Below are 55,887 nucleotides of genomic sequence, written 5' to 3'. Positions count from 1 at the left end.
TCGCGGTTGCACGATCAGCCTTATTCAGGCCCGACAGTTCGCGGGCCTGAAAATGGATTTGATCGATAATGTCAGTCATCGACTGAATAGACATCGCTTGAATCCTTCACACTCTTGGAATTTTTTATCTGGCGTTATCTGCTTGCCAGTTCAATCGCAGCATGATAACCAGGAAAGCCTGGAAAATATAATATGAATAGCTGACAGAAGCTTTCGCTTATTCCTGATTAAGGTGGCGATAAAATTGTACATAATAAGTGGCCTGATTTGGCTATTTGAAATGCTGTAACGGCATGAGTGCTTACCAATGAATTATGCGTTAGTGAGTCATATCACGTTTACATTGTGTCATTATATTTTTTACAGGAAAATGGCATGAATGCCACATCTAGCGGTAATAACAACAAAAATACCATGAGCCTGTTGGCAGCTTTTGATCGGTTTCGTTCAAACCCGAGAATCATTTTTATTATTATTGCTGCCGCGGCGATTTCGATCGTCATTATTGTTTTCTTCTGGGCTAATACGCCGGACTATGGCGTGTTATATAGCAATATCGGCGACCAGGATGGCGGTGCGGTGGTCGAGCAGCTGACCAAAATGAATGTGCCTTACCGTTTTGATCAACGGCGGGGCGCCATTATGGTGCCCGACGATCAGGTTTACGGCGTGCGGTTAAAACTGGCTCAGCAGGGTTTACCGAAAGGCGGATCGGTTGGGTTTGAACTACTGGACCAGGAAAAGTTTGGTATCAGCCAGTTCAGTGAACAGATTAACTACCAACGCGCGCTGGAAGGGGAGCTTTCGCGCACCATTGACACCCTGGGGCCGGTAAAAAGCGCTCGCGTTCATCTGGCGCTGCCGAAAGCGTCGCTGTTTGTGCAGGAGCAGAAACCGGCGTCGGCGTCGGTCACGCTTAACCTGTTGGGCGGACGAACGCTGGATGCGGGCCAGATCAGCGCGATTAGCCATCTGGTCTCCAGTGCGGTTGCCGGAATGTCGGCTGATGATGTCACCATTGTTGATCAAAATGGCCACCTGCTGACGCAAAGTGGCGAACGGGCGACGCAGACTTCCCAGCTTAAGTACATCAACAAAGTAGAAAGCGATTATCAGAGCCGCATTCAGGCGATCCTCGCGCCGATTGTCGGCAGTAGTAACGTGCGCGCGCAGGTGACCGCCAAAATTGATTTCTCTGTCAATGAGCAGACGGCGGAGCAGTATCAGCCCAATAGCTCACCGGATAAAAAGTCGATCCGCAGTCGCCAGAGCAGCGGCAGTGAGCAGGGCGGTAAAGAGGCGGTCGGCGGCGTGCCGGGTGCGCTGAGCAATCAGCCTCCGGTACCCACTTCCGCGCCGATTGATGCGACGGCGCAAAAAGGAAATAGCGCGACCGTCAGACGTCTTCCTTACAACACCCATAACGATGAAACCGTCAACTACGAGCTTGATCGGACTCTGACGCATATCCGGCGTAACTCCGGTGAAATCGAACGGCTCTCCGCTGCGGTGGTGATCAACTATTTGCCCGGTAAAGACGGCAAGCCGGTTGCACTGGCGAAAGAGCAGATCGACCAGATTAATCAGCTGGTGAAGCAGGCGATTGGCTTTTCGGCGCAGCGTGGCGACAGCCTGAGCGTAGTGAACTCGCCGTTTACCCATTCGGACGAAGAGGCGGCGGTGCCGCTCTGGAAACAGCCGGAGGTGATCAGCGTATCCCTGCAGGCCGGGCGCTATCTGTTGCTGCTGCTGGTCGCCTGGCTGCTGTGGCATAAAGCGGTGCAGCCTTTCTGGATCAAACATCAGCAACTGGCGCTGCAGCGGCTCGAAATGGAAAAACAGGCGCGGCAGGCTGAACTGGATGCAGAAACCAGCCGCATAGAGAGCATTGAGAAAAATAAAGCCAAACAGCGCGTCGATACTGAAATTACCACTCAGCATTTGCGACAACTTGCCGAGCAGGAACCGCATGTTCTGGCTGCTGTAATTCGTAAGTGGTTGATGAGAGAGCAAAAGCCGTAATGAACGCAGCCGAAAAATGTGCCATGGTGATGTTAACGCTGGGCGATGAGTGCGCAGCGGAAGTCTTTAAACACCTGAATAGCCATGAAGTGACGCAAATCAGTAGCGCCATGTTCAATCTTGAAGGCGTGACCCACGATAACCTTGCCGGGGTGATGAAAGAGTTTGAACGCGAGGTCTCTGACTTCGCCGCGCTGAACTTCAATACCAACGATTATCTGCGCAACGTGCTGGTGAAAGCACTGGGTGAGGAACGCGCCTCCAGTTTACTGGAAGATCTGCTGGATACGCATTCCCACGTTAATGGCCTTGAAACGCTTAACTTCATGGAACCTCAATCGGTCTTTGACGTGATCCGTGAAGAGCATCCACAGATTATTGCCACCATCCTGGTGCATTTAAAACGCGCCCAGGCGGCAGATGTGCTGGCCAAGTTTGACGATCGCGAACGTAACGACATCATGCTGCGTATCGCCACTTTTGGCGGCGTTCAGCCGGTGGCATTGCAGGAGCTCACCGAGGTGCTGAATAACCTGCTGACCGGCCAGAATATGAAGCGCAGTAAAATGGGTGGGGTACGACCGGCCGCTGAAATCCTTAACCTGATGAAATCGCATCTGGAAGAGGCGGCGATTGAGGCGGTACGTGAGTTTGACCATGAGCTGGCGCAGAAAATTGTTGATGAGATGTTCCTGTTCGAAAATCTGGTCGAACTCGACGATCGCAGCATTCAACGCCTGCTGCAGGATGTGGAAAACGAAACGCTGGTCATTGCACTGAAAGGAGCAGAGCAACCGCTGCGCGATGCGTTCTTCCGCAATATGTCGAAGCGTTTTGCCGCCATCATGATGGAAGATCTCAATTCGCGTGGACCGGTGCGCATGTCGCAGGTTGAAGCTGAGCAGAAAAATATTCTGTTGATTGTCCGTCGCTTAGCGGAAAGCGGAGAGATTGTGCTGGGCGGAGGTGAAGATGTCTACGTCTGATCGCCCGGCAGCGGGCAGCTGGCAACGCTGGCAGCCGGAAAATCTGCTGGAGGGTGTCGCGCCGGTTAGCGCGGAGGCTCAGCCAGCCACACCAGCTGCCGATCCGGCTACCGATCTGCAATTCCAGGCCGAGCTGGCCCGCTTACGGCAGCAGGCTGAGCGGGAAGGCTATGCGGCAGGAGAACAGAAAGGACGGGAACAGGGCCAGGATCTCGGGTATCAGCAGGGATTCAGCGAGGGTCAAAAAGCCGGACGGGCGCAGGGCGCAGCAGACGTCGATCAGCAGCAGCAGTTGCTGGTCAGTCGATTTTCATCGCTAATCAATGAATTTCAGGCCGCACTGGATAGCCTCGACAGCGTGATCCCGGCCCGGCTGGTTCAGCTTTCGCTGAATGCCGTCCGCTCGCTGTTCGGTAAGCAGATTATCTTTGATACCACGCTGTTACTGCAAAAGATTGAGCATCTGCTGCAGGAGAACCTGCAGTTTACCAGCCACATTGTGTTGTCGGTCAGTGAAGAGGATTTCCCGCTGGTACAGCAGCAGCTGGGCGAGATCCTGGCGAGCCAGCACTGGGCATTACGCGCCGATGAAAGCATTGCGCCGGGCGGCTGCCGCGTCACCTCGGACGAGGGCGAGCTGGATGCAACGCTGGCCACCCAGTGGCAGAGGCTGTGCAACCTGAGCAAGGAAGATTACACCTCATGAGCACGCGTCTCAAAAACTGGCTCGACACCCTGGTCCGCTGCGAGCAACAGATCATGACGCTGCCGCCTTATCAGCAGTATGGCAAGCTGGTCCGCGCCACAGGGTTGGTGATGGAGGTGGTCGGGCTGAAACTGCCGATAGGCACGCTCTGCATGATCGAGCGCAAACGTGCCGCTGGCACCGCGTTTGTCGAAGGCGAAGTGGTCGGTTTTAACGACCGGGTACTCTATATCATGCCGCTGGAAAACGTCGAGGGCGTGCTACCGGGTGCGCGGGTGTGCGCCCAGCCAGAGGCCACGGTCAACGGTAAACAGTTACCGCTGGGGCCGGAGCTGCTCGGCCGGGTGCTGGATGCCAGCGCACGACCGCTGGATGGCTTACCCGCGCCGAGCCGCAAAACTGCCGGTTCGCTGTTTACCGCATCGGTTAACCCGCTGCAGCGTGACCCGATCCGCCAGGTACTGGATGTCGGGGTGCGGGCAATCAATGGCTTACTGACGGTCGGACGCGGCCAGCGAATGGGGCTGTTCGCCGGTTCCGGCGTCGGCAAAAGCGTGCTGCTGGGCATGATGGCCCGCTATACCAAAGCGGACGTGATTGTGGTCGGGCTGATTGGCGAGCGCGGCCGCGAAGTAAAAGATTTTATCGAAAATATTCTCGGTGAAGCGGGACGAAGCCGTTCGGTGGTGATTGCTGCGCCGGCCGATGTGTCGCCGATATTAAGAATGCAGGGCGCACTTTACGCCACCCGGATTGCCGAAGATTTTCGCGATCGCGGCAACGACGTGCTGCTGATTATGGATTCACTGACCCGCTACGCGATGGCGCAACGAGAGATCGCGCTGGCGATCGGTGAACCGCCCGCCACCAAAGGTTATCCCCCTTCGGTGTTTGCGAAGCTACCCGCGCTGGTGGAGCGTGCCGGTAACGGCATCAAAAACGGAGGCTCAATTACCGCCTTCTATACCGTGCTGACCGAAGGTGACGATCAGCAGGACCCGGTAGCGGACTCGGCGCGCGCCATTCTTGACGGGCACATTGTATTGTCACGCCAGCTGGCGGAGTCGGGACACTATCCGGCTATCGACATTGAAGCCTCGATCAGTCGCGCCATGACCGAACTGATCGACGACACGCACTATAAGAAAACCCAGCGCTTCAAACAGCTTCTTTCCGCTTATCAGCATAACCGCGACCTGATCAGCGTTGGTGCCTACGCCGCTGGCAGCGATCCGCGGCTGGATGACGCCATCGCCCTCTACCCAAAAATGGAAGGGTATCTGCAGCAGGGCATGTATGACTGCAGCGAATATGAAAATGCCCTTGAACAGCTAAACGCGCTGTTTCCTTCGACCTGACAACCAAGTGAGTGGTGATAATGGCAACCCGATCGCCAATGGAAATGCTGCGCGAAAAAGCCCGCGAGCAGCTGGATGATACCACCCAGCAACTGGGTAAAACCCGGCTGAGCTATGAACAGGCGTGCGCCCAGCTGCGCCAGCTGGAGAGTTACCAACAGGAGTATCAGCAACAGCTGACGGCGCGCACCGCCGACTCAGGATTGCTGATTTCCCATATCCTGAGTTATCAGTCGTTTATCGACTCATTAAACCGGGTGGTAAAGCAATACAGCCACCACGTAACGGCTTGCGAAACCGCCGTCAATCACGCGGTTTCCGCGTGGAAACATGACCATCTGCGGCTTAACGCCTTTACCACGCTGAAAAACCGGGCGGATGCGGCCGCTCAGCTCAAAGAAAACCGGCTGGAACAGAAGTTAATGGATGAGTTCGCCAGCCAGACTTTATTAAGGAAGAAATTCGTATGATGGTTGCCAAAGTCGCCGCTATACAGCCAGTGGCTGGCACGCGGCTCGCGCAGGATGAAACGCCAGCCGATGCGCAGGCGTTTAGCCGGGTACTGGATGAGAAAACCACCGGCTCAACGGCAAAATCGCCGCTGCCGTCTCGCGGCCAGCCAAAGGGCAAGGCCGCCAAACCGGCAGACGACACGCCCACCGGGGTAGCCGATCAGCACGGCACTGGGTCAGCAGAAAATAGTGCGAGTGAGTCACTGATGGTGTGGCTGAATCAGCTTCACGATAGCCTGCCGACTGAAGAGACGGCCGAAAAAGTGACGCTGTCGGCGCAGGATGATGCGCTGCCGGACGGTGGCTTACCTTTTGGCGTGGCTCAGCCGCTGGCACAGATGATCGTGCCGGATGTGACCCCGCAGGGCGTTGAGACGGCGCCACTGGCCGTTGAGCCGGCAGCGCAGACCGTTGCGGCGGGGCCGCTGAGTGCAGAGCGCGCGGCACCCGATCAACCTGGCGTAGCGATGGCGGAAGCGGCAGTGCTGCCGGTCACCGCAGACCCATCGACCGGACTTGCTGAAGAGGGGGGTGCCGCTGATTTTACCCAACCTGCCACGCCGGCTGCGGTGCGACAACCGGCGGCCAATCAGCAGGTGGTGCAGGCTGACGCCACAGCAATCATCCCTTTTAGCGTAATGAGCGCGGCGGCGGAGCAGCCTCCTGCCACGCTGCAACAGGCAATCACCGCGATGCCGCTAAAAGTCGCGGCACCTGCTCATCCTGCAGAGCCGGTCGCTGCTCAGCCTGAACTTGCGCTCTCCTCTGCAGCGCTGCACCCGTCCGACAGCGCTGCGGGAACCGAGCCACCAGCCGCCAGTGGCCAGCTAACCCAGCAGATGGGTACGCCGGCCTGGCAGCAGTCGCTGGGCCAGCAGCTGGCCTGTTTTACCCGTAACGGGATTCAACACGCGGAATTGCGTTTACATCCGGAGGAGCTGGGCTCGATTCAGATCACGCTGCAACTCAAAAATGAACAGGCACAAATGCACTTTGTTTCGGCCAGTCATCAGGTGCGCGCGGCGATTGAAGCGGCGGTACCTCATCTGCGCAGCTCGCTGGCGGAATCAGGCATTGAGCTGGGTCAGAGTAGCGTGGGGGCTGATTCCTCGTCTGGCTGGAATGAATCGGGCCAGCCAGAACAGGCTGACCGGCAGAATTTCGCCCAGGCGCAGCGCAGTGAAATTAATCAAAACAGAGAAGAGCACATTGAAAAAACTGTCAGAACAGTAAGTTATAGCACGGGCGTTAATACCTTCGCCTAAGGATGAATATTAAGTCGGGAATTGTTGACAGTTGTATCATCTTTTAAATCAATTACCCGACGGAATAATAGAATAGAATGCACCGCTCATCCAGCACGTCGCTTAACGTCAGACCTGACAGGATTGTGAACAGGATATTTAAATCTAATGCCAAAAACAAAAAAGAAAGCATCTGGAAACGGAAGTAAACGATCATTAATTATTTTGCTGCTGATGTTAATTATTGTGGCATTGGGCGGCATGGCTGGTTACATGTTTTACCAAATTAATACCATAAAGTCTCAGGGTAAGGCAGAGAAAGAGACCGCGCAAAAAACTGAACCCGCTGAAAAAAATGTCGCCGCAAAGCAGCCAATCTATATCGAACTGGATACCTTTACCGTCAGTCTTAAGCCGGTCGAAAATGATAGCGATCGCGTGTTATATGTTGGTTTAACGCTGCGGTTAAAAGATGAAGATTCGAAGGTGCTGATTGGGCAATTCTTACCTGAAGTTCGCAGCCGTTTATTGCTGCTGTTTTCTCAGCAAAGCGGGGCTGAACTGGCAACCGAGACGGGTAAGCTTGATCTCATCAGGAAAATAAAAGACGTCGTGAGTCTGCCATTAACCGATCAGCACCACGCAACAGTTGATGACGTATTATTTAATGCCTTTATTATACGGTAGAAACTATGTCTGACAGTATATTATCTCAGGCTGAAATTGACCGTCTTTTAAATGGCGGCAACAGCGCAGAAAGTGAAAATGTTAAGGCAACATCAGGGGATGACGAGATCAGACCCTATGACCCTAACACGCAGCGTCGTGTTATTCGCGATCGTATGCAGTCGCTTGAAATCATTAATGAACGGTTCGCGCGCCAGTTTCGGATGGATATGTTTAACCTGCTGCGCCGTAACCCGGACGTCACCGCTGGCGTTATCCGTATTCAGCCTTACCATGAATTTGCGCGTAATTTACCGGTTCCCACTAATCTTAATTTAGTGCATATGAATCCGCTGCGCGGTACCGCGCTCTTCGCTTTCTCACCCCACCTGGTGTCGATGGCGGTGGATAACCTGTTTGGCGGCGATGGGCGCTTTCCGACCAAGGTCGACGGGCGTGAATTTACGCCGACAGAACAGCGTATTATCAGACGTATTATGTCGATGGCGCAGTCCTCGTATGATGAGGCATGGAGTTCAATATTCAAACTTCAGACCCAGTTTGTACGCTCAGAAACACAGATCAAGTTTACTAATATCACCTCATCACCCAATGACATTGTGGTGACCACCTCATTTTCAATTGAGATAGGCTCGCACACCGGGGAGCTGGATATCTGTATTCCGTTCAGCATTATTGAGCCGCTGCGTGAGCTGTTAACCAATCCACCGCGTGAACATTCACGTCATGAAAATGAGCAATGGCACAGTACCTTATCGCATCAGGTACGGGATACTGAACTGGATTTGGTGGCCAGACTGGCGGAAATTCCTACCCATGTTTCCCGAATTATGAATTTAAAGAAAGGGGATGTCATTTCACTGGATAAGCCTGATGTCATTCAGGTCTATTCAGACGGACATCCTGTTTTTAGCGGTAAATATGGTCTGCTTAATAAACAGCTGGCGATTAAAATTGACGACATTTTCGCGCCCTCTTTATTACCTTTCAACAAGGAAAAATAACGAATGAGTGACACCATTCTGCCAACCGGTACTGACGAGCAGGCCGTTGACGATCTCTGGGGTGAAGCCATGAGTGAGCAACTGGCTGTTGAAAGCAGCGCTGCCACCCCGGCGCTGACGAAAGAAGAACCGCTGGTAAGTTTGTCAGAGGATCTGAATCTGGTGCTGGATATCCCGGTAAAAATGACCGTGGAATTAGGCCGCACCAAGATGACAATTAAAGAACTGTTGCGCCTGAGTCAGGGATCAGTGGTTCCGCTTGAGGGACTGGCCGGTGAGCCGCTGGATATTTTGATCAACGGCTATCTGATTGCCCAGGGCGAAGTGGTGGTGGTGTCGGATAAATTTGGCGTTCGCATTACCGATATTATTACGCCTTCAGAAAGAATGCAGCGACTGAGTCGATAATGAATACCGCGATCCCCGCCCACATCCAGGCTATTCCGCTGTTAAATGAAACGGCTTCGACCGGATCAATGTTGCTGAACATCAGTGGTGCATTATCGCTGGTGGTGATAACGATTGTGATTGCCGCCTTGCTGCTGCGCCGCAGTCGGTGGGGAGGCGCGCTGTCCAGCGGCAAAGGTTTACTGGAAATTAAACACAGTTTTGTTTTGGGCCAGCGCGAGCGGGTGGTGATTGTCGAAGTCGCCGATCGCTGGTTACTGCTAGGCGTCACGCCGAGCGGCATTACGCTGCTGACCGAAATGGATAAGTACCACGCGCCTGACGAGGAGGATGACGCGACGACCAGCAATTTCCAGCAGATGCTGTTGCGCAGTCTCACTAAAAAATCGGGGAATCGCGGATGAAACGCGCCACGGGCTGGATCGGCCGTCTGGTGCCGCTACTGCTGCTGATGCTGCTCTGTTCGCGTTCAGCCTGGGCCGCTAACGGCGATATTCTGATTGGACATGGCGCGCACGGCGAAAACTGGTCGCTGCCGGTGCAGACGCTGGTGCTGTTAACCTCGTTGACGCTGCTGCCTGCCGTGCTGTTAATGATGACCGGTTTTACCCGGATCATCATCGTGCTGGGGCTGCTGCGAAACGCTTTAGGCACCGCCTCTTCTCCACCGAATCAGGTGCTGCTTGGACTGGCGCTGTTTCTGACTTTTTTTGTCATGTCGCCGGTGCTCTCCCAGGTTTACGATAATGCCTGGCTGCCGCTTTCTCAGGATAAGATCACCCTGCAGGAAGCGCTGGAAAAAGGGGCGCTGCCGATGCGTAATTTTATGTTTGAGCAGACCCGCCAGACCGATCTGGCCCTGTTTACCCGTATCGCCAGGCTGCCAAATTACGCCAGCCGCGATGCGGTGCCGATGCGTATCCTGCTACCGGCGTTTGTCACCAGTGAGCTGAAAAGCGGTTTCCAGATTGGTTTCACTATTTTCATGCCTTTTCTGATTATCGACCTGGTGGTCGCCAGCGTGCTGATGGCGCTGGGAATGATGATGGTGCCGCCAGCGACCATGTCGTTACCCTTCAAGCTGATGCTGTTTGTGCTGGTCGATGGCTGGCAGTTAATCCTCGGTTCACTGGCACAAAGTTTCTATAGCTAAGCGAGACATAAAATGACGCCAGAAAGTGTAATAGGGCTGGGTTTCCAATCAATCAAGGTGGCCCTGATGGTGGCTGCGCCGTTACTGCTCGGCTCGATGTTTACCGGATTGATCGTCAGCATATTACAGGCCACCACCCAGATTAATGAATCAACGCTGTCGTTTATTCCCAAGATCCTGACGGTGATCGTGGTGATTATTGTGCTCGGGCCGTGGATGCTGGGGACGTTAATGGATTATATGCACAACGTATTCAGTAATATCGCCACGATAATCCGTTAAATTATGCAAAGCCTGCCGCTGCCTGAGATCACCTACCTTATTAATCACTACTTTTGGCCATTAACCCGCACGCTGGCCCTGTTTTCTACCGCGCCGATTTTCAGCGAAAGAGTGGCGGTAAAGAAAGTGAGGATTGGGCTGGCGGTGCTGATCGCATTTCTTATCGGGCAAAACCTGCCGGACAGCCAGATTGCCCTGCTGTCGTTAACCGGCTTATGGATTACCCTGAAAGAGGTGATTATTGGCGCTGCTATCGGGTTGACGGTGCAGTTTATTTTTGCCGCCATGCGCTATAGCGGTGAAGTGATCGGCCTGCAGATGGGGCTTTCATTTGCCGCTTTTTTTGATCCCTCCGGCAATCAGACCATGCCGGTGCTGGCCAGAATTCTGAATGTAATCTTCACCCTGCTGTTCCTGGCGCTGGATGGGCATCTTTACCTGATTAAGGTGCTGGCCGACAGCTATAACCTGCTACCGGTTAGCGCCGCGCCGGTCAGTAACAGCGGCTTTTATCTGTTAACCGAGGCGGCGGCGATTATTTTCAGCTGCGGCTTAAGAATTGGCATGCCGGTGATTACGCTGTTGCTGGCGCTTAATCTGACGCTGGGCTTACTCAACCGGCTGACGCCGCAACTCTCCATTTTCGTCATCGGTTTTCCTATCTCGATCACGCTGGGGATCGGATCGCTGTTGCTGGTGATGTATAACTTCCCGCTGATCTTTCACGATCTGATGAATGATATTTTCACCACGCTAAACAGTATTCTGATCGGTTTTCGCTGACCCCTGCGGCGGCGGATCGGGCGAGACATCTCTGGCATCATCCGATCCGCATTGAGCAGGCTGGCTTAACCGCGGCCGTGCGGCTCATCCCAGTCAAACGCCGGTCCCAGCGAAATCACGCCGTTCGGGTTGATGGTCTTATGGCTGCAATAATAGTGATGGCGGATATGCGGCAGGTTAACCGTCTCTGCGATACCGGGCATCTGGTAAATATCGCGCAGAAAGCCGCTGAGATTAATGAAATCACCGATGCGGTGACGATCGCATTTGAAATGGGTGACGTAGACCGGATCGAAACGCACCAGCGTGGTCCACAGGCGCAGATCCGCTTCGGTCAGCCGATCGCCAGTCAGGTAACGGTGCTGGCCGAGGATCTGCTCCAGCCGTGACAGTGAATGAAACAGCGCGGTGACCGCTTCATCATAGGCCGACTGTGAGGTGGCGAAGCCCGCCTTGTAGACGCCGTTATTCACCGTGTCATAAATCCAGCCGTTCAGCTCATCGATTTTTTCACGCAGGTCAGGGGGGTAATAGTCACCGGCCCGGGCACCAACCGCATCAAACGCGCTGTTGAACATCCGGATGATATCGGCTGATTCATTGCTGACGATGGTGTTCTGCTGCTTGTCCCACAATACCGGCACCGTCACGCGGCCGCTGTAGTGTGGATCGGCGTGCAGATAGAGCTGATAGAGAAACTCATTCTGATAGAGCTTATCGCCGGTTGCCTGCTCAAACTCATCGTCGAAGGTCCAGCCATTTTCCAGCATCAGCGGGTGCACCACTGACACATCAATCATGCTATCCAGCCCTTTAAGCTGACGCATCAGCAGGGTGCGGTGCGCCCACGGGCAGGCCAGCGACACATAGAGATGATAGCGGTCACGCTCGGCGGTGAATCCCGCTTTACCGTCCGGGCCGGCGCTGCCGTCAGCCGTGACCCAGTTGCGAAAGGCAGAGGCTGAACGCTTGAAGCGTCCGCCGGTCGATTTGGTGTCGTACCAGGTGTCATGCCAGACACCGTCAATTAGCTGTCCCATATTGCCTCCAATGCAAACAGGGCGAGGTTATTTCCTCGCCCTGTTAAGTCTGTCTGTGATGATGCTTATCTGAGTTTAGCGTGCAATCGCAGACTGTGGTTTTCTTTTGCTCAGCAGGCGGTCGATGCTGTAAGCGCCCGGCCCCACCAGACCTAACACCAGGAAGCCGCCGGCAATCGACAGGTTCTTCATAAACATCAGCTGGTTTACGCCTTCGGCAAAGTTACTGTGGAACAGGAACGCCGTCAGGATGGTGAAACCGGCAGTAAACAGCGCGGTAAAGCGGGTCAGGAAACCGAACAGAATCGCCAGGCCGCCGCCGAATTCGAGCAGGATAACCAGCGGCAGCATTATGCCAGGCACGCCCATCGCTTCCATATACTGTTGGGTTGCCGCATAACCGGTGATTTTGCCCCAGCCCGCGGTAATAAACAGGATTGGCATCAGGATGCGAGCCAGCAACAAACCAGTATCTTCGAATTTTTTCATCATTTACTCCAGCGCTATAAATATTGCAGGACCGTTGCCCGCAGGGTTTATTCCCGCTGAAAGCTGTGCTGCCATTCATTGGGTTGATAGCTGGAGATAATAGTCGCGGCGCGGAAAGGTTGTAAGCGATATAAACTGTCGATGTTTTTCAGAAATTCTGATGAAGAGAAGCCGGTCTTTTCAGGACCGGCTTTAAGCAGGATTAACGCGGCGGCAGGGCGGATTTAATCATGCGCCAGGTACTCCAGGCGCCAAACCCGCGTTTTGCCCAGCGTAACAGCATGTTGGGACTGCGAATCGAGTAGATCGCCAGCGCGCTGCTGCCGATCGCCAGATAGCGACGTAAACTGAGGAAAGCAAACCAGCCGCGGTCGTAATGGGCGGTCCCTTCCAGCCAGTCACGGCGCGCAGCGCTGAGATCAAGCCGCTGCTGCTGCACATGCTTAAGCAGTTCATGGATGCGTTCTTCACGCTCGCGGCGGCTCATTAACGCTGATCCTCAAGTAAGCTGCGGTCAGTATCCAGCTCTTTGCGCGTGTGGCGCAACAGCGTGGACTGACGTGATTTACGTAGCGTCCAGAGTCCGAGGATAATCGCCAGCAGGAACAGCGTCCCGGTGGTGATCCCGATGGCCATCAGACGATACTGCGCATCCACGGCCCAGATGATCAATACCATCAGACTCATCAGGCCAAAAGCGGTGAACAGCATCGTCAGGCCAACCATCAACAGCAGCTGTATCAGGTTAGCTTTCTCTTCTTCCAGTTCCACCACTGCCAGACGAACGCGCGTCTCAACCATACCAACCAGCGTGGTAACGATACGCTGACCAATGTTAATGACCCCTTTAGCCGGGCCGTGGTTATGCTGTGAATCTGCCATGATTAACGACGCGAAATGAGGATGCCCAGTGCGACGCCAATCGCTGCACCGATACCAACACCCTGCCATGGATTTTCACGCACGTAGCCTTCCGCTTTCTGCGCGGCTTCGCGGGTAGTGGCAGCGATGCGCTCGCTTGATTCGCCTAAGCGCTCACGTGAGCTGTCCAGCGCCACACGCGCTTTGTTACGCAGCTTATCCAGCTCGCCTTTGGATTTCTCAGTGCTGCTGCTCAGCACCTCTTCGAGGGTGTCAGCAAGGTTTTTCAGTTCAGCACGCAAATGTTCCGATGATGTGTCTTTAGACATAAAATACTCCTTTAACATCAGTAGATTAATTCCGATTAATAGGGCTCCGCCTGTAACTTCTTCAGCTCCCGGCGCGCGTCATCCAGTTTTTGTTCTCGCTTAGCAATCTTCTCCTTGTCATGGCCCTCATCACGCTCTTCCCTGAGTTCGTGTTCGCGCTCAGCAACTTTCTGCTTCTGAGCGTTAATTCTTTCCAGATGCGCAGCTTCAAGCTTCTTGTCAGTGCAGTCGGCACGCACCTCGGTCAGTGCGCGCTCCAGACCGTTAACGCGACGCTGATTGTTATGCTTCTGCGCCACCTCAATCTCGCGCTGAATGTCCTGCTCTTTCTGCTGACACAGTGATTCTGCCGCCAGCAACGATCCTGACAGCGAGAACAGCGCGATTCCCAGTAATACTTGATATTTCATCAGGCTTTGTACCTTCCGTTGCTACCTGACCCATCACCACGCCGCGAATCCGCTGGCGCTGCGTGCTGAGAATCAACTCTCGGTTAAGCATAGACATCAGCGGTAAAAAGTTCAAAGAACACCGGGAGATAGAGTTCACTTCAGAGCGTGCCCGCCGGCGACACGCCCTGAAGTGATAACAGCGAGGAAAAGGAGATTACGCCAGCGACAGGCGTTGAGACTGGTCGTGTTGCGCCACAATAAAGCCCTGCGGCAGCAGACGGCGCAGAACCTTCTGCGCGGCCAGGCTCTGTTCTTCACTGTCGAAATGAATGATCAGCGCGTCGCCGGCCGGGGTAATGCTCTTAATGCGAATCCCCTGGGCGCTCAGCTGTTGATAAAGGTAGAAGCCGTCGGGCAGTGTGGCCCCGGCGTGGGAAACGCGAATCTGCACCACCGTTTCATGCCGCATCAGCGTCGGCGCAACGCCGATGGCAATCAACGCAAAAACGCCAGCAATCAACCACGGCATCCACCGTTTAGGAATAGCCTGTAGTAATTTCATTACTCCGCTTTCCCGTTTTGATCCGCCTGTCGTTTACGCCATAACACCACCAGCGATCCCACCAGGCCAAACACCAGCAGCGCCAGCGGCAGCATCATCAGGAAGAACATCAGTTCATCCTCATAACGGCGGAAAATCGGCGTTTTGCCCAGCGCAAAGCCCAGCACGGTTAAAATCACCACCCAGAGGAAAGCGCTGACCCAGTTGAAGAACTGAAAGCGGGCGTTGCTCAGGCCGGATAATCCGGCGATGGTCGGCAGCAGGGTGCGGACAAAGGCGATAAAGCGGCCAATCAGCAGCGCCGATAAACCGTGCCGGTGAAACAGGCTGTGAGCGCGCAGATGATATTGCGCGGGCAGATGGGATAACCATTTTTGCACCGTCGGCGTATTGCCGAGCCAGCGCCCCTGAATATAACTCACCCAGCAGCCGAGGCTGGCGCCGGTCGTCAATACCAGAATGGTTAAGGGAAAACTCATGGTGCCTTTAGCAATCAGCACGCCGACCAGAATCAGCAGACTGTCGCCCGGCAAAAAGGCGGCGGGGAGCAGGCCATTTTCCAGAAACAAAATCATAAACAGCACGCCGTAAATGGCCCATACCAGCGTGGGGTCGGAAAGCGTTTCGTAATCCTGTTGCCACAAGGCATGCAGCAACGCTTGCAAAATATCCATCAATCTTTCCTGAACATCATTGTTAAACATGTCCCACAGGACTTGAGCACAGACTGGCATTTAGTTGTAAATTTTAGGCGCGCAGCCTGGGCAGGATTTTCCGGATCCTTCCAGAATTGATCGTTAAATCAGCGACTTTATAAAACCCTGTCGCAAAGGGTAAGAAAAGGGCGATAACTGTAACAAAAATCACCCACCCGAAACAGGAAAACTGTTCGGTGAACAGGAGTTTTACCTTGTGAAACGGCGTGTAAAAAGGAGCTTTACATGACCTGACACTATTGCAGATTAACTGACCATGTCGGGCGCTTTTCCACCGCCGTTAACGGGCGTTATTTGACCCGTCTGGCAGGATGACCGGATTTTCCCCGAACATGTAACGGTCGACGTTAAATTCGAAATCATCCGCCGTGGCATTGAACAGCATCTGTTTAGTATTTTCCAGATGTTGCCACATCGCCAGTTTACTGGCGGCCGGATCTTTGCGCATCAGGGCTTTAAGGATCTGATCATGGTCGTCGCACCAGCTGAGGATGCTGCGCTGGTCGATATGCTCGTGGAGTTTGAGCCAGTAGGGATTGTGCAGGCGATGCAGCCACATTTTTTCAACGATGGCGGCTAACGCGCTGTTCTGAGTGGATTGGGCAATACGAACGTGGAACTGCATATCCCATTCGGAATCACGAAAATGATCTTCCTGACGGGCTTTTTCCTGAATCGCCATCAGATCGATAATATCCTGACGGGTTACCTGGGTGGCGGCGAACTCGGCCACGTTACTTTCAATCAGCTGGCGTGCCTGCAGTAACTCGAACGGGCCGAAGGTGGCGAACTCCAGCTGGCTGCTGGTCGGTGCAATGCGGTTCTGCTGCTGGCAGGCCATCACGTGGATGCCCGAGCCCTTGCGTACCTCAACATAGCCTTCGACTTCCAGCATGATGATCGCTTCACGGACCACGGTGCGGCTCACTTCCATCTCTTCAGCAATCAGACGCTCGGCCGGCAGTTTCTCGCCGATCGGGTAGATTCCGGCTTCAATGCGGCGTTTCAGCTCGCTGGCCAGCTGTTGATAGAGTCGACGGGATTCAGTGAGGTCCATAGCACAGTCCAGGTAGCAAACAGAGAGTTGTTATACCACTTTGCGACGGGCGAGGAAATGGGCTGGCTTGCGCCAGCCCGGAAGACTAACTGCGGGCCACCGCGGCAGGCGGTGCGGTTACGGTAGGCGTAAGCTCCGAAACCGGTTTGTTTTTCAGCACTGTCCAGATCACCACCGCGCCCAACAGGTCGAATACCGCCAGCGCGGCAAACAGTGGGCTGAAGCCGAGCGTGTCGGCCAGCGCCCCCACCACCAGCGCAAACATGGTGCTGGCTGTCCAGGCGGCCATGCCGGTTAAGCCGTTAGCGGTCGCCACTTCATTGCGGCCGAAAACGTCAGAGGAGAGGGTAATCAGGGCGCCAGAAAGTGCCTGATGAGCAAAACCGCCGACGCACAGCAGGGCGATGGCCACGTACGGACTGGTAAACAGCCCGATAGTACCCGGCGCAATCATCAGCACCGCACCCATGGTGACCACCAGTTTACGTGAGACGATCAGATTGACGCCAAACCAGCGCTGGAACAGCGGCGGCAGATAACCGCCGAGGATGCAGCCAAAATCGGCGAACAGCATCGGCATCCAGGCGAACATCGCGATCTCTTTCAGATTGAAACCGTAAGCCTTGAACATGAACAGCGGGATCCAGGCATTGAAGGTGCCCCAGGCGGGTTCAGCCAGGAAGCGCGGCAGCGCAATCCCCCAGAACTGCCGGTTACGGATAATTTCCAGCGCCGACATTTTGCGGGTGTTGCCGGTCTGATGCTGCGCTTCCTGACCGGAAATGATGTAGTCGCGCTCTTCATCGCTGAGTTTAGTCTGCTGTTTCGGGTGCTTGTAAAACACCAGCCAGCACAGCGCCCACGCCATGCTCAGCACGCCGGTGATGATAAACGCCATCTGCCAGCTGTGGGCCATAATCGCCCACACCACCAGCGGCGGTGCCAGCATCGCCCCGATTGACGAACCGACGTTAAAATAGCCAACCGCCACCGAGCGCTCTTTAGCCGGGAACCATTCGCTGCTGGCTTTCAGACCCGCCGGGATCATCGCCGCTTCTGCCGCACCCACCGCACCGCGAGCCAGCGCAAAGCCGCCCCAGCTACCGGCCATTGCGGTGGCAGCGCAGAAGATGGCCCACAGCACGGCAAACACCGCATAACCGATTTTGGTGCCCAGCAGATCGAGCACGTAGCCCGCCACAGGCTGCATCAGCGTATAACAGGCTGAATAGGCCGCGACGATGTAGGAGTACTGCTGGGTGGTGATATGCAGTTCAGTTTGTAAGGTGGGGGCCGCCACCGCGATGGTGTTGCGGGTCAGATACCCTAACACCGTGCCGAGCGTCACCAGTCCAATCATGTACCAGCGTAACCCTTTGATTTTACGCATCCTCTACCTCTTCCAGTTCTGTATGCGGTCATGCCGCTGTTGTTATCTGGAGCGGGACAGCTCGTGATGCAGCTCTGCTCACGCCCGCAGGTCCTGTCTGAGCGACCGTTAATGACCTTGCCGTTTGTGAGTCAAAACGCCCTCACGATGGAGCGAGAGCCTAACTTGTTATACAACTTTAAAAGTTGAGAGCCATCACAAAAACCCTTTCTGCGCTGTGGGATACTGGAAACCTGCGAAATGACAGCCATTTAGCACGCTACAGGCGACAAAAGTGTCCATAACCGTCGGCAGGCAACGTCGTTTATGTGAGCAGGATCGCAAATAAATCCGCAGCGCGCTGAAATTGGTATGATAACTTTGAGCCATTAGCGGTTCAGTAGATGAGGAAGTGTGTATGTCGCGTTTTATGACCGAGGATTTTTTGCTGGATAACGAGTTCGCCCGTCGCCTTTATCACGACTATGCGAAGGATCAGCCGATTTTCGACTATCACTGCCATCTGCCGCCGCAGCAGATTGCCGAAAATTATCGCTTCGCGAACCTTTACGACATCTGGCTGAAAGGCGATCACTACAAATGGCGGGCAATGCGCGCCAACGGCGTGCCGGAGGCGTTGTGTACCGGCGACGCCAGCGATCGTGAAAAGTTTGACGGCTGGGCGCGTACCGTGCCGCATACCATCGGCAACCCGCTTTATCACTGGACCCATCTGGAATTACGCCGGCCTTTCGGAATTACCGATACGCTGCTGTCGGAAAAGACCGCGGATAACATCTGGCATCGCTGCAACGAACTGCTGGCGCAGGACAGCTTTACCACCCGCGGCATCATGCAGCAGATGAAGGTGAAAATGGTCGGCACCACCGACGATCCGTTGGACGATCTGCGTCATCATCACGCACTGGCGCAGGACAGCAGCTTTGCCGTCAAAGTGCTGCCGAGCTGGCGACCGGACAAAGCATTCAATATTGAAGCGGAAACCTTCCTGCCGTGGATTGAGACGCTGGAGCAGCTGACCGACATCAGCGTGCAGCGTTTTGACGATCTGCGCAGCGCGCTCTATCAGCGGCTGGATCACTTTGCGGCGCACGGCTGTAAAGTTTCCGATCACGCGCTGGACGTGGTCTGTTATGCCGAAGCGGATGACGCCACGCTGGATGGAATTCTGGCGCGCCGCCGCAGCGGCACGGCACCCAATCCGCAGGAGACCGCCCAGTTCAAAACCGCAGTGCTGGTGTGGCTGGGCAGTGAATATGCCCGCCGCGGCTGGGTGCAGCAGTATCACATTGGCGCGTTACGCAACACCAACCCGCGTCAGTATCAGCTGTTAGGGCCGGATGTGGGCTTCGACTCGATTAACGATCAGCCGCTGGCTGAACCGCTTGCCCGGCTGCTGGGGGCGCAGAATCTGAATAATGCGCTGCCAAAAACCATTCTCTACTGCCTTAATCCGCGCGACAACGAAGTGCTGGCGACCATGGCCGGCAACTTCCAGGGTGAAGGCCAGGCGGGCAAGATGCAATTTGGTTCCGCCTGGTGGTTCAACGATCAGCTGGATGGCATGCAGCGCCAGATGACCCAGCTGGCGCAGATTGGTTTGCTGAGTCGCTTTGTCGGGATGCTGACCGACAGCCGCAGCTTCCTCTCTTACACCCGCCACGAATATTTCCGTCGTCTGCTGTGCCAGATGATCGGTCGCTGGGTAGAGCAGGGCGAAGCGCCAGCGGATGAAGCGCTGTTAGGCGAGATGGTGCAAAACATCTGCTTCAACAATGCCCGCGATTACTTCGGCATTGAGCTGGGAGCTTAACGATGAAAAGGCTCAATCGGCACGACTTCCCGGGTGCGGTTTATCGCGATCGGGTGATCCAGTTCGGTGAAGGAAACTTTCTGCGGGCGTTTATCGACTGGCAGATTGACTGGCTTAACCAGCACCAGGGCACCGATGCCGGGATCGTGGTGGTGCGGCCGCGTAACCGTGAGGTCAGCGACAGCCTGAATCAGCAGGGCGGGCTTTACACTACGCTGATTCGCGGCCTGAACGATCGGGGCGAGTCAGTGAGCGAAACCCGGCTGATTCGCAGCCTGAACCGCGAGATTCAGCCTTATCAGCAGTTCGATGATTTTATGGCGCTGGCGCACAACCCCGATTTGCGCATGGTGTTTTCGAATACTACCGAGGCAGGGATCGCTTTTGACGGCCGCGATCGGCTCACCGACCAGCCTGCCAGCAGCTTCCCTGGTAAGCTGACCCAGCTGCTGTGGGCGCGCTTTTGCCACTTTGAGGGCGCCAGCGATAAAGGCTGGCTGGTGGTGCCGTGCGAACTGATTGACCACAACGGCGATACGCTGCGCGATGTGGTGCTGCGCTACGCTGAGCACTGGCAGCTGCCCGCCGAATTTAACCGCTGGATCAACCAGCATTGCGCCTTCTATAACACGCTGGTGGATCGCATCGTCACCGGCTTTCCGGCCGAAAGCGCGCAGATTGAGGCGGAGCTGGGCTATGAAGATCGCTATCTGGTGGCGGGCGAAGTCTACTACCAGTTTGTTATTCAGGGGCCGTCGGCGCTGTTTAGCGAGCTGAAGCTGGATGCGCTGGCACCCCAGGTGCGGCACGTCGATGACATTGCGCCGTACAAAGCGCAGAAGGTGGCGATCCTCAACGGCGCGCACACCGCGATGGTGCCGGTGGCCTTTCTTGCCGGGCTGGAGAGCGTGGGCGAGGCGATGGACGATCCGGCGATTGCCGGCTTCGTGGACGCGCTGCTGCACGACGAGGTCATTCCGACGCTCGACCTGCCCGCGAACGAACTGCACGCCTTTGCCGACGCGGTACAGCGTCGCTTCCGCAATCCGTTTATTCGCCATGCGCTGTTGTCGATTGCGCTGAACGGCATGACCAAATTCCGCACCCGCCTGCTGACGCCGCTGCTGGCTGCGCAGCAGCAGAACGGCGAGTGGCCGACTCGCATCACATTTGCCCTGGCGGCGCTGATCGCTTTTTATCGCGGCGAATCAGCCGGGAAAAGCTGGCCGTTGCAGGATGATGCACACTGGCTGCAGCGCTACGCCGAAGGCTGGACGGCGCTACAGGCCGATCAGATTTCGCCAGAGCAACTGGTGCGCAGCATCCTGAGTGATGCGCAGCACTGGGGCGAAGATTTAACCCAGCGGCCCGGTCTGGTGGCTGTGGTGACCCGACACCTGCAAAACATCATCGCCCACGGCATGCGTGAGGCGCTGAGTCAACTGAGATAACGCTATGCAAGACGCAATTAAAATACATTCCCGCGACAACGTCGCCGTGGCGTTGCGTGACTTAGACGCCGGCGTCACCACAGAACTCCCGGCGCATTCAGTGGCGCTGCAACAGGCTATCGGGCGCGGGCATAAGTTTGCCCTGCAGCCGATCGCCAAAGGCGAACTGGTGATCAAATATGGTCTGCCGATCGCCCACGCCACCCAGCCGATTGCTGCCGGAGAGCTGATCCATTCACAGAACGCCCGCACCAACCTCAGCGATCTGGATCACTATCAGTATCAGCCCGACTTCGTGGCCATTCCGCCACAGCCGGGCGATCGTGAGGTGCAGATCTACCGTCGCCCTAACGGTGATGTCGGTATTCGCAATGAATTGTGGATCCTGCCAACCGTCGGCTGCGTTAACGGCATCGCCCGGCAGATCCTGCAACGTTTCCTGAAAGAGACGCAGCAGGCGGAAGATATTGATGGCGTCTTCCTGTTCAGCCACACCTTTGGCTGCTCTCAGCTCGGTCAGGATCACGAAAACACCCGCACCATGCTGCAAAATATGGTGCGTCATCCGAATGCGGGTGCGGTGCTGGTGATTGGTCTGGGCTGCGAAAATAATCAGGTTGATACCTTCCGTGACACCCTCGGCGCGTTTGAAAGCGACCGGGTGGAGTTTATGGTCTGTCAGCAGCACGACGATGAAGTGGAAGCCGGGGTGGAACGGCTGCATGCGCTGTATGAAAAAATGCGGCATGACCAGCGTCAGCCCGGCAAGCTCAGTGAGCTGAAATTTGGTCTCGAGTGCGGCGGCTCGGATGGCTTTTCCGGTATTACCGCCAACCCGCTGCTGGGTCGCTTCTCTGACCAGATGATCGCCAATGGCGGCACCACCGTGCTGACCGAGGTGCCGGAGATGTTTGGTGCCGAACGCATTCTGATGAGCCGCTGCCGTGATGAAGCGATCTTCGGCAAAACGGTGGCGATGATTAATGACTTCAAGCAGTACTTTATCGATCATCATCAGCCGATCTACGAGAATCCATCGCCAGGCAACAAAGCGGGCGGCATCACCACGCTGGAAGAGAAGTCGCTCGGCTGCACCCAGAAAGCCGGACAAAGCCAGGTGGTGGATGTGCTGAAGTATGGCGAACGGTTAAAAACGCCAGGCCTCAACCTGCTGAGCGCGCCAGGCAACGATGCGGTGGCAACCAGCGCGCTGGCGGGTGCCGGCTGTCACATGGTGCTGTTCAGTACCGGCCGCGGCACGCCGTATGGCGGTTTTGTCCCGACGGTGAAGCTGGCGACCAACACGCCGCTGGCCGGGAAAAAGCCACACTGGATCGATTTTGATGCCGGACGGCTGATTGATGGCATGAGCATGGATCAAATGCTGGAAGATTTCGTGGATACCATTGTGGCGATTGCCAATGGCAAACAGACCAACAACGAAAAGAATGATTTCCGTGAACTGGCGATCTTCAAAAGTGGAGTGACGCTGTAAAAATAAAGTGCGGGTCGTTTAAGATCGTTGAAAAAGTCCGGCTCCGTGGCGCTGAGACTGAGCTTGCGCAGGGAACACGGTCAGATCGCAAAGGCCGTCATCCATGACCCGCCCGGCCCGGGCGATTACGCACCTCATCCCTGAGGTGCGCCCGTAGCCGGGCCAACGCCTGGCGTGGTTCAAAAACGCGCCCGGCGTTTTTATCCGGACGGCGGGACGCTTTGCTTTTCGGACTCTGCCACCCGCTCTTTAAGCTTGTGAGCTATCAGAAAGATTAAGCCCGGCTGGTTTCGCGTTCGGCTTCAGCCTGACAGACCGCGGCGGTAAACAGGATGTCGGTTGAGGAGTTCAGTGCGGTTTCCGCCGAGTCCTGCAATACCCCGATAATGAAGCCGACCGCCACTACCTGCATCGCCAGATCGTTGGGGATGCCAAACATATTACAGGCCACCGGGATCAGCAGCAGCGAACCGCCCGCCACGCCGGACGCGCCACAGGCACATAGCGAGGCGACCAGGCTGAGCAGAATCGCGGACGGGACGTCAATGCTGATACCCAGCGTATGCACCGCCGCCAGCGTCAGGACCGTAATGGTGATTGATGCGCCCGCCATACTGATAGTCGCGCCCAGCGGAATAGAAACTGAGTAGGTGTCCTCATCCAGTCCCAGACGTTTCGCCAGCGCCATATTCACCGGAATATTGGCGGCTGAACTGCGGGTGAAGAAGGCGGTGACGCCGCTTTCGCGCAGGCAGGTAAACACCAGCGGATACGGGTTACGACGAATTTTAGAGAACACCAGCAGCGGATTAACCACCAGCGCCATCAGCAACATGCAGCCGATTAACAGCGTCAGCAGATGGGCGTATTGCCACAGTGCGCCAAAACCGGTAGAGGCGAGAATCGATGCCACCAGACCGAAAATACCGATCGGCGCACAGCGGATAACGCATCGTACCAGCCAGGTCACCGCGTGAGAGGCATCATTCAGTAAGTTGCGGGTGGAGTCACTGCTGTGACGAAACGCCAGCCCGAGGCCAATCGCCCAGACCAGAATGCCGATGTAGTTGGCGTTCATCAGCGCGGTGATCGGGTTCGCCACCATGCTCATCAGCAAACCGCGTAACACTTCGGTGATGCCGGAAGGCGGGGTGATTTCGGTGCTGCCGACCGCCAGCGTCAGCGTCTGTGGCACCAGATGGCTGAACACCACGGCCACCACGGCGGCGAAAAAGGTACTCAGCAGATAGAGCATGATAATCGGCCGGATATTGCTTTTCTGGCCCTGCTGGTGGTTAGCGATCGAGGCGATTACCAGCATCAGTACCAGCAACGGGGCCACCGCTTTCAGCGCACTGACAAACAGTTCGCCCAGCAGTCCAACGGCCAGTGCCGCATCGCGAGAAATCCAGGCAAGCGCCACACCGGCAGCCAGCCCAATCATGATTTGCTTCACCAGGCTGCCTGCGAACAGTGCGCCCAGACGTGAGGAGAGAGTTTTCTGCATAGTGTTTTCTATATTTTGTCGCGGATGTAGTTTTAGCGGCGATGTTTTGCATCGGCTAAAGCGGTTTGCCTGGCGGAGTATAAGGAAAAGATCGGATGAGAAAAGAGATAATTCTGCCAGTGTGGCCGCTGTCGGATTTTTATTATGCTGGATATGGGAAGTGTGACAGAGGTATGAAATGTCGCTGCACGCAGCTGCAAAATAAAACAGGGGCATCCGCTGCCCCTGTAGGTAATTATGGTGTCAGCTTTTTCTGGTCTCTTTTGCGGTTAACCCAGGCATTAATCAGCAGCGTTGACGCCAGGATCAGGCCGACCACGCTGAGGGAGATACCAACCGGAATATGGTAGAGATCGACAATCAGCATCTTAAAGCCGATGAACACCAGCACGATCGCCAGGCCATATTTCAGCATCGAGAAGCGCTCGGCCACGTTCGCCAGCAGGAAGTACATGGCGCGCAAACCGAGAATCGCGAACAGGTTTGATGTCAGCACGATAAACGGATCGGTGGTCACCGCGAAGATGGCAGGAATACTGTCGACGGCGAAGATAACGTCGCTCAGCTCCACCATAATCAGCACCAGCAGCAGCGGTGTCGCAAACAGCACGCCATTTTTACGGGTGAAGAACTTCTCGCCTTCAAGCGCGTCGGTCATGCGCAAATGTTTACGCAGCCAGCGCACCACCGGCTTGTCGCCGACCGCATGATCGTCCTCTTTTGCCAGCGCCATTTTAACGCCGGTAAACAGCAGGAACGCCCCGAAGACATAGAGGATCCAGCTAAACTGCGTTACCAGCCAGCTGCCCGCGAAGATCATGATGGTACGCAGCATGATGGCGCCTAATACCCCGTAGATCAATACGCGACGCTGCAGGTTCGCCGGAATCGAGAAGTAGCTGAACAGCATCAGCCAGACGAAGACGTTGTCCACCGCCAGCGCTTTTTCCAGCACGTAACCGGTCAAAAAGGCGAGGGTCTGGGTGTTGGCGACTTCACGGCCGGCGCTGCCTTCCAGATACCACCAGAACGCGGCGCTGAACAGCAGTGAAACTGACACCCAGATTAACGACCAGACGGCCGCCTGTTTAAACGTCATGGTCTGCGCGCCGCGGCGTCCCTGCAACAGCAGGTCGATGGCCAGCATGATCAGCACCACAACCGCAAAGCTGCCCCAGAGTAATGGCGTACCCACAGTTTGCATATTCGTATCCTGTCTGAAAAATAAAAAAAACGGCTGAAGTCAGAAGACGTCAGCCGCTTATTTTTGCTGTAAGCAAACCTCGCCTTCCGGCAAGGTCTCACTTACAACACAGAATAGATTCCGGGTTGCCTGATGACCGGATGCTTACGCAACGTAGTGACGATCAATCAGCTTACAAGTTACTCCCCTTTGCAGGAGCGTAAGTTACGGCTTAGCCGCTCAGGAATCAATCGTTGTCGTTAATATTTAGAAATATTTACACTGCTGCCCGATCGGCCGGAAAAATTACCCCGGTCTGGCGGCGAATTTCGGTCAGCAGCGCAGCGGTAATACGTGAAACCTCCAGTGCCGGATGGTCCACCTGATGCTGTTCAACCAGCCGGACAAAGGTTTCAGCTTCATACAGCATAGTATTGATATGCTGCGGCTGGCTTAGCGCCTGCTTTTCCGCGCCGCGCGGAATAAAAGTCAGCGTCTGACATTCGGAAAGTTTCTCAATCACCAGCGCGCCTGCTTCGCCCTGAATTTCACTCGGAAGTGAGGAATCACTTACCTTGGAGTGCAGGATGGTTACGTCAAAATCGCCGTAGCTCAGCACCACCACGCCGTGCGCATCCACGCCGCTTTCCAGCAGGGTGGCGCTGGCCTGCACCCGCTGCGGTGCGCCCCACAGCGCCACCGCCGACGCCAGGCAATAATAGCCAATGTCCATAATCGAACCGTTAGACCAGCGCGGATCAAAGGTGTTGGGGTTTTCACCGTTGAGATAGCGCGGATAACGTGAGGAGTACTGGCAGTAGCTCAGCAACGCTTTACGCAGCCTGCCGACCTCAGGCAGCGCCTGTTGCAGCCGCAGGAAGTTAGGCAGGCTGGCAGTCTTAAAGGCTTCAAACAGCACCACCTGATGCTGGCGAGCGCAGGCGATCATCGCCTCCACTTCCTGCAGATTAGAGGCCAGCGGTTTCTCACAAATCACATGCTTGCCGTGCGATAAAAACAGCAGCGCCTGCTGACAATGCAGGGCATTAGGGCTGGCAAGATAGACCGCATCAATCTGCGGGCTGGCGGCCAGCGCCTCCAGCGAGGTAAAGGTCTGCTGGCAGGGATAATCGTGGCTAAACGCCTCGGCCTGCTGCTGACTGCGTGAATAGACCGCACACAGTTTCATCGCCCCGGTTTCATGGGCGGCATCAATAAACTGGCGTGTAATCCAATTTGTTCCCACAATGGCAAAACGAATCACGTCATCTCTCCGGCAGTAGTAAAGCGGCAGAGTAACATCTCTCCGGCCGGGTGCAATGGGGCCAGCCGGGCAGGCATTGATCCTGCGATCCGCATTCCAATAATATGATGGCGCGATGATTTTCAGGGACAAACCAGGGAGCGCAGGTGAAAGCAAGCAAGCACGCATTAAACTGGACCACCGTACTGATTGCCATTCCGGTCGGATGCGCGGCCTCGCTGGTGACGCTGGCGTTTCGTGGCGTTATCGAACTGATTAATCATCTGCTGTTCGCCAGCGGCGGCGAAATCACCGAATCGGTACACCTCTGGCCGTGGATTTTCTGGCCGCTGCTGGTGGGCGGCGGCGGGGTGCTGGCGGGTTATTTTCTGCGCTACGCGGTCGCCATTGAGCAGCAGCAGACGGTTAAAACCGACTATCTTGAGGTGATAAATGCCCGTCTCGATGCGGTTCCGACCAAAACTTCGCTTTTTCGCGCCTTATCTTCGATTGCCAGTATCGGTAGCGGCGCGTCGATAGGGAAAGAGGGGCCGATGGTGCAGCTGTCGGCGCTGTGCGGCAGCGCGATTGGCCGGCTGTTACCGGCGTCGCTTAACCTGAAAAACAGTGACGTGGTGGCGATGGCAGCGGCGGCGGGTCTGTCGTCGGTCTATCACGCGCCGCTGGCGTCAGCGATTTTTGTGGCGGAGATTGCCTTTGGCATTTCAGCGTTGCAGCGGCTGATACCGCTGATCATCGCCTCGGCCGTGGCGGTGATGACCATATGGTCGCTGGGTTTTCGCAGTGCGCTTTATCCGCTGGCAGAAGCCAGTTTCCAGATGGATCTCAGCAGCCTGCTGATGACGGTGGTGATTGGCCTGGTTGCTGGCCTGGCCGGCTGGCTGCTGATTAAGCTGATTGCCCGCAGCAAGCGGCTATTCAGCCGGGTGGCGTCGCTGCCGCTGCGGCTCGGCGCGGGTGGCGTCGCGGTCGGTTTACTGGCGCTGATTTCCACCGATATTCTCGGTAACGGCTACGAAGTGATCGTTAAGGTGATGGCGGGCCACTATCTGCTGCCAGGCCTGCTGCTGTTGCTGTTGCTGAAAACGCTCGCCACCAGCCTGTCGGTGGGATCGAATGCGGTCGGTGGCCTGTTTACCCCGTCGTTGCTGATTGGTGCGCTGCTGGGGGTAATTATCGCCAGCGGCGGCGCAGCACTGCATTTGCCGCTCGGCAACGTGCTGCTCTATGCCGCGATTGGCATGGCGGCGGTGCTGGCCGCCGTCAGTCAGGCTCCGTTAATGGCGATGCTGATGGTGCTGGAGATGACGCTCAATAGCAGCCTGCTGTTCCCGCTGATGATCGCCTCGGTGCTGGCGTCGATGGTGGTCTACCGGCTGCAATCGACCAGCACCTACCCGGTAGTGAGTCACCACTTCAACCGGTCGGAAGCCAAATATGATTTCGATAATATGCGCATCGCTGAGCTGATCATTGCCGGTGCGGCGTTGCAGCCCCATGAGTCGGTCGGCCAGGCGCTGGCGGTCAGTTCGCTGAAGCGGGAACGCTACGTCTATGTGATCAATGAAAACGGGGCGTTTCTGGGCGTGGTGTCGATCCATGAGATTTCACGGCGGGTGCTGGCGCAGGAGATCACGCTCGACTCACCGGTGCAGTGCGTGATGGATGACGAGTTTCCGGTGGTTTATCAGAATCAGAGTATGCGTGAGGGCTGGGAAGCGTTTGCGGCGGTGACGCTGGAGCGGTTGCCGGTGCTGAACAATCCGCAGGAACGGCGCTTTCTTGGGGCGCTGACTAAAACCAGCCTGATCCAGAAAGCGCAGGAGTTTCTTTAAGCCGCGTTGCCGCGCATCGCCTGATCGGTCATCCACAGGCGGGCATCAAATTCGAGCTGGTGGTAATCCGGCTCCATATGGCAGCAGAGCTGGTAGAACGCTTTGTCGTGATCCTTTTCTTTCAGGTGCGCCAGCTCATGCACCACGATCATCCGCAGAAAGGGTTCCGGCGCGAGGCGGAAAAAGGTCGAAATACGGATTTCGGCCTTGGCCTTCAGGTTGCCGCCCTGCACCCGCGAAATGGCGGTATGCAAACCCAGCGCATGTTTCATTACCTTAATCTTGTTATCCCAGATCACTTTACTGATCGGTGGCGCGTTGCGCATGTAGCGGTTTTTTAGCGCCAGCGTGTAGTCATACAGCGCTTTATCACTCATCACGTCGTGCGTGTCGGGATAACGTTGCTGCAGAAACGCGCCTAAACGCTGATGAGTGATCAACGTCTGCACCTGCTCAAGAATGGGGGCAGGATAACCCTGCAGGTAGATCAGTGAGGACATTAGGGATTCCCGACGAAAGACAGTATACTGCGCCCCCGTTTTTGGGGCGAAAATCAATCAAAGTGTACCACGCCGGAGAATTCATGAGCCAACTTGAACTGAACGATCGCACACTGATCCTGCATCGTTTCCCGCAGATGCGTGACGAAAGTCCATTACAAGCCTGGGATGCGGCTGATGAATATCTGTTGCAGCAGACGCTGCCCGATGGCCCGGTGCTGGTGGTTAACGACAGCTTTGGTGCGTTAACCTGCGCGCTCAATCCGCGTACCGTCTGGCACGTCAGCGACTCCTGGCTGAGCCAGCAGGCGACACGTCAGAACCTGGCGTTAAACGCGCTGGATGACGGCGAGGTCCATTTTCTCGATAGCCTGGCTGCGCTGCCAGCCGCTCCGGCCGCGGTGCTGATCAAGGTGCCGAAAACGCTGGCGCTGCTGGAACATCAATTGCGCGCGATCCGTCAGGTGGCGACGCCAGAGACGGTAATCATGGCCGCGGCGCGTGCCAAAGAGATCCATAATTCGACGCTGCAGCTGTTTGAACAGATTATCGGTGAAACCCGCACTTCGCTGGCGTGGAAAAAAGCGCGGCTGATTTACAGCCAGTTCACCCAGCCCGCGCTGCGTGACGCTGAGCCAACGCTGGTCTGGCCGCTGGATGGCACTCCTTATCAGATTCACAACTACGCCAACGTGTTCTCACGTGCGTCGCTGGATATCGGGGCGCGACTGTTTGTGCAGCATCTGCCGGAAAATATTGAGGGCGAGATTGTCGATCTTGGCTGTGGCAACGGCGTGGTAGGGCTGGTGGCGCTGGAGCAGAACCCGCTGGCCGAGGTGCATTTCCTTGATGAGTCCTACATGGCGGTCGCCTCCAGCCAGCGTAACGTGGAAGTTAACCGGCCTGAGGATTTAACCCGCTGCCAGTTCCGCGTCAATAACGTGCTGAGTGGCTATCCTTCCGATCGTCTGCACGCGGTGCTGTGCAACCCGCCATTCCATCAGCAGCATGCGGTTACCGATCATCTGGCGTGGCAGATGTTCCGCGATGCAAAACGCTGCCTGCAATATGGCGGCGAGTTGCGCATTGTCGGCAACCGCCACCTCGATTATCACCACAAACTGAAAAAGCTGTTTGGCAACTGCACGCTGGTCGCTTCGAACCAGAAGTTCGTGGTGCTGCGTGCGGTGAAAATGCGCTAATCAGATGCTGAGCGCCAGCTGCGTCGCCTGCGCGATGGCGCGGCGCGCATCCAGTTCCTGCGCCACATCCGCCCCGCCAATCAGCGTGACCGTTTGACCTCTTGCCCGCAGCGCAGCTTCCAGTTCGCGCTGCGGTTCCTGCCCGGCGCAGATAATCACGTTATCGACCGCTAACAGCAGCGTTTCGCCGTCGCGTTTCAGATGCAGTCCGGCATCATCAATCGCCAGATACTCTACGCCGCCCCACATCTGCACGCCGCGCGCCTGCAGGCTGGTGCGATGGATCCAGCCGGTGGTTTTAGCCAGCGATGCGCCCGGTTTACCGGCCCGGCGCTGCAACAGCCAGATCTGTCGGGCAGCGGCAGGCGGCTGCGGCGTTATCAGGCCGCCACGCTGGCTCAGGCTGCGATCGATGCCCCATTCGCTGTAGAACGCGGCCAGCTCATCCTGATGCGGCGGCTGGGACAGATATTCCGCAGTATCAAAACCAATTCCACCCGCGCCAATAATCGCGACGCGCGCGCCAACCGGGCGTTTGTCGCGTAATACCTCAAGGTAGCTCAGCACGCAGGGATGGTCGATGCCGGGAATTGCCGGGGTGCGCGGCTGAATGCCGGTCGCCAGGATCACTTCATCGGCGGCGCTGAGCTGGTCAGCCTCGACCCGGCAACCGGTGATGACCTTTACGCCCGCCGCCGCCAGCTGATGGCGGAAATAGCGCAGCGTTTCGCTGAACTCTGCTTTACCGGGGATCTGCCGGGCAATATTGAACTGGCCGCCAATGTCGGGCGCGGCATCGTAAAGCGTCACCTGATGGCCACGCTGCGCCGCCTGCAGCGCAAACGCCATCCCGGCGGGACCGGCTCCGACCACCGCCAGACGGCGTGACGCGGTGGTGGCGACCACCGGCATCAGTGACTCATGGCAGGCGCGAGGATTGACCAGGCATGAGGTGATCTTGCCGGCAAAAACCTGGTCGAGGCAGGCCTGATTACAGGCAATACAGGTATTGATGCTGTTATCGTCGCCGCGCTGCGCTTTACTGACAAAGGCGGCATCGGCCAGAAAAGGGCGCGCCATCGACACCATATCGGCGCAGCCTGACTGCAACAGCTGCTCGGCGACGGCGGGATGATTTATACGGTTGGTGGCGATCACCGGCACCTTTACCTGCTCACGCAGGCGCTGCGTCACCCAGGCAAACGCCGCACGCGGCACGCAGGTGGCGATGGTCGGAATGCGCGCCTCATGCCAGCCAATGCCGGTGTTGAACAGCGTCACGCCACACTGCTCCAGCTCGGCCGCCAGCTGCAACGTCTCTTCCAGCGTGCTGCCGTCCTTGATCAGATCCAGCATCGACAGGCGGAAAATAATGATAAAGGCCTCACCCGTGGCGGCACGGACCGCGCGGGTGATCGCCAGGGCGAACTGCATACGCTGGCTGAAGTCACCGCCCCAGCGATCGGTGCGCTGATTGGTATGCTTAACCAGAAACTGGTTAATCAGATAGCCTTCCGATCCCATGATCTCCACGCCATCGTAACCTGCCTGCTGCGCCAGTCGGGCGCAGCGGGCAAAATCCGCAATGGTCTGTTCGATGTCGGCATCGCTCATCGCCTGAGGCGTAAAAGGATTAATCGGCGCCTGGCAAGCTGAGGGTGCGACCAGATCCGGTTGGTAGCTGTAACGACCGGTGTGCAGGATCTGCAGCGCGATTTTACTCTGATGCTGGTGCACGGCGGCGGTAATCGGCCGGTGCCAGTCACACTGTGACGCATCGGTGAGCATTGCGCCGTGTGCGGTTGTCACCCCTTGTGAGTTCGGAGCGATGCCGCCGGTGACGATCAGCGCCACCCCTTCACGCGCCCGTTCGCCATAGAACGCGGCCAGCCGCGCCGCACCCTGCGGATGTTCCTCCAGTCCGGTGTGCATCGACCCCATCAGAAAACGGTTTTTAAGTTGGGTAAAGCCAAGGTCCAGCGGCGTAAACAGCGCGGGATAGTGTGGATTGAGCTGGGTCATAATCATTCACTGCGAAGTGGTCGGATGAGTCAACTCTAGCGGCTTCCCGGTTAAAAAAAAGTGAAACAGTGTCAGGGTGTGAGTGAAATCAAAAACATCTGACCCGGCGACGGGCCGGGCAGGGCAGGGCAGCCTTGCCGGTGCCAGCCGGGCGATTAACGACGTCGGATCCATGAGTAGCGGGAATGATAGCCGCTGCCGAAGTGGGTATTGTGTCGATAGCTCGATCCGCTCTCCGCCATACAGTAGGTACAGACGTTGACGTTTTCGATCTGCTGCGGCGGCACGCCAGTCTGTATCAGCATCTGCGTCGCCAGCGCCGGCAGATCAAACCAGACACCCTGCTGCCGGGCGATCGCCTGCGGACGCTGTGCCCGCGGATTGATCGGCTGATGGCGCTGCCAGCGAAGCCAGCCAGCAAGGGACGGGCGCTGCTGCATCTCAGCCAGCTGCGGTTCACCCAGCTCGTAACAGCAGGGACCCATTGCCGGACCGATCGCCACCGTCAGGTTTCGTGGATCGCTGCCCTGTTGCTGCAGCTTTTCGACCGCGCGGGTCAGCACGCCCGCCAGCGTGCCCTTCAGGCCGGCATGCACCGCCGCCACGGTTTTACGCTCAGAATCAGCGAACAGCACCGGTAAGCAATCGGCGGTGTAGACCGCCACCGGGCGGCGGCCGGTGCTGATGATGCCATCTGACTCGCAGCTTTTTGGTGGCGTATTTTCAACATCGGTCACCACGGTGGCGCTATGACGCTGATGACCATAAGCCGCATCGGCAGGCGGAGGGTCGCCAGCGGCCTGAAAGGCGTAATCCAGCCAGTCGAGCGAGTCGAGTAAGGTTGAGCGCGGGGTCACGGCCATAAGAATCTCCTGTCATAACGGCGTGCGTTGAGCTCCCCACAGCTTACGTTAACTGCTACATTTTTGAAGCTTTCCCACCCCGACCTTTCTCACCTTAAGGATGACATGATGAAAACCTCAGCAAAACTCGCCGCGTCCGGACTGGTCGCGCTGCTGCTAACCGGCTGCGCAACCTCGTCGCACCAGACGGCGCAGCAGCAACTCGGTCAGCAATCGGTACTGGCGGTGAACTGGTTCCAGCAGTCAGGCGAATATCAGGCCCTGACCTGGCAGGCCTTTAACAGCGCGCGCCTTGCGTTTGACCAGGCGCCATCACTGACCGGCAAACCCAAAGCGGTGATTGTTGATCTGGATGAAACCATGCTGGATAACAGCGCATACAGCGCCTGGCAGGCGAAGAACGGCCAGCCGTTCAGCAGTAAAAGCTGGTCGGCCTGGACTCAGGCACGACAGGCTAAAGCGGTGCCGGGCGCGCTGGAGTTTGCGCGTTATGTCACTCAGCACGGTGGCACGCTGTTCTATGTGTCGAATCGCGATCGGCAGGACTACGCCGCAACGGTTGCCAATATGCAGCAGCTGGGCTTTCCCAACGTCAGCGACAAAACGGTCCGCCTGAACACCGACAGCTCGAACAAACAGGCGCGTTTCGATGCCATCAAAAATGAAGGCTACAACGTGGTGCTGTACGTCGGCGATAACCTTAACGACTTTGGCGGTGCGACCTGGCATCAGGGCAATCAGCAGCGTCGTGATTTTGTGAACCTGAACCATCAGCAGTTCGGCACGCAGTTTATCGTGCTGCCTAATCCGCTGTACGGCGACTGGGAGAGCGGAATGGCGGAAAATTACAATAAACTGACGCCGGAACAGCAACTGTCGGTGCGGGAATCACGGCTGCAAAGCTGGAACGGTAAATAATTCGTCAAGAAAAAGAGCCTGACCGGTTCAGGCTCTGCTAACAAACGGTCCTGATTTACTTTCATCTGTCACTATTTTGCTGCAAATTAAATAAATCATCTCTTGCTCCATTCTTATATTAAACCCGGCACGTTTCACTGCCTGTCAGGCTTAAAGGCGGTGAATTATGCTAATGGTTAATATTTATAATTAAGAGTATTCCTGGTAAATAACGGTCCGCCTGGTATGGCAGCGTTTATCCCTGCTGAAAGTAATTGTATTTATTTGTCATGGGTAACTTTAGTTACTTAATAATTTTATTTTAATTAACTGATTTTATGCAATTAAATATTGGTTTAACGCTTTCATCCGATCCCGCCGCGCTTAATTAAATTTACTTATCACTGACCATAATTGACCTGGTGTTGACAAAAAGTCACGCCTGAGGGCGCGCCAGAATATTGGTCGTGCATTGACATTGATTAGCGTCTATAACGTTTTTCTGTGACTGGCTTCTTATTTCCCTGACGGCTCCGGCTTTATTTATGAGCCGATACACTTCGTGGTTGGCCGGGATGCGACCTCCCGGTAGTAGAGAGAAGATGATTGTGACGACACTTAAACCCTTATTAGCGAAAAATCGCAGTTGGGCATTACAGCGCCGCCAGCGTAATCCGAATTATTTTGAAAAATTCCTGCATCAACAAAAGCCTCACTCATTATGGATTGGCTGCTCGGACAGTCGCGTACCGGCAGAGGTGTTAACCGGCTCCCATCCTGGCGAACTTTTTGTGCATCGCAATATCGCCAATATGGTGGTTGAGGATGACGACAATTTGCTGAGCGTATTGCAATACGCACTGTTTTTTCTCGGTGTGAAACGGATCGTATTAAGCGGTCACTACGGCTGCGGCGGCGTAGAAGCCGCCCTGAATCTGCCCGGCAGCGTGCTGGAACATCAGGACTCGGCGCTGGCGCGCCGCATCACCGCGCTGCGTCAGGCGATTGAAACCGGCCTGGCGGAAACGCCCGCAGCAGCAGAGAGCCAGAGCGAGCTGCTCGACCGCCTGGTTGAGGCCAACGTGAAGGCACAATTCGCCCGACTGGTGAAAACCGCACCGGTCCGGCAAATCTGGCAATCGGGCCAGCCACTGGAGGTGTTTGGTTGTGTTTATGACCTGCGCACCGGCCATCTCAAAGAGTTGATTCAGCAATCTGCAGAGGAACCTTCACCATGAATCTCGATACCCTTCGCCGCGACATTCCTGCGGGTCTGGTGGTTTTCCTGGTCGCATTGCCGCTCTGTCTTGGCATTGCGCAAGCCAGCGGATTACCGCCGTTTGCCGGTCTGCTGACCGGTGTGATTGGCGGCCTGGTCGTCACCTCGCTGAGTCCGTCACGGTTTGCTGTCAGCGGCCCGGCGGCCGGACTGGTCACGATTGTGGTGGCTTCCATGGCGTCGCTCGGCAGCTTCTCTGCTTTTCTCACCGCGCTGATTATCGCCGGTGCCTTGCAGTGCCTGTTTGGCCTGCTGCGCGCCGGGCGATTTATCTCGCTGGTGCCGGGCAGCGTGATTAAGGGCATGCTGGCAGCGATTGGCCTGTTACTGATCATGCAGCAGATTCCGGTGGCGCTGGGGGCAGCAGGGGATGCCGAACTGGTGTCGCTGGTCACCGGCGAGATGACCTTCTCACTGCCGGCGATGCTGGTAGCGGGCATCGGCTTAGCTATCCTGTGTCTGTGGACCACCGCACCGGTGAAACGCATCAAGGCACTGGCGTGGATCCCGGGACCGCTGATTGCGGTACTGATTGGCTGTCTGGCCACGGTAGTGGGTGGACGGCTCTATCCTGAGATGGCGGGCGGCCTGGCGCGCATCTCACTGCCGGCGTTTGATAGCGTCTCTGCGCTGGTGGCGGAACTGGAGACGCCAGACTGGATGGCGTGGCAGAACCCGCAGGTGTGGGTGGTGGCGCTGACCTTAGCGCTGGTGGCCAGCCTGGAGACTTTGCTGAGCCAGGAGGCGCTGAAAAAGCTTCGTCCACAGACGCCAGCGCCTTCGCCGAATAAAGAGATGTTTGCCCAGGGGATCGGTAACCTGACCGCTGGCTTTCTTGGCGCAATGCCGATTACCGCGGTGATCGTCCGCAGTTCGGTGAACGTCAGTGCAGGCGCACAAACCAAACTGTCAATTTTCATTCACGGTGTACTGCTGCTGATTTGCGGGATGTGGTTTAGCGAGATGCTGAACGCCATTCCACTGGCCAGCCTGGCGGCAGTGCTGCTCTATACCGGCTACAAGCTGGCAACGCCGCGGCTGTTTGTCGAACAGTTCCGCATGGGCGCTCAGCAATACGTGCCGTTCCTCGCCACCATCGTCGGTATTATTACCCTGGGGATGCTGGTCGGTATTGGTATCGGTATTGCGACGCAGATCCTCTACAGCATCTACAAAAGTCATCGCAACGCGCTGCAGCTTACCCGTTACGACGACCACTATGTGCTGCGCTTTCAGCAGAACCTGACCTTTATGCATAACCCGAAGCTGCAGGGACTGCTGGACGAGATCCCGGAAAACAGCGTGGTGATTGTTGATAACGATAACGCCGAATATATCGATCCGGACGTCAAAGCGGTGCTGAAGGATTTTGGCGATAATGCAGATAAACGCGGAATTCGTCTCAGTCAGTGGCCGGTTGCGGTAAAATAGCGTTAAGCGCAACGGTAAAATCGTCAGAGCAGCAAAAATCGGATATCTCGGATATCCGATTTTTTTGTTTACCGGGCATAATTGGCCCCATTCCCGCTGCCGCCTGACGTGTTTTACCTGTGAGGGGGTAAATTTGCCCGCTGATTTCAAAGTTAGCCCATGAATAGTGGTTTTATCGCAGGATGACTTTGGTGGCGCCCAGGATTAAATCATTCTGACGCCACGCCCCGTTCAGGTTGGCGTGGACAGCCCGTCTCTCTGCGACAAGGTCCGGATGTATGCACGTTAAGCTGTTTGAAGAGCACAACGTTATAAAAAATGCACTCTCGCTGTTTTTGATTACCTTGCTGTTCTGCTTTATCGGTGGGCATCTGCGCATTCCACAGGAGCTGTCGCTGTTCTGGCCGGTCAATGCGATTGTCGCCGGAGTGATTGTCCGCAACCCTTTCCTGCATCAGGCTCGCTATTATTTCGCCTGCTTCACCGCCATGGTGTTTAACGACGCGGTTTTTTCCGGCTGGACGCTGGCGGCCCTGACGCTCAACATTGCTAATCTGCTGTTTATTCTGGTCGCCGTATCGTTGCTGATAAAACATCTTCAGCATGACTCCGGCAGCGAACGCATCACCAGCGTGTTACGCATCTTCCCGGCCTGCCTGCTGGCGGCGCTGGTCTGTGCGTCGTGGGGCGCACTGGCGCAGCAGGCCAATTTTGATGCGGCGCTGGCGACGGCCTGGGGCGACTGGTTCAGTGAACAGTTCTCAACCGGGCTGATGCTGTTGCCGTTTTTACTGACGCGCGACTGGCGAACCCTGTCGCCGCGTCAGCTGTTGCAGCTCCGCAAGCTTTCGCCGGTGATCGCGGTGGTCTTTTCGCTGGTGATCGGTGCGATGATGGGCGGCGCGGGCAGCCTGACGTTCCCGGTGCCAGCGCTGGTCTGGTGCGCTATCGTATTGCCGATGACCCTCACCAGCCTGGTGATTTTGCTGACCGGCATTACGGAAATTATTCTGGTTTCTCATGGCGTGATGAACATTCAGGGCAATGATAATCTGCTGCCGATCAGCCATCTGACCTCGGCGCGGCTGGGCGTAGCGACAATTGCCATCAGCCCGCTGATTGTGGCCGCGAGCATGGATGCGATCCGTCAGCTCAATCAGCGACTTGCGCTGCGGGCCAATTACGATTTCCTGACCCAGCTGCTGTCGCGCTCCGGTCTGTATGAGAGTCTTCGAACTGAACCGTTCAGCCCGTCGCGTAAAACCGGTGTGATCCTGCTGGATGTCGACTATTTCAAAACCATTAATGATAATTTTGGTCATGATGCCGGCGACAGCGTGCTGGAAGAGATCGCCCGTCGCATGCAGCGGGTGGTGGGCAAAAAAGGGCGCATCTGCCGGTTTGGCGGGGAAGAGTTTGTGGTGGTGCTGTTCGATCAGGATCCGCAAGCGCTCTATTTTCTCGCCGAATCGATTCGTCAGACGATGGCGAAAGAGAAATTCTGGCTGCAGGGCAGTACGGTCACGGTGACGGTCAGTTTAGGGCTGGCGCACGGCATCGCGGGTGACGCCGGCGAGTGGCCGCGGGTGATTAACCGGTTGATTTCAGCAGCCGATAAAAACCTCTATTTGTCGAAACGCAATGGCCGTAATCAGACCTCGCCGGTTAATCATCGCGCCATTACCAGCGACGTGGCCTGAAACCACGTCGCTGAGAGCGATTAGCTGACGCTGCTTTTCAGGCTGCTGGCCTGCTGGTGACGTTCCATTGCCAGCTCGATCAGGCGGGTGATCAGATCCTGATAGCTGAGCCCGGCAGCCTGCCACAGTTTGGGATACATGCTGATATTGGTGAAGCCGGGCAGAGTATTGACTTCATTGACGATAATCTCGCCCTCATCGGTCAGGAAGACATCGACCCGCGCCATACCGAAACACTCCAGCGCACTGAACGCCCTGATGGCAACCTCACGAATCGCCTCGCTGACCGCCGCAGGAATCGCCGCAGGCACCACCGTCTGCGCGCCGCTTTCAGAGATATATTTGGTGTCATAAGAGTAGAACGCATCGTGCACCACGATCTCGCCGCACGGGCTGGCCTGCGGGGCATCATTTCCCAGCACCGCACACTCGATCTCGCGGCCTTTTATCCCGGTTTCAATCAGCACTTTACGGTCAAAGGTAAAGGCCAGTTCCAGCGCCGCCTCAAAGGCGTCCGCGCTGTCGACTTTGCTGACGCCAACGGAAGAGCCCTGATTGGCCGGTTTGATAAACAGCGGCAGGCCAAGGCGGGCAATTACCGCTTCAGCGTCCAGCGTGGCGCGCTGAGCCTGGGTGACGCTCAGCCACGGCGCGACCTTAAGGCCGGCATCGCGTAACAGGCGCTTGGTAAAGTCTTTATCCATGCTGACCGCAGAACCCAGCACGTCAGAACCGACAAACGGCAGCGAGGCGATGCGCAGTAAACCCTGCAGAGAACCATCCTCGCCCAGCGTGCCGTGTACTATCGGGAAAATCACATCGATCTGCGACAACGGATGCGCATCACGACGGGTTATCAGCGGCTGCTGCTGGTTGCCGGGCACCAGCGCCACATCTTCAGCCGCGCGATTCAGGGCAATCAGGGCCGGATTTTCAGCATTCAGTAAGAAGTCAGAAGCATCATTAAGACGCCAGTGCCCCTGCTTATCAATGCCCAGCAACACCACCTCAAACCTGGTTTTGTCGATCGCATCAAGAATATTTTTGGCCGACTGCAACGACACTTCATGCTCAGCCGATTTGCCGCCAAACACGATCCCTACCCGCAACTTTGTCATCAATTTCTGCCTGCTGAAAAATCAAAACCACAAGATAGCACGCAGCTCTCCGATCAAAACAGGGTGGGGCAGCAGATTGTGGGGCGGTGTTATTCTGCGCTTTCGACCAGGAAGCTGCCGTTTAGCTGCCAGCTCTGGCGGTCCTTCACCCGCGTCGCCTCATTTGGCAACCAGGCTGAAAGGGTGACTTTACCGCGCAAGGTGGTGCCGCTGGCCGGCTGTCCCTGCTGCCAGAAGTGCAACACCTCACCGGCGGTGAAAGGCTGGCTGGCCGCAGGGCTGGCGGAGCTTGCAATTAGTGCCGGGCGATCGTCAATCCTGACATCATGCAGCACCAGGCTTACCCGACCACGTTCACCAAACAGATACTGACGCCCTGTGGTTACCGGGCCAGCAAAGCGCAGGGCGATTGCAGTCTGGCTGGCGCAGTTGACCGTGATATTCAGCTCGCGATCGGCACCGATCTGCAACTCATTGGCGGCAAGAGAATTTCCGGGGCGTGATAGCAGTTCGCCGCGGGTGGTTTCGGCATAATTAATCTGAGGGTCGCTTAGCATAATCTGACATTCGGCACGGGAAGTGAAAGCGACAATGGTGCAGCCAAGACCGAGCAACAATGAGGATAAAAAATGACGTTTCACGTGAGGCATCTCGCTGACAGGGAAGCATAAAGAGAGCCGGGTTGTTCAGACCAGGGCGTAATGATATCTAACGCGCAACGGCTGCCGTCCTGTCGCTGACCAAACAGCGGCTCGCTGGGCAGATCGTCAAAAAATAGCGTCCCATCGTCATTTACAAAGGCGAGCAGCACGTCTTTATCGTTTTTGATGGCGCTGCCGGGCAGCGGGCCCTGATTCGGCGGGAAGGTTACCAGCGCCCGGCGGACCGTGAAGGCGGGCAGCATCACCGGCACCACCGCACCCCGGAACGGGGAAACATCCGCAATGCCGCTGACGACCTGGACATTTTTCGGCAGGCTTTGGTTATCTATCTGTACCGTATTTTTTTGCCACGCGGTCCAGGAGGTGATGGCATGGCCGCTGCGATCGCTCCAGACCACGCCGCCTGGGGTACGAATCGCCACGTCAGGCTGAGGGCTGTTCAATGAAATAATGCCAAAGGTATCACCGACTTTACGCGGGGTGAAGGTCACTCCTTCACTGTGTAATACCGCGCCGCCACGCGCTCCGAGGTTATAGCTGGCATTGTTATCGCTGTGCGAAGCACCGCCACTGATCTGGCTGTATTTGCTGGTCCAGGTCGCAGAACCTGACATCGAAGGATCCTGCCGCTCACTTTTTTCGCCCGAGACACTCCAGGCAAATTTATCGTTCACCGTACTGTCGTAGCCAACTCCGGCACGGCTGTTCTTGCCGGTGCGGTTAACCCAGCTACGCACGCTGCGGTTACGGTCCAGAGGGAGGGAGAAAGTCAGATAAACATAGCGATTATCATAGTGACGTTGATCGTCGGTGAGGCGGTTGTTTTGTATGCCCAGATTAACGTTCACCGGGCCAAACGATCGGCCCCAGCCCAACATATAGCCCAGGCTATCGGAACCTTGCCAGCTTTTCGACTGGCTGCCGGCAAAGGAAAAGACGCCAAGCCACGGCTGGTTAAAACTCAATCCCGCTGCATATTGCGATTTGATCTGCCCGCTTTGAATATGGGGTTGCGCTGCGGACCCGGCACTGCCTGGAGGGATATAATCACGACTGCGGAAATTAGCCGAGGCGTTCAGCGACAGGGATGAGGTCATGGCGCTGCTGACACTGATTTGATGACTCAGCCCCGGTTTTTTCGTTTCACCGTCAGCCTGGTGGGTTACTGAGCCGGTCTGAGACAGCGTCGCCATCAGCCGTTGAGTGAGTCGCAGCGTGGTAAGCCACGAGGCTGCCTGATAGTTTTGGCTGACAAACCCACCCGCCACAAGGGCAACCCGATCGCTGCTGTACAGGCCGGTTGAGCCCATTAACAGAGATGATTTTTGCGGGCTCAGGCGTTGCTGTCCGATAGCCAGTGAGGTCGCGGTTTTCACTAAAGCTCTATTCGGTTGGGCCTGAAGATAAGGAATGATGCGTTGTTGTTGATTGCCGGAGGCATCGTGGCTGATCACCACGAAATCATCCTGCTGACTGAGTGCCGTAATGCCTGTCAGCCGGTTCATTCCCTCCGAGACCGGGAAATTTTTTAATAATACTCCAGCCTGCCAGATTTCAACCGTACCGCCCTGCGGCATCAATATATCGAGTGAAACCTGATTGCCGCCACCCTGCTGCAAACCTTGTTCGGGTGTTATTTGCGCCCCGACCAGATTAATGCCGGCAAATAGCGGATCGCTGGAGCTAATCTCTCCAAGCTGTATGACGGAATTCCAGCCGGGAACGGAGCGCTGACCATAGCTGTACAGGCGCGTAAGCTGACTGTTGCTGCCAGAACGGGCGTAGCTCTGGCCGCTACGTATTATCCAGTGGTTGAAATTAGCCCCGAGCTCTGAGGTTAACGTCTGCGAACGGCTGTGCCCGCCGGAGTGGGTCTGATACTGATAGCTTCTGCCATCATAGTTAACCATCAGTGCCTTGCCACCGCCTGCATATTGCGGGTCGCTCAAACGCTCATCGAGCGGAACGGTTAGCACCAGGCTGCTGCGGTCAACCTGTTGCTCAATGATGATGTCGCTGTCTGTGCCGGGAACCATGCAGGCCGCAATCGAAGCCGGGATAAAATGCTGTGCGTCGATCCCAAGCGTTTGCAGCAAACTTTTCGACCAGCAGGGAATACCGGCCTGATCGAACGTCACGATATGAACCCCTTTACCCTGGCCGTTGAGCACGATGTTGACCGGGTGTTGACCGGGCAGAAAATGCGCGCCGGCCTCAAGTAACTCCGCTACGCCAGCATCGTAGCCCAGCGAACGCAGCATCTCCTGATCGTATTTGCTTTCTGCCAGCGCCGTGGCAGATAAGGTAAACAGGATCGGCAACAGAATATTTTTCATTGATAACGGCAAACTGAATTACAGCTGAGCGTCGAACGGCGTGGTTAAAATGCCGAATCGGGTGACCGGATGCAGGCGTACCGCCTTTACCTGATCACTGCCCGACTGCGGCAACAGCAAAGTAAATTTTTCGCCGGGTAATATGTAGGTTTTTGGCAGTTCAATACGCTGTTTCCCCGGCATTAAATCCACCTCTTTGGTCAGCCTGACGATATAAGGCGTCGGGTTTTCTACCCTAAGCGACGCACCTGAGCGGCGGAAGGTCAGACCGGTCCATGGCGTGGTATTTAACGGCAGATTAGCAGGGGAAATAATGACAGGGATATTTTGCCCGACCAGCAGGCGTGCGCGATTTTTCTGACCATCATCCTGCGGGATTGAGACAAAATTAATACGCTGCATTCTCTGTGTATCCAGTTTAATGCCATCTTTCAGAACCACCCGGATCTGCTGTTTTTTGCCTGCATCCACACGGGACAGTTGCGGAGTAATAATCAGCTGGTTTTCGTTGTCCTCCGGCAGTGTCTGCAGGCTACTGTGCAGCAGCGCTGTGCCGGTATCGGTATTCAGTACGTTGATAGTCGCTTCGCGAGTTTGGTCATCAATAAATAAAACCGGCGTTTCTGGCTTCATTCCGGCGGCAAAAACGGTGGAAGTGGCACACCAAAACAGCAGGGTTACAGGTAAAAATTTACGCAAGGCATTTATTCCAGCAGTGCTGTGCAGCGTAGAATCAAATATCTTCGCTGCACCTGTTAACAATTAAAGATAAACCACAGAGAACGTGACGTTACCATCCAGTTCTACCGCTTCACCTGACGGATATTTATCCGACTTTTTCAGCATAATTCCCGAATAGATATTGTAAGTTTCCTTTGTCGCGGCAACCGGAATAGTGCTGCTGGAGTCTGCAGCCAGCGCGAAATAACCATTTTTAGCCAGGCTCACAATAGAAGAAGGTGAAGCGCTTTTTGCGGTCCAGCTGGATTTATCGGTACTGCTAAGCAGATTAGAATTGGCTACGCCGTCTTTGGTCGCGGCGGTAATTCCCAGCAACAGCACGCCAATTTTGTTATTAGCCGTATCTGCGCCCAGACCAAAGATATTAGCGTCTGTCATTTCGGGCAGGCTGGTCTGCAATTCATCGCTTATCTCTGCGACCGTCATCGCAGTGGAGGCTCGGTTATCTGTCGTCTGTATAGCGATTGCCGCGGCTGCGTCACAGTCAACGTTGAGAGTGATATCATTGCCTGTTTTTGTATTCATGGCCTGCTTCAGCGACGACGCCGTAATAAAACCCAGCGCGATTGAGGATGAGCTTAACGACACATCACACGCAGCCGGATTGATGGTGCCGGTGACAGACAAAGTGGCTGATTCTGCCGCCAGTCCAGAGAAACTGGCGGTAGTGACGGCCATTAATAGAGCTGAGTTGATCAGTAATTTACGCATAATATTATCTCGAGTCATTTATGGTTACAAACAGGTGTTAAATATCACCCTGTTTAAATTGCTGTAATTATTAATGAAAGGTGCAGGTTCTGATTAATTACTCTGAGATATAGCATAAGGTGATATTTGCTAAATAAAAGTTTAAATCAGAGGGAGGATATTATCATGAGGAATTGTCTGAGCGGTGCCGCGACAAATAATAAAACTATTATCAAAAGGCAGTCGTTGTTTCTATAGTAGCGTTGTTGACTGAAAAATATAACACTATTTTTCCATTTCTATTACATGGGTTGTATTTTTACAATTTAGTATTGACGGTAAACAGGCTGGTGTAAAAAAAAGTAAAGAATCAATGCGCGTGGCTAATTTAGTGCTGCGGACATGGAACACGTCATTACCGGGGGAAGCGTCGATACCATGCGGCATACCCTGATGGAAACAGGCGGTAGCTCGGGCAGCAGGTGGCTGATACCCGTCAAGAATTATCGCCCTTAAGAGTAAAGCAAAACCTGCCGCGCATGATTCAATGCAGCCAGGCGGAGGTTGTTGAGCTGAAAATGAAAGCTGCTTTGGCATATCCAGGTTGAGATTTTATATCAATTATTGGATACGACATGTAAAGTCTTATTATTATAAACAGTGACATTACAGGGAATGTCCTTATTCACAAAAGACATCGCACCAATCACAACATTATTACCAATTTGAATCTGATCTGCAATTATACAGCAACCTGCGCCGATGCTAACATTATCGCCAATTAAGATCGCTATCGGCTGTTTTTTCACGTTGGTGCCGGTAATGCCGATGGTGGTATTCTGCCTTATCCGCAAAGAGTGACCGATGACAACGGAACCATTCACCACAATTCCATGATGATGTGAAATCACCATGCCCGGTCCAATGCGTGCCCCCAGTTGTATATCCGTTCCATATTTGAAAATAAGATTTCTGTTGATATTTTTTGCCCGCTTTCGCAGGAACTTACTGCCTGAATGATGCCAGTAACAGGCGATACGCCACCAGAAGTAGTAACGTCGGTCGGGACATTTTATTGCTTTATGCAGCACGCTGAACCACGAAAAACGCTTATCACTCATCATCACTTCGCGCTGTAAACATTCGCGTAAATGTTTTGATCCTGATTGTTTATCCATAACCTATATCCCTGGGTATTTGCGCGGCAATGTAAATGAAAAAAGTGCCTGAGGCAACGTCGAACCAGCCTGAAGCGGGTATGTTTTTCCCGTGCAGAGTTGGCGATTGATACTGGATAATTGCTGAAAAGGGAAAAATGAGGGGGCAATAAATAAAGGGGCGGCGATCTCAGAAAACAAAAAAGTCACCCAAAAAGGTGGCTTTAATCTTCTGATTTAACAGCTTAATTTGGTGGCCCCTGCTGGGGTTGAACCAGCGACCAGGTTCTGATGTTGGTGACAGCATTGTTCAGTTAATGAGCCACGTTCCGTTCTCGCCCTTTACTGTCGCCGGGTAAATCACTGCCGTTATCCGCATTCTTACCGGGTAAAGCGCAGTTGCCGCAATCACCTCTGCCGGCATTGTCGCGCCGATGATTGGCGCCTTCGATCTCAATCCCGCCTTAATGGTGCTTGCTGTCGCCTGTGGCAGTAACACGATTACCTTGATGTATGACGGCGGCTTTTTGCTGTTTCAGGAATCGTTTGGCATCTCTATGAAGGACACGTTTAAAACCGGGAGATTACTGGAATTAATTAACCCGGTCGTCGGGTTGGGGATGGTGATGCTGATTAGTCAGTTTATCGGATGTTGGGTTGCAAAACTCAGCCGGATTGTTCGTGAGTTAATATTCATTCCCCGGCCAGCAGGTGAGTTCTCCACCCGCCGGCCGGGAAGGATGTCGGCGGCCGCTGTGACGCCTGTTATGCATGGCAAGAACAGTACGGAAAAACTCATAACATCGAGCATATTGAACGTCGACACGAAAACTCATCTGGAAATAGTTTGCTGGAAGCAGCCGATTTAAACAGGCTGGAAAGCCAGATCTGGCGGCATAAAACAAAAGACCTTTTTGTTTAAGTCGTTGAAAGAACGGATGATTTATGCTGAATTTTAACCTGCACTGAAGAGATTGTTGCGTGCTATGCAATTCTTTTAGCCGATGTTAAAAGGTTAGCGTCAAATTTAATTATGATTTTATTCTGGTAATTGCGAAATGTAATGTGAGGTTATGTCGCTTTAGGAAATCACTGATGTCATGGTATTTTCTGTTTTTTATATAATGACAAATTCGCTATGCAAATTCATAAAATCATCATACCCGCTTTCTTCAACAGGTTTCAGTGTGTAGGGCCAGAGTGCTTAATATTGTGCTGTAGGGGTTGGGCCGTAATCATTGATGAAAAAACCCATAAAAAATATATCTCATCTGCTCATTCCGGGATTTCAAAGATAGCTAAGGATAACCTTATTCTTAGAAATAAAGGGGAAGATGATTATTCAATTATTAAGATGAATGAAAAGGGGGAGTGTCCGTTCCTCAATGAAAATAAGCTTTGTATGGTACACCAGGATTTAGGCGAGAGTGCGCTATCGTATACCTGCAGTTCCTACCCACGGCTTAGAAACTGTTTTGATGACCAGACTCGCCATATTATGTCGCTCTCATGCCCGGAGGTCGTTCGGCTTGTGCTTTTTGATCCGGATGCGATGGTGTTACAGCAGCAGGAACGACAACTGACAAAGTATGAAACTCACCTTGTTGAACAACGCCCATCGGTCACGCAGGCCGAAAAGGTGGTTCATCTTTTTGCCTGGAATTTAATAAAGTCGCCTGCTGTTAAAATTGAAGAGAATTTAATGGCGCTGACACAATTTATTTTATATCTGCAAAGCATCAACTTTGATTTGCAGAGTCATTTAACCGATGTTGAAAACGTCTATGAAGCATTGCTGGCTGAGTTACAAGGCGGTATATCCTTGCTGGGGCCAGGCAATCCGACCCGTACAAACGCAATACGCTATCTGGCGCTATCCGCAATGGGCAATTTCTTCGCTAAAAAAACCGTACGAGACAGTTTCATTATTAATGAACATCAAACCGTTATAGAATACCTGGGGTATACAAACCAGACTGACCCCACTGAACTTGATGCTAAATTCGATAGGATCAATCAACAGTGGCAAATGTTATGCAGGGAATCATGTCTGTCAGAGCCCTGGGTATTACGAAACTACCTGCTGTATAAACTCTATAGCACTTATTTTCCCGCCAACAATATGGCAACCATCATGCACCAGTTGTATCGTATTGTTCTGGATTTTTTCTATATGAAAACCGCACTTAGCGTAAAATCGATGCAGGATGATATCGACCAGAAGGCTGTGATGAAAACCCTCGCGAGCTTTTCAGCCTATATGATGCACGATAAAAAGATAAATGATCGCATGGATACTGCGATTGATATAATCAACAGCGATGACAAATTCTCTTGTCTGCTTTTGATTGGATAAACCCTTCTGCAGAAGGGCAGTCATCGTTTGTTATTGCCGGCTAAGCATACCCCAGGGGTGATTTTCCATCAGCAAGCTTTTTCCTGCGGTCATTTCCCCGCCTGAAACGGTCAATGTCATTGACCGTATTGACACCACCTGACGGTTGAAATCAACACACTCAAGTTGGTTCATTTGATATTGCCAGCGCTATTTTGAGATGTGCAGCGGAAAGCTGGTATCTTGATTGCAGGAGCAGAAAGCCTGCCCCTTGAGGCTGAAGCTGCGTTTACGATCAGGCGCAATTCCACACCCGCAATCTGCTAAAGCTGGTGCCTGAAAAACCACAAGTTCAACGTCTGAAGGGGTCATCACAATGTTTGCTATCGGTCGTGAAGACATTCACTTCATCCGTTATTGCAACCTATCCTGGTAGAATTCTTACTTAGCGAATTATTTCAGCAGTAAAATAAATAGCTGGGTGACATTCAGGATTTATTTTGCAAACCCAAATCTGACCTCAGACTGGCGCTTTGCTTTATGCCAGCTTAAACAGTGCCGCCACTTTACCGCCACTCGGAAATCCAGAAACAAAAAAACCGCTTCAATGAGCGGCTTAAGTATATGATTTTTAGTGCTTAATTTGGTGGCCCCTGCTGGGTTTGAACCAGCGACCAAGCGATTATGAGTCCGAAAATGATCGCAGATTAATCAGTAACTTAATGATTTTTATATCTTTTTGTGTGGCATATAGTGACATATAGTGTCACATAGTGTCATCCTCTGCTGCCATTTTGCTGCCAATTTTTGCGGCTTAAAGTCTTTCCAGTGGATTGAGATTAATGGCCTCAAAAAGATGATCAGGTGCAAAGTGAGCGTAGCGCATCGTAACCTTTATGTCAGTGTGACCTAATATGCGCTGAAGCACCAAAATATTGCCACCATTCATCATAAAGTGCGATGCGAAAGTGTGGCGCAACACATGTGTTAATTGCCCGGCTGGAGTCTCAATTTCTGCTCTTTTTAGGGCTGATCTAAATGCTGCATAGCATGAAGTAAAAAGCGGTTTTGCTTTCCTGCTTGATGGAAGTTCTGCAACAAGCGAGTCACTAATAGGGATTGCTCGATTTTTCTTCCCCTTTGTTTTGGTGAAGATAACTTTACCTGCTCTAATTTGATTTCCCTTTAAAGATTCAGCTTCTCCCCAGCGCGCACCAGTAGCCAAACATATTTTAACAACTGATAATAAGTCTTTAGAGCTGCTTGCTTCGCATTCTTTTAATAATGCTCTGATTTCTTCATTCGTTAGATAAGCCATTTCAGATTCGGCTATTTTATATTCTCTGACATTATCTAACGGGTTCGGGGCTTGCCATTCATCTAAACGGCGAAGTTCATTAAATACTGCACGAAAGTAAGCTAGTTCAAGATTGACAGTTCGCGGCGTTACAGTTTTCACGCGGGACGACCGAGTGATTTTGCCCGACAAACGCTGCTCGCGGTATGCGGAAAAAATGCGAGCATTGAATTCGGAAGCAAGTGGATTGCCCATAGCCTTACATGCAAACTCCATCGCATCCTTACGCTTCTGCCCATCAGTTAAAGTTATGCCGTGTGCGTTGTACCACGTTTCAACCAAATCAAAGACGGTGCGTTTGTCAGTCTTTTCTCCCAGCCAGGGCTTATCTTGCGCTTGATCCTTAATATGCTTTTCAAAAGACAGCGCCTCGCCTTTTGTAGCGAATTGACGACGGATCCGCTTGCCATCCCGCCCGTTAGGAAACACCTGAGCTTGCCACTTACCATTAGGCAGTTTGTTAACAGCCATTCGCTTTAAACGCTCTCCGTTTTAGATACGATCCTACCCAGCACATTAATGTCATCTGGTGCGCAGTCAAAAGAGGCAGGTCCGTTTTCAACGCGAAGTTTCTTTCCTGGCAGGCGATAGACTTCTTTTATGCTGATCAGCCCGTCAATGTCGATTAACCAAAGGCCATCTGTAACTTCAGCTTTAGCCCCTTCGATTAAATAAACTGCGTTATCAATCTCAACAAAAAACGGATCTGAGACATTAGCGGGTAGCAGCCGAGCGTCATAGCTGACTAGCTCGCTTGATTGTTCAACCCCATTCGAGATTTTTTTGTATCTCAATCGGGTTGAGGCTTCTTCCTTGTCTTCCTTCCTAGATTCACCTTGCCCTGTGGCAAGCCATAGTAGCGGTGTTCCGGTATCTAAATGACAGGCTATGAGCCAGTCGTGAGGGAATGTATCGCGCATCCACCTGTTAGCCATGGTGCTCTGTGAAATGCCTAAGTGATTGCACAAAGCTTGCCGGGTGTTGAATTGATAGGCGCTCATGATGCGGTTAATAGCTTCTTTACCGCCACCTTGTGATGGGTAAAGGTGCTCCGTGATACCTTTTGGAGACTCAATTGTGTTTGACATGTTTGTTATGAGATCCTATCATCGCATTTGTGATGTATGACATATAGTGACATTTACTGACATCTACTAACTCAAAAGGAATCTTGCATCATGAAAAGTGATTTTTCAATGCGACCTAATCTCAACTTTGTGATTTCAGAGCCTTACATCTCTCTGGATGAGTATTGCCGCCGTACAGGCATTTGTAAGAGAACTGCCCGCAAAATGTACCAAGAAAACCGCTTGCCAATCAGGAAGAAAGAAGGAGCTAACGGCCTGGTAGAGGTAAACATGCTGGCTCTCATTATCGAGGCTGCGTCTGATTACCACATCACAATGCAAGCTTGTTAAATCCATATTGGGATAACGAAAGGGAATAATCATGTTTGATTTTCGTGTTTCCACACATACCGATTACGACGATGCCTGCCGCAAGTTTGCGCTTACGCACAACATGACGGAGCTGGCGCAGCGGGCAGGTATGAAAGTGCAGACCCTGCGCAACAAGCTGAACCCGGATCAGGTTCATCAGCTGACCGTTCCTGAAGTGCTGTTGCTCACCGATCTGACCGAAGACGCCACGCTGATGGACGGCATGCTGGCGCAGCTGCAATGTCTGCCGTGCGTGCCGGTTAACGAGCTGGCAAAAGAGAAGTTTCCGACGTACGTGCTGAAGGCGACCGCCGAAGTCGGGCATATGGCCGCTAACGCCGCGAACCCGGAGCGTATTACGGCAACCTGCCGCCGCGGCATTCTGGAAGCTGCCAATACCGGGATCCGCTGCATGATGCTGGCCGCGCTGGCCGTGCAGAACCGCGTTCACTCCAACCCGACTTTAGCCTCAACCGTTGACGCTATCAGCGGGCTGGGTGCTTCGATTGGCATCAGCTGAGGGCGCACGATGATTTCATTTGCGGCACACCTCAAGCGTCAGAGCCCCTCGATGTCATACGGGCATGGCTGGATTATGGGCGAGAACGGCAAGCGCTGGCATCCGGTACTGAGCCAGCAGGTAAAGGTAAAAGAGCAAAGAGGTAAAACATGGCTATCGAAGGCGATTCAATGCTGGTCGAGCTTACTGCCGGCCAACGGGTTTCGGCGCTGAATCACGTTGCCTTAATCCGCGCGCAGCTGATGGGCGGCAACTGTGAAAAAGATATGGCTCGTTTTTTCTCTGAAATGCGCGATGTGACAGACAGTAATTACCAGGACAACAAACGCGCGCTGAGCGCGATTTTCTTCCTGGCTGGCATCGGTAAGGACAGGCACGCCGCTGAATTTAGTGAACTGACTACTGATGAAAGAGCGGCGCTTATTCGTGCAATGAATCATCTAAAAGCAGTCGTGAGTTTATTTCCGAAGCGAATGGCTCTGCCTAATTAAATAACCCCAAGCAAATAAATGGCGTACACCCGCCGGGCATTCTTTTGCCCAAATTCTGGAGAAAGTGAAATGCGAAATATCGAGAAATTTAATTTTGACGCTGACACCGAGGCGCTGGCCGCAGTCATCACCAAGGCGCGCATTGAAGAGCGCAAAGACCGCGCGCTGGCCGTGTCTGAGCGCCTTGTTGAGCTGGCCGTGCACGTACATCAGCGAGGGCTTTCCGGCATCGAAGCTGCTGACCTGATCCGCCGCGAGGCAGAGCGTTATCAGAACGAATCGCAGGAGCTGCATTAATGGCCGACTCAATGGACATGGCGCAAGCGCGCGCCGAAGAGCTGCTGGCGCGCAATATTGCCAGTGTGGTTAATCGCCCGGTCAGCGTTGCGGCTTCATTCTGTGAAGACTGCGACGCCCCGATCCCTGAACAGCGCCGCCGCGCCGTGCGTGGCGTGACTCGCTGTGTCAGCTGTCAGGACATGGCGGAACGGTACGCGAAAGTTTCAAAAGGCGGTGCGGCATGAGCACCATTCTGAAATGGGCGGGCAGCAAGTCCCGCGTAATGCCTGAGCTGCTGGCGCACCTGCCAGCAGGTAATCGACTGGTCGAACCCTTCGCCGGTTCCTGCGCGGTGATGATGAGCACCGATTACCCTTCCTATCTGGTAGCGGATATTAACCCCGACCTGATCAACATGTACCGCCAGATAAAGGAGCACACCCGCCCCTTTATCGTTGTGGCGGCCAGCCTGTTCAATCAGAACACCACAGGCGAAAGTTATTATTCTGTCCGTGAGGCATTCAACCATAACCCGGCGTTACCCCTGCTGGAGCGCGCCGCGCACTTCCTGTACCTGAACCGCAACGGCTATCGCGGCCTTTGTCGCTATAACCGTCGCGGCGAGTTCAATATCCCTTTTGGTAATTACTCAAAACCCTATTTCCCGCTGGAAGAAATTGAGGCATTCGCGGAAAAGGCGCAGCGCGCGAAGTTTATCTGCGCCGACTTTCGCGAAACGCTGCGCCTGACTAAAGTTGGCGACGTGGTGTACTGCGATCCGCCGTATGACGAGACGTTTTCGGACTATCACTCGGCGGGCTTTGACAAGGATGAGCATCACGATCTGGTCAGCATGTTGCTCGGCGTCTCGGAGCGCTGTCCGGTTGTCGTTTCAAACAGCGATACCTTCTACACCCGCAGCATCCTGCGCGATTTCAACATTACAAAAATCAGCGTAGCCCGCTCTGTCGGCGTTGCCGCCGGTGAGGGCAAGCGAGCCTCGGAAATCATCGCCGTGCGCCGTCCACAGGAGGGCGCAGTATTTGTCGGCCTCGATATGGCCCATGGTCCTAATAAATCTGCTGTGGTTGAGGTGCATGGATGATCCACTTCCATGGCGGGCCTATTACTCCAGAGACGTGCGCATTGAAGGCATGGAAAGGCAGGCACGCATTTATCAGTTTCGCAAATCCAGGCCAGCTCATGCTGGCTTCGGAAGTCTGCCAGAGTTTTGCGCTTGATAATGGCGCGTTTAGTTTCTGGACGAAAAAGCGAGTTGTGAGCTGGGATTGCTATTACGAGTTTGTAGCGCGCTGGAAGAACCATCCCCGCTTTGCGTTTGCCATTATTCCCGACGTAATCGGCGGAAGCGGTGAAGAAAATGATGCGCTGTTAGCGGAATGGCCTCACGGAAAGGTTGTCGGCGTTCCGGTGTGGCACATGAATGAATCTGACGACCGCTTTATTCGCCTGTGCCATGAGTACCCGCGCGTCGCGCTGGGTTCGATGGGCGAATACGACGCGAGCAGACCAAAAGAATGTGCTGCGCGTCTCCGTGATTTGATCCGGCATGTTGTAGACGGTAACGGCTATCCGATTACTAAGCTTCACGGCCTGCGAATGCTCAACAAAGACCTGTTCAAGCGGGTGCCCCTTTCTTCTGCAGACAGCACGAACGTTGCGCGCAATATCGGTATTGATAAAGCCTGGAACAAAAGCGCCTATGCCCCGGCCAGTAAAGAAACCAGAGCGGCAGTGCTTGTTGAGCGTATAGAGTCCATGAACAGCGCCAGCTCGCTAAATTACGATGCGGAGCGGGATTTGTTCACGCCTCAACTGGCTTTTGAAATATGAGTGAGTCAGTTATCACAGATGCGTGGGCTTATGAATGGAATAAGCCGAAGCAGGCGCTGTCTAGTCCGTATCCTACCTATGAGGAAATGCACAGCCGCAGTCAGATGATTGCGGCTTTGGCGCGTGCGCAGGAATTACTGGAAAAGCAGCCGACGCTGATCCAGCTCGACGTTAAGCGCCGCGTCAGCGAGCTTGAAAAGACCCAGGGCATTGCCCGTGCCAATGCGTACTTAGCAAAAACTTTTGTTGAGCGCACATTGCCACGCGTTGAATGCGTCAATGAGCAGTACCGCCTAGGCGAAATGAGCAGCGGCACGTTTAACCTGCTGGCAGGTAACGCCGTTCAACAGACTGGCGCGGCCAGTGCGGCCGGCACGCTGTGGGAGCTGATGCGGCGCTTTAACCGCCTGCCCGATATGGCGCGCGCCGACGTCGATCTGCTGGCCGGGGATGTGGCTAATTTCATCCTCGCCGAGCTGGTACAGGCACACGCGCAGGCCAGCGACGAGTCGGATTACAAATACACGCACCGCGTTTACATGACCGCCGCCACTATCACCCGCGAGCTGAGCCAGACGCCGCCGCTGTGGGAAAAGGTAACATCCCGCCTGTTCGACCCGGAGGAAGTAACCCCGGCGATCATGCGCATGCAGACCGAAAAGTGGTGGAAGGGCCGCCTGCGCCGCGTCGCCGCGTCATGGCGTGAACACCTGCAGATTGCCCTGGCTAACGTCAGCAAAAAACACACCCCCTACGCCAGCAGCATGACCGTCTCAGAGTGGCGCGAGCAGAAGCGCCGCACCCGTGAGTTTCTGAAAGGCATGGAGCTGGAAGACGAGGAAGGCAACCGCATCAGCCTGATCGAGAAGTATGACGGCAGCGTAGCTAACCCGGCGATCCGCCGCTGCGAGCTGATGACCCGCATTCGCGGCTTCGAAAACATCTGCAACGAAATGGGCTTTATCGGCGAGTTTTACACGCTGACCGCCCCGGCGCGCTATCACGCCACAATCAAAACCGGTCATCGCAACCGCAAATGGAACGGTGCCAGCCCTGCCGACACTCAGCGCTATCTCTGCAGCGTCTGGCAAAAAATTCGCGCCAAGCTGCACCGCGAGGAAATCCGCATCTTCGGGATCCGCGTTGCCGAGCCTCATCACGACGCGACCCCGCACTGGCACATGCTGATGTTTATGCGTCCCGAACAGGTTGAGCGCGTGCGCGAGATTATGCGCGACTACGCCTGGCAGGAAGACAGCAGCGAGCTGACGACCGACAAGGCCCGCAAGGCCCGCTTTCACGCGGAGGCTATCGACCCGGAGAAGGGCAGCGCGACGGGCTACATCGCTAAGTACATTTCCAAAAATATTGACGGCTACGCGCTGGACGGCGAGACGGACGACGAAAGCGGCAAAGACCTGAAGGAAACCGCCTCGGCCGTTTCCGCCTGGGCGGCTCGCTGGCACATCCGACAGTTCCAGTTTGTGGGCGGCGCGCCGGTGACGGTTTACCGCGAGCTGCGCCGCATGGCAGACAGCGAAACAGCCCACGGCCTCAGCGTTGAGTTTGCGGCCGCGCATGACGCCGCCGACGCGGGAGACTGGGCAGGATACGTTAATGCACAGGGCGGGCCGTTTGTGCGCCGCGACGAGCTGGCCGTGCGCACCTGGTATCAGGCCAGCGAAGACGTGAACGAGTACGGCGAGGAAACCGTGCGCATCAAGGGCGTTTACGCAACGGAAGTTGGTGAAGATACTCCGATCCTCACTCGTCTGGCGCAGTGGAGGATTGTGCCGAAACGTGCCGTTGATTTGGGTTTTGAATTTAAGGGCGCGTCCGCGTCCTCTCGGAGTTCTGTCAATAACTGTACGGGGGGTTTGAGATCTGAGGATTCGAACCCGCCGGAAAGTTTCGACAATATCGACCTGAACGGCATGAGCAGACGAGAAAAACGGCAGCTGCTGAGCCGGATCAGGGCGCAAGAGCCAGAAAAAAGACATCGGCAGCTGAGGCGGTCGGACAAAATCGAGGCCGCGTGCGATAACGTGATAGGCCAGGTGAAGGATTTATGCGGTGAAACCATTAGTCGCGGGCTGGCCGTGCGCCTGATTGGCGGCACGCAGACGAAAATTGCTGGCCGACTGTTTCGCAGCTCTGCATATGGTGAGTTAGTGAGGCCTCATTCTGGACCTAAAAATTATGAAATTCTAGAGCGAATAGGGCGCTTAGCTCGTGCCTCTAAGGATGCGAAAGAAGCCAATTAACGTCCTAAATTCAATAGCCTGCTTTCAGATAAAGTCTTATTGACCATAAAAAATCATTTCACATTTGGAAATTCGTAATATACTGTATGCATAACCAGTTGTTCATTGTGCGGAGGGATTATGCGAGACTATTTTTTGGAGTCAATGAAGCTCCAGCGTATTGATTTATTTATGAAACTTGTTGCGGCAAGTGATTGCAGTGAAGATGAGAAACAGCTCGC

59 protein-coding genes and 1 pseudogene (2 of these 60 only partly in view) are annotated in these 55,887 nt (G+C 54.6%); 34 read left to right on the top strand and 26 right to left on the bottom strand.

All coding sequences use genetic code 11. The features are described from left to right. A protein-coding gene (gene fliE, locus AC6I8I_RS17100) for a flagellar hook-basal body complex protein FliE (protein WP_312053210.1) crosses the window boundary here: on the bottom strand, positions 1-94 show its start. The gene continues 239 nt to the left of window position 1, outside the view; 94 of the gene's 333 nt are visible here — the first part of the coding sequence; the start codon lies at positions 92-94; its stop codon lies beyond the left edge, outside the window. Positions 95-375: 281 nt separating this feature from the next. Here fliE and fliF point away from each other — a divergent pair, with 281 nt between their 5' ends. The 13 genes from fliF to fliR all read left to right on the top strand — a co-directional run bounded on the left by fliF (position 376) and on the right by fliR (position 11,145). Continuing rightward, complete coding sequence (gene fliF / locus AC6I8I_RS17095; protein WP_312053208.1) at positions 376-2,022, top strand: flagellar basal-body MS-ring/collar protein FliF; 1,647 nt, start codon at positions 376-378, stop codon at positions 2,020-2,022. Then, complete coding sequence (fliG, locus tag AC6I8I_RS17090) at positions 2,022-3,008, top strand: flagellar motor switch protein FliG (RefSeq protein ID WP_312053206.1); 987 nt, start codon at positions 2,022-2,024, stop codon at positions 3,006-3,008. The genes fliF and fliG overlap by 1 nt, the downstream gene beginning before the upstream one ends. Further along, on the top strand, positions 2,995-3,714 hold the full coding sequence (locus tag AC6I8I_RS17085) for a flagellar assembly protein FliH (RefSeq protein ID WP_312758637.1): 720 nt from the start codon (positions 2,995-2,997) through the stop codon (positions 3,712-3,714). Before fliG ends, AC6I8I_RS17085 begins: the two co-directional genes overlap by 14 nt. Then, positions 3,711-5,072: a flagellar protein export ATPase FliI gene (gene fliI, locus AC6I8I_RS17080; protein WP_497828133.1), complete on the top strand. Its 1,362-nt coding sequence runs from the start codon at positions 3,711-3,713 to the stop codon at positions 5,070-5,072. The genes AC6I8I_RS17085 and fliI overlap by 4 nt, the downstream gene beginning before the upstream one ends. Before the next feature lie 20 nt (positions 5,073-5,092). Next, positions 5,093-5,542 (top strand): flagellar export protein FliJ, encoded by a 450-nt coding sequence (gene fliJ, locus AC6I8I_RS17075; RefSeq protein WP_312053201.1) that lies wholly within the window; start codon positions 5,093-5,095, stop codon positions 5,540-5,542. Continuing rightward, positions 5,539-6,849, top strand: a complete 1,311-nt coding sequence (locus AC6I8I_RS17070) for a flagellar hook-length control protein FliK (RefSeq protein ID WP_497828132.1) — start codon at positions 5,539-5,541, stop codon at positions 6,847-6,849. The genes fliJ and AC6I8I_RS17070 overlap by 4 nt, the downstream gene beginning before the upstream one ends. A gap of 147 nt (positions 6,850-6,996) precedes the next feature. Beyond that, a complete protein-coding gene (gene fliL, locus AC6I8I_RS17065) occupies positions 6,997-7,515 on the top strand; it encodes a flagellar basal body-associated protein FliL (RefSeq protein WP_312053198.1) in 519 nt (172 codons plus the stop codon). Positions 7,516-7,520: 5 nt separating this feature from the next. Continuing rightward, positions 7,521-8,519, top strand: coding sequence for a flagellar motor switch protein FliM (gene fliM / locus AC6I8I_RS17060; protein WP_312053196.1), 999 nt, complete (start codon positions 7,521-7,523; stop codon positions 8,517-8,519). 3 nt (positions 8,520-8,522) lie between these two features. Next, positions 8,523-8,927, top strand: coding sequence for a flagellar motor switch protein FliN (gene fliN, locus AC6I8I_RS17055; protein WP_312053194.1), 405 nt, complete (start codon positions 8,523-8,525; stop codon positions 8,925-8,927). Continuing rightward, positions 8,927-9,331 carry a flagellar biosynthetic protein FliO gene (gene fliO, locus AC6I8I_RS17050; RefSeq protein WP_312053192.1) on the top strand — a complete coding sequence of 135 codons (405 nt, stop codon included), beginning with the start codon at positions 8,927-8,929 and terminating at the stop codon, positions 9,329-9,331. Before fliN ends, fliO begins: the two co-directional genes overlap by 1 nt. Further along, positions 9,328-10,080 carry a flagellar type III secretion system pore protein FliP gene (fliP, locus tag AC6I8I_RS17045; RefSeq protein WP_312053191.1) on the top strand — a complete coding sequence of 251 codons (753 nt, stop codon included), beginning with the start codon at positions 9,328-9,330 and terminating at the stop codon, positions 10,078-10,080. The genes fliO and fliP overlap by 4 nt, the downstream gene beginning before the upstream one ends. Before the next feature lie 12 nt (positions 10,081-10,092). Further along, on the top strand, positions 10,093-10,362 hold the full coding sequence (gene fliQ / locus AC6I8I_RS17040) for a flagellar biosynthesis protein FliQ (protein WP_312053190.1): 270 nt from the start codon (positions 10,093-10,095) through the stop codon (positions 10,360-10,362). Positions 10,363-10,365: 3 nt separating this feature from the next. After that, positions 10,366-11,145 (top strand): flagellar biosynthetic protein FliR, encoded by a 780-nt coding sequence (gene fliR / locus AC6I8I_RS17035; protein WP_497828131.1) that lies wholly within the window; start codon positions 10,366-10,368, stop codon positions 11,143-11,145. Between the two features lie 65 nt (positions 11,146-11,210). On the opposite strand, the gene AC6I8I_RS17030 is transcribed toward fliR, so the two are convergent. The 10 genes from AC6I8I_RS17030 to AC6I8I_RS16985 form a co-directional block, all read right to left on the bottom strand. Beyond that, positions 11,211-12,185: a glutathione S-transferase family protein gene (locus AC6I8I_RS17030; protein WP_312053187.1), complete on the bottom strand. Its 975-nt coding sequence runs from the start codon at positions 12,183-12,185 to the stop codon at positions 11,211-11,213. A gap of 75 nt (positions 12,186-12,260) precedes the next feature. Then, on the bottom strand, positions 12,261-12,674 hold the full coding sequence (locus tag AC6I8I_RS17025; protein WP_312053370.1) for a DoxX family protein: 414 nt from the start codon (positions 12,672-12,674) through the stop codon (positions 12,261-12,263). A gap of 202 nt (positions 12,675-12,876) precedes the next feature. Next, positions 12,877-13,161 carry a YqjK-like family protein gene (locus tag AC6I8I_RS17020; protein ID WP_312053186.1) on the bottom strand — a complete coding sequence of 95 codons (285 nt, stop codon included), beginning with the start codon at positions 13,159-13,161 and terminating at the stop codon, positions 12,877-12,879. After that, a complete protein-coding gene (locus tag AC6I8I_RS17015; RefSeq protein ID WP_312053184.1) occupies positions 13,161-13,556 on the bottom strand; it encodes a phage holin family protein in 396 nt (131 codons plus the stop codon). Before AC6I8I_RS17015 ends, AC6I8I_RS17020 begins: the two co-directional genes overlap by 1 nt. Positions 13,557-13,558: 2 nt before the next feature. Next, complete coding sequence (locus AC6I8I_RS17010) at positions 13,559-13,864, bottom strand: ElaB/YgaM/YqjD family protein (protein WP_312053183.1); 306 nt, start codon at positions 13,862-13,864, stop codon at positions 13,559-13,561. Positions 13,865-13,899: 35 nt separating this feature from the next. Further along, positions 13,900-14,274, bottom strand: coding sequence for a DUF1090 domain-containing protein (locus AC6I8I_RS17005; protein WP_312053181.1), 375 nt, complete (start codon positions 14,272-14,274; stop codon positions 13,900-13,902). Positions 14,275-14,470: 196 nt separating this feature from the next. Then, positions 14,471-14,818, bottom strand: a complete 348-nt coding sequence (gene mzrA / locus AC6I8I_RS17000) for an EnvZ/OmpR regulon moderator MzrA (protein WP_312053179.1) — start codon at positions 14,816-14,818, stop codon at positions 14,471-14,473. Then, complete coding sequence (locus tag AC6I8I_RS16995) at positions 14,818-15,492, bottom strand: DedA family protein (RefSeq protein WP_031377213.1); 675 nt, start codon at positions 15,490-15,492, stop codon at positions 14,818-14,820. Before AC6I8I_RS16995 ends, mzrA begins: the two co-directional genes overlap by 1 nt. A gap of 322 nt (positions 15,493-15,814) precedes the next feature. After that, the gene (gene exuR, locus AC6I8I_RS16990) at positions 15,815-16,591 is read right to left on the bottom strand and encodes a transcriptional regulator ExuR (RefSeq protein WP_312053177.1); all 777 of its coding nucleotides are present in this window, start codon (positions 16,589-16,591) and stop codon (positions 15,815-15,817) included. A gap of 85 nt (positions 16,592-16,676) precedes the next feature. Beyond that, entirely contained in the window at positions 16,677-17,981 is a 1,305-nt protein-coding gene (locus AC6I8I_RS16985; protein ID WP_312053175.1) for an MFS transporter, read from the bottom strand. Positions 17,982-18,378: 397 nt separating this feature from the next. Here AC6I8I_RS16985 and uxaC point away from each other — a divergent pair, with 397 nt between their 5' ends. From uxaC to AC6I8I_RS16970, 3 genes are read left to right on the top strand one after another with little or no spacing between them, the layout of a single operon-like run. Beyond that, a complete protein-coding gene (gene uxaC, locus AC6I8I_RS16980; protein WP_497828130.1) occupies positions 18,379-19,794 on the top strand; it encodes a glucuronate isomerase in 1,416 nt (471 codons plus the stop codon). 2 nt (positions 19,795-19,796) lie between these two features. Then, positions 19,797-21,245, top strand: coding sequence for a tagaturonate reductase (locus tag AC6I8I_RS16975; protein ID WP_497828129.1), 1,449 nt, complete (start codon positions 19,797-19,799; stop codon positions 21,243-21,245). 4 nt (positions 21,246-21,249) lie between these two features. Continuing rightward, positions 21,250-22,740 (top strand): UxaA family hydrolase, encoded by a 1,491-nt coding sequence (locus tag AC6I8I_RS16970; protein ID WP_497828128.1) that lies wholly within the window; start codon positions 21,250-21,252, stop codon positions 22,738-22,740. A gap of 274 nt (positions 22,741-23,014) precedes the next feature. Here the strand turns inward: AC6I8I_RS16970 and sstT are convergent, their stop codons facing one another. From sstT to AC6I8I_RS16955, 3 genes are all read right to left on the bottom strand, one after another. After that, positions 23,015-24,247, bottom strand: a complete 1,233-nt coding sequence (gene sstT, locus AC6I8I_RS16965) for a serine/threonine transporter SstT (RefSeq protein WP_312053167.1) — start codon at positions 24,245-24,247, stop codon at positions 23,015-23,017. Between the two features lie 235 nt (positions 24,248-24,482). Continuing rightward, positions 24,483-25,451, bottom strand: a complete 969-nt coding sequence (locus AC6I8I_RS16960; protein WP_497828127.1) for a TerC family protein — start codon at positions 25,449-25,451, stop codon at positions 24,483-24,485. Between the two features lie 256 nt (positions 25,452-25,707). After that, entirely contained in the window at positions 25,708-26,694 is a 987-nt protein-coding gene (locus AC6I8I_RS16955) for a Gfo/Idh/MocA family protein (RefSeq protein WP_497828126.1), read from the bottom strand. Positions 26,695-26,840: 146 nt separating this feature from the next. Between AC6I8I_RS16955 and AC6I8I_RS16950 the strand changes: the two genes are divergently transcribed. Continuing rightward, positions 26,841-28,529 carry a chloride channel protein gene (locus AC6I8I_RS16950; RefSeq protein ID WP_497828125.1) on the top strand — a complete coding sequence of 563 codons (1,689 nt, stop codon included), beginning with the start codon at positions 26,841-26,843 and terminating at the stop codon, positions 28,527-28,529. Here the strand turns inward: AC6I8I_RS16950 and AC6I8I_RS16945 are convergent. Beyond that, positions 28,526-29,029, bottom strand: coding sequence for a M48 metallopeptidase family protein (locus AC6I8I_RS16945; RefSeq protein WP_046289263.1), 504 nt, complete (start codon positions 29,027-29,029; stop codon positions 28,526-28,528). The two genes, AC6I8I_RS16950 and AC6I8I_RS16945, sit on opposite strands and share 4 nt — an antisense overlap. Before the next feature lie 83 nt (positions 29,030-29,112). On the opposite strand from AC6I8I_RS16945, the gene rlmG reads away from it, so the two are divergent. Beyond that, positions 29,113-30,231 carry a 23S rRNA (guanine(1835)-N(2))-methyltransferase RlmG gene (gene rlmG / locus AC6I8I_RS16940; RefSeq protein WP_497828124.1) on the top strand — a complete coding sequence of 373 codons (1,119 nt, stop codon included), beginning with the start codon at positions 29,113-29,115 and terminating at the stop codon, positions 30,229-30,231. Here the strand turns inward: rlmG and AC6I8I_RS16935 are convergent, their stop codons facing one another. Both AC6I8I_RS16935 and AC6I8I_RS16930 read right to left on the bottom strand, forming a co-directional pair. Next, the gene (locus AC6I8I_RS16935) at positions 30,232-32,259 is read right to left on the bottom strand and encodes an oxidoreductase (protein ID WP_497828123.1); all 2,028 of its coding nucleotides are present in this window, start codon (positions 32,257-32,259) and stop codon (positions 30,232-30,234) included. A gap of 149 nt (positions 32,260-32,408) precedes the next feature. Continuing rightward, positions 32,409-33,116, bottom strand: coding sequence for a purine nucleoside phosphorylase YfiH/LACC1 family protein (locus AC6I8I_RS16930; protein ID WP_312053158.1), 708 nt, complete (start codon positions 33,114-33,116; stop codon positions 32,409-32,411). Positions 33,117-33,224: 108 nt separating this feature from the next. Between AC6I8I_RS16930 and AC6I8I_RS16925 the strand changes: the two genes are divergently transcribed. The 4 genes from AC6I8I_RS16925 (at position 33,225) to AC6I8I_RS16910 (ending at position 38,423) form a co-directional block, all read left to right on the top strand. Then, positions 33,225-34,034 carry a 5'-nucleotidase, lipoprotein e(P4) family gene (locus tag AC6I8I_RS16925; RefSeq protein WP_497828673.1) on the top strand — a complete coding sequence of 270 codons (810 nt, stop codon included), beginning with the start codon at positions 33,225-33,227 and terminating at the stop codon, positions 34,032-34,034. Between the two features lie 581 nt (positions 34,035-34,615). Continuing rightward, positions 34,616-35,251 (top strand): carbonic anhydrase, encoded by a 636-nt coding sequence (locus tag AC6I8I_RS16920; RefSeq protein ID WP_312053157.1) that lies wholly within the window; start codon positions 34,616-34,618, stop codon positions 35,249-35,251. After that, on the top strand, positions 35,248-36,723 hold the full coding sequence (locus AC6I8I_RS16915) for a SulP family inorganic anion transporter (protein WP_312053156.1): 1,476 nt from the start codon (positions 35,248-35,250) through the stop codon (positions 36,721-36,723). The genes AC6I8I_RS16920 and AC6I8I_RS16915 overlap by 4 nt, the downstream gene beginning before the upstream one ends. 278 nt (positions 36,724-37,001) lie before the next feature. Then, complete coding sequence (locus tag AC6I8I_RS16910) at positions 37,002-38,423, top strand: GGDEF domain-containing protein (RefSeq protein WP_312053155.1); 1,422 nt, start codon at positions 37,002-37,004, stop codon at positions 38,421-38,423. Positions 38,424-38,443: 20 nt separating this feature from the next. Here the strand turns inward: AC6I8I_RS16910 and ddlA are convergent, their stop codons facing one another. The 6 genes from ddlA to AC6I8I_RS16880 form a co-directional block, all read right to left on the bottom strand. Beyond that, a complete protein-coding gene (gene ddlA, locus AC6I8I_RS16905) occupies positions 38,444-39,541 on the bottom strand; it encodes a D-alanine--D-alanine ligase (protein WP_312053154.1) in 1,098 nt (365 codons plus the stop codon). Positions 39,542-39,630: 89 nt separating this feature from the next. Beyond that, positions 39,631-40,098, bottom strand: coding sequence for a DUF1120 domain-containing protein (locus tag AC6I8I_RS16900; protein WP_312053152.1), 468 nt, complete (start codon positions 40,096-40,098; stop codon positions 39,631-39,633). Between the two features lie 80 nt (positions 40,099-40,178). Continuing rightward, on the bottom strand, positions 40,179-42,539 hold the full coding sequence (locus AC6I8I_RS16895; protein ID WP_497828122.1) for a fimbria/pilus outer membrane usher protein: 2,361 nt from the start codon (positions 42,537-42,539) through the stop codon (positions 40,179-40,181). Positions 42,540-42,557: 18 nt separating this feature from the next. Beyond that, positions 42,558-43,238, bottom strand: a complete 681-nt coding sequence (locus tag AC6I8I_RS16890; RefSeq protein WP_312053148.1) for a fimbria/pilus chaperone family protein — start codon at positions 43,236-43,238, stop codon at positions 42,558-42,560. Positions 43,239-43,301: 63 nt separating this feature from the next. After that, entirely contained in the window at positions 43,302-43,991 is a 690-nt protein-coding gene (locus AC6I8I_RS16885) for a DUF1120 domain-containing protein (protein ID WP_497828121.1), read from the bottom strand. A gap of 596 nt (positions 43,992-44,587) precedes the next feature. Continuing rightward, entirely contained in the window at positions 44,588-45,148 is a 561-nt protein-coding gene (locus AC6I8I_RS16880; protein WP_312758607.1) for a serine acetyltransferase, read from the bottom strand. Between the two features lie 266 nt (positions 45,149-45,414). Between AC6I8I_RS16880 and AC6I8I_RS16875 the strand changes: the two are divergent. Both AC6I8I_RS16875 and fliB read left to right on the top strand, forming a co-directional pair. Beyond that, a pseudogene (locus AC6I8I_RS16875) lies at positions 45,415-45,774 on the top strand (GntT/GntP/DsdX family permease); the annotation flags it as partial. Between the two features lie 491 nt (positions 45,775-46,265). Continuing rightward, positions 46,266-47,483, top strand: a complete 1,218-nt coding sequence (fliB, locus tag AC6I8I_RS16870; RefSeq protein WP_497828120.1) for a flagellin lysine-N-methylase — start codon at positions 46,266-46,268, stop codon at positions 47,481-47,483. Between the two features lie 30 nt (positions 47,484-47,513). On the opposite strand, the gene AC6I8I_RS16865 is transcribed toward fliB, so the two are convergent. The 3 genes from AC6I8I_RS16865 to AC6I8I_RS16855 form a co-directional block, all read right to left on the bottom strand. Further along, a complete protein-coding gene (locus tag AC6I8I_RS16865; RefSeq protein WP_497828119.1) occupies positions 47,514-47,657 on the bottom strand; it encodes a hypothetical protein in 144 nt (47 codons plus the stop codon). Between the two features lie 619 nt (positions 47,658-48,276). Further along, positions 48,277-49,290: a phage integrase gene (locus AC6I8I_RS16860; protein WP_376747538.1), complete on the bottom strand. Its 1,014-nt coding sequence runs from the start codon at positions 49,288-49,290 to the stop codon at positions 48,277-48,279. Between the two features lie 5 nt (positions 49,291-49,295). Beyond that, positions 49,296-49,907 carry a phage repressor protein CI gene (locus tag AC6I8I_RS16855; RefSeq protein WP_103794590.1) on the bottom strand — a complete coding sequence of 204 codons (612 nt, stop codon included), beginning with the start codon at positions 49,905-49,907 and terminating at the stop codon, positions 49,296-49,298. A gap of 90 nt (positions 49,908-49,997) precedes the next feature. On the opposite strand from AC6I8I_RS16855, the gene AC6I8I_RS16850 reads away from it, so the two are divergent. The 10 genes from AC6I8I_RS16850 to AC6I8I_RS16805 form a co-directional block, all read left to right on the top strand. After that, the gene (locus AC6I8I_RS16850) at positions 49,998-50,237 is read left to right on the top strand and encodes a regulator (RefSeq protein WP_103794591.1); all 240 of its coding nucleotides are present in this window, start codon (positions 49,998-50,000) and stop codon (positions 50,235-50,237) included. 31 nt (positions 50,238-50,268) lie between these two features. After that, the gene (locus tag AC6I8I_RS16845; RefSeq protein WP_312111104.1) at positions 50,269-50,778 is read left to right on the top strand and encodes a phage regulatory CII family protein; all 510 of its coding nucleotides are present in this window, start codon (positions 50,269-50,271) and stop codon (positions 50,776-50,778) included. A 9-nt stretch (positions 50,779-50,787) separates the two neighbouring features. Further along, complete coding sequence (locus tag AC6I8I_RS16840; RefSeq protein WP_497828118.1) at positions 50,788-50,991, top strand: phage filamentation protein Fil family protein; 204 nt, start codon at positions 50,788-50,790, stop codon at positions 50,989-50,991. Further along, positions 50,928-51,269, top strand: a complete 342-nt coding sequence (locus AC6I8I_RS16835) for a DUF5347 family protein (protein WP_312140481.1) — start codon at positions 50,928-50,930, stop codon at positions 51,267-51,269. The genes AC6I8I_RS16840 and AC6I8I_RS16835 overlap by 64 nt, the downstream gene beginning before the upstream one ends. Positions 51,270-51,338: 69 nt before the next feature. Beyond that, a complete protein-coding gene (locus tag AC6I8I_RS16830; RefSeq protein WP_033755118.1) occupies positions 51,339-51,566 on the top strand; it encodes a DUF2732 domain-containing protein in 228 nt (75 codons plus the stop codon). After that, positions 51,566-51,793, top strand: coding sequence for a TraR/DksA family transcriptional regulator (locus tag AC6I8I_RS16825; protein ID WP_286870324.1), 228 nt, complete (start codon positions 51,566-51,568; stop codon positions 51,791-51,793). The genes AC6I8I_RS16830 and AC6I8I_RS16825 overlap by 1 nt, the downstream gene beginning before the upstream one ends. Next, positions 51,790-52,653: a DNA adenine methylase gene (locus AC6I8I_RS16820; RefSeq protein WP_497828117.1), complete on the top strand. Its 864-nt coding sequence runs from the start codon at positions 51,790-51,792 to the stop codon at positions 52,651-52,653. The genes AC6I8I_RS16825 and AC6I8I_RS16820 overlap by 4 nt, the downstream gene beginning before the upstream one ends. Then, entirely contained in the window at positions 52,650-53,402 is a 753-nt protein-coding gene (locus AC6I8I_RS16815) for a hypothetical protein (RefSeq protein ID WP_497828116.1), read from the top strand. Before AC6I8I_RS16820 ends, AC6I8I_RS16815 begins: the two co-directional genes overlap by 4 nt. After that, positions 53,399-55,666, top strand: coding sequence for a replication endonuclease (locus AC6I8I_RS16810; RefSeq protein ID WP_497828115.1), 2,268 nt, complete (start codon positions 53,399-53,401; stop codon positions 55,664-55,666). Before AC6I8I_RS16815 ends, AC6I8I_RS16810 begins: the two co-directional genes overlap by 4 nt. Positions 55,667-55,786: 120 nt before the next feature. Further along, a protein-coding gene (locus AC6I8I_RS16805; RefSeq protein ID WP_033755241.1) for a hypothetical protein crosses the window boundary here: on the top strand, positions 55,787-55,887 show its 5' portion. The gene runs 88 nt beyond the window's last position; the window shows 101 of its 189 coding nt (coding positions 1-101); it begins with the start codon at positions 55,787-55,789; its stop codon lies beyond the right edge, outside the window.

This window comes from Pantoea sp. X-Soil-YNGN-775, assembly GCF_059730575.1.
This window is presented reverse-complemented; position numbering and strand designations above follow the sequence as displayed.

Excerpts from the sequence above, each read along its gene's own strand:
- fliF (WP_312053208.1), top strand. The coding sequence starts at position 376 with ATGAATGCCACATCTAGCGGTAATAACAACAAAAATACCATGAGCCTG.
- fliG (WP_312053206.1), top strand. The coding sequence starts at position 2,022 with ATGAACGCAGCCGAAAAATGTGCCATGGTGATGTTAACGCTGGGCGAT.
- AC6I8I_RS17085 (WP_312758637.1), top strand. The coding sequence starts at position 2,995 with ATGTCTACGTCTGATCGCCCGGCAGCGGGCAGCTGGCAACGCTGGCAG.
- fliI (WP_497828133.1), top strand. The coding sequence starts at position 3,711 with ATGAGCACGCGTCTCAAAAACTGGCTCGACACCCTGGTCCGCTGCGAG.
- fliJ (WP_312053201.1), top strand. The coding sequence starts at position 5,093 with ATGGCAACCCGATCGCCAATGGAAATGCTGCGCGAAAAAGCCCGCGAG.
- AC6I8I_RS17070 (WP_497828132.1), top strand. The coding sequence starts at position 5,539 with ATGATGGTTGCCAAAGTCGCCGCTATACAGCCAGTGGCTGGCACGCGG.
- fliL (WP_312053198.1), top strand. The coding sequence starts at position 6,997 with ATGCCAAAAACAAAAAAGAAAGCATCTGGAAACGGAAGTAAACGATCA.
- fliM (WP_312053196.1), top strand. The coding sequence starts at position 7,521 with ATGTCTGACAGTATATTATCTCAGGCTGAAATTGACCGTCTTTTAAAT.
- fliN (WP_312053194.1), top strand. The coding sequence starts at position 8,523 with ATGAGTGACACCATTCTGCCAACCGGTACTGACGAGCAGGCCGTTGAC.
- fliO (WP_312053192.1), top strand. The coding sequence starts at position 8,927 with ATGAATACCGCGATCCCCGCCCACATCCAGGCTATTCCGCTGTTAAAT.
- fliP (WP_312053191.1), top strand. The coding sequence starts at position 9,328 with ATGAAACGCGCCACGGGCTGGATCGGCCGTCTGGTGCCGCTACTGCTG.
- fliQ (WP_312053190.1), top strand. The coding sequence starts at position 10,093 with ATGACGCCAGAAAGTGTAATAGGGCTGGGTTTCCAATCAATCAAGGTG.
- fliR (WP_497828131.1), top strand. The coding sequence starts at position 10,366 with ATGCAAAGCCTGCCGCTGCCTGAGATCACCTACCTTATTAATCACTAC.
- AC6I8I_RS17030 (WP_312053187.1), bottom strand. The coding sequence starts at position 12,185 with ATGGGACAGCTAATTGACGGTGTCTGGCATGACACCTGGTACGACACC.
- AC6I8I_RS17025 (WP_312053370.1), bottom strand. The coding sequence starts at position 12,674 with ATGAAAAAATTCGAAGATACTGGTTTGTTGCTGGCTCGCATCCTGATG.
- AC6I8I_RS17020 (WP_312053186.1), bottom strand. The coding sequence starts at position 13,161 with ATGAGCCGCCGCGAGCGTGAAGAACGCATCCATGAACTGCTTAAGCAT.
- AC6I8I_RS17015 (WP_312053184.1), bottom strand. The coding sequence starts at position 13,556 with ATGGCAGATTCACAGCATAACCACGGCCCGGCTAAAGGGGTCATTAAC.
- AC6I8I_RS17010 (WP_312053183.1), bottom strand. The coding sequence starts at position 13,864 with ATGTCTAAAGACACATCATCGGAACATTTGCGTGCTGAACTGAAAAAC.
- AC6I8I_RS17005 (WP_312053181.1), bottom strand. The coding sequence starts at position 14,274 with ATGAAATATCAAGTATTACTGGGAATCGCGCTGTTCTCGCTGTCAGGA.
- mzrA (WP_312053179.1), bottom strand. The coding sequence starts at position 14,818 with ATGAAATTACTACAGGCTATTCCTAAACGGTGGATGCCGTGGTTGATT.
- AC6I8I_RS16995 (WP_031377213.1), bottom strand. The coding sequence starts at position 15,492 with ATGGATATTTTGCAAGCGTTGCTGCATGCCTTGTGGCAACAGGATTAC.
- exuR (WP_312053177.1), bottom strand. The coding sequence starts at position 16,591 with ATGGACCTCACTGAATCCCGTCGACTCTATCAACAGCTGGCCAGCGAG.
- AC6I8I_RS16985 (WP_312053175.1), bottom strand. The coding sequence starts at position 17,981 with ATGCGTAAAATCAAAGGGTTACGCTGGTACATGATTGGACTGGTGACG.
- uxaC (WP_497828130.1), top strand. The coding sequence starts at position 18,379 with ATGTCGCGTTTTATGACCGAGGATTTTTTGCTGGATAACGAGTTCGCC.
- AC6I8I_RS16975 (WP_497828129.1), top strand. The coding sequence starts at position 19,797 with ATGAAAAGGCTCAATCGGCACGACTTCCCGGGTGCGGTTTATCGCGAT.
- AC6I8I_RS16970 (WP_497828128.1), top strand. The coding sequence starts at position 21,250 with ATGCAAGACGCAATTAAAATACATTCCCGCGACAACGTCGCCGTGGCG.
- sstT (WP_312053167.1), bottom strand. The coding sequence starts at position 24,247 with ATGCAGAAAACTCTCTCCTCACGTCTGGGCGCACTGTTCGCAGGCAGC.
- AC6I8I_RS16960 (WP_497828127.1), bottom strand. The coding sequence starts at position 25,451 with ATGCAAACTGTGGGTACGCCATTACTCTGGGGCAGCTTTGCGGTTGTG.
- AC6I8I_RS16945 (WP_046289263.1), bottom strand. The coding sequence starts at position 29,029 with ATGTCCTCACTGATCTACCTGCAGGGTTATCCTGCCCCCATTCTTGAG.
- rlmG (WP_497828124.1), top strand. The coding sequence starts at position 29,113 with ATGAGCCAACTTGAACTGAACGATCGCACACTGATCCTGCATCGTTTC.
- AC6I8I_RS16935 (WP_497828123.1), bottom strand. The coding sequence starts at position 32,259 with ATGATTATGACCCAGCTCAATCCACACTATCCCGCGCTGTTTACGCCG.
- AC6I8I_RS16930 (WP_312053158.1), bottom strand. The coding sequence starts at position 33,116 with ATGGCCGTGACCCCGCGCTCAACCTTACTCGACTCGCTCGACTGGCTG.
- AC6I8I_RS16925 (WP_497828673.1), top strand. The coding sequence starts at position 33,225 with ATGAAAACCTCAGCAAAACTCGCCGCGTCCGGACTGGTCGCGCTGCTG.
- AC6I8I_RS16920 (WP_312053157.1), top strand. The coding sequence starts at position 34,616 with ATGATTGTGACGACACTTAAACCCTTATTAGCGAAAAATCGCAGTTGG.
- AC6I8I_RS16915 (WP_312053156.1), top strand. The coding sequence starts at position 35,248 with ATGAATCTCGATACCCTTCGCCGCGACATTCCTGCGGGTCTGGTGGTT.
- AC6I8I_RS16910 (WP_312053155.1), top strand. The coding sequence starts at position 37,002 with ATGCACGTTAAGCTGTTTGAAGAGCACAACGTTATAAAAAATGCACTC.
- ddlA (WP_312053154.1), bottom strand. The coding sequence starts at position 39,541 with ATGACAAAGTTGCGGGTAGGGATCGTGTTTGGCGGCAAATCGGCTGAG.
- AC6I8I_RS16900 (WP_312053152.1), bottom strand. The coding sequence starts at position 40,098 with ATGCTAAGCGACCCTCAGATTAATTATGCCGAAACCACCCGCGGCGAA.
- AC6I8I_RS16895 (WP_497828122.1), bottom strand. The coding sequence starts at position 42,539 with ATGAAAAATATTCTGTTGCCGATCCTGTTTACCTTATCTGCCACGGCG.
- AC6I8I_RS16885 (WP_497828121.1), bottom strand. The coding sequence starts at position 43,991 with ATGCGTAAATTACTGATCAACTCAGCTCTATTAATGGCCGTCACTACC.
- AC6I8I_RS16880 (WP_312758607.1), bottom strand. The coding sequence starts at position 45,148 with ATGGATAAACAATCAGGATCAAAACATTTACGCGAATGTTTACAGCGC.
- fliB (WP_497828120.1), top strand. The coding sequence starts at position 46,266 with ATGCAAATTCATAAAATCATCATACCCGCTTTCTTCAACAGGTTTCAG.
- AC6I8I_RS16865 (WP_497828119.1), bottom strand. The coding sequence starts at position 47,657 with ATGAACCAACTTGAGTGTGTTGATTTCAACCGTCAGGTGGTGTCAATA.
- AC6I8I_RS16860 (WP_376747538.1), bottom strand. The coding sequence starts at position 49,290 with ATGGCTGTTAACAAACTGCCTAATGGTAAGTGGCAAGCTCAGGTGTTT.
- AC6I8I_RS16855 (WP_103794590.1), bottom strand. The coding sequence starts at position 49,907 with ATGTCAAACACAATTGAGTCTCCAAAAGGTATCACGGAGCACCTTTAC.
- AC6I8I_RS16850 (WP_103794591.1), top strand. The coding sequence starts at position 49,998 with ATGAAAAGTGATTTTTCAATGCGACCTAATCTCAACTTTGTGATTTCA.
- AC6I8I_RS16845 (WP_312111104.1), top strand. The coding sequence starts at position 50,269 with ATGTTTGATTTTCGTGTTTCCACACATACCGATTACGACGATGCCTGC.
- AC6I8I_RS16840 (WP_497828118.1), top strand. The coding sequence starts at position 50,788 with ATGATTTCATTTGCGGCACACCTCAAGCGTCAGAGCCCCTCGATGTCA.
- AC6I8I_RS16835 (WP_312140481.1), top strand. The coding sequence starts at position 50,928 with ATGGCTATCGAAGGCGATTCAATGCTGGTCGAGCTTACTGCCGGCCAA.
- AC6I8I_RS16830 (WP_033755118.1), top strand. The coding sequence starts at position 51,339 with ATGCGAAATATCGAGAAATTTAATTTTGACGCTGACACCGAGGCGCTG.
- AC6I8I_RS16825 (WP_286870324.1), top strand. The coding sequence starts at position 51,566 with ATGGCCGACTCAATGGACATGGCGCAAGCGCGCGCCGAAGAGCTGCTG.
- AC6I8I_RS16820 (WP_497828117.1), top strand. The coding sequence starts at position 51,790 with ATGAGCACCATTCTGAAATGGGCGGGCAGCAAGTCCCGCGTAATGCCT.
- AC6I8I_RS16815 (WP_497828116.1), top strand. The coding sequence starts at position 52,650 with ATGATCCACTTCCATGGCGGGCCTATTACTCCAGAGACGTGCGCATTG.
- AC6I8I_RS16810 (WP_497828115.1), top strand. The coding sequence starts at position 53,399 with ATGAGTGAGTCAGTTATCACAGATGCGTGGGCTTATGAATGGAATAAG.